Origin of the sequence: Micromonospora sp. HNM0581 (genome assembly GCF_012726175.1) — a bacterium.
In the GTDB taxonomy this organism is placed as follows: Bacteria; Actinomycetota; Actinomycetes; order Mycobacteriales; family Micromonosporaceae; genus Micromonospora.
On record NZ_JAASAD010000022.1, the window covers coordinates 1 to 55,633 of the forward strand.

59 protein-coding genes, 1 tRNA gene and 3 pseudogenes (1 of these 63 cut by a window edge) are annotated in these 55,633 nt (G+C 70.3%); 36 read left to right on the forward strand and 27 right to left on the reverse strand.

The features are described 5' to 3' along the window. The 3 genes and pseudogenes from HCA58_RS20660 to HCA58_RS20670 all read left to right on the forward strand — a co-directional run. Positions 1-297, forward strand: a pseudogene (locus tag HCA58_RS20660) (IS1380 family transposase); the annotation flags it as partial. 786 nt (positions 298-1,083) lie between these two features. Beyond that, positions 1,084-1,668: a transposase family protein gene (locus tag HCA58_RS20665; protein WP_346776062.1), complete on the forward strand. Its 585-nt coding sequence runs from the start codon at positions 1,084-1,086 to the stop codon at positions 1,666-1,668. Positions 1,669-1,919: 251 nt separating this feature from the next. Further along, positions 1,920-2,213, forward strand: a complete 294-nt coding sequence (locus tag HCA58_RS20670) for a hypothetical protein (protein WP_169599494.1) — start codon at positions 1,920-1,922, stop codon at positions 2,211-2,213. Positions 2,214-2,294: 81 nt separating this feature from the next. Here the strand turns inward: HCA58_RS20670 and HCA58_RS20675 are convergent, their stop codons facing one another. From HCA58_RS20675 to HCA58_RS20690, 4 genes are all read right to left on the reverse strand, one after another. Then, complete coding sequence (locus HCA58_RS20675; protein ID WP_205809251.1) at positions 2,295-5,330, reverse strand: AAA family ATPase; 3,036 nt, start codon at positions 5,328-5,330, stop codon at positions 2,295-2,297. A gap of 109 nt (positions 5,331-5,439) precedes the next feature. Further along, positions 5,440-6,717 (reverse strand): MFS transporter, encoded by a 1,278-nt coding sequence (locus HCA58_RS20680; RefSeq protein ID WP_205809253.1) that lies wholly within the window; start codon positions 6,715-6,717, stop codon positions 5,440-5,442. Positions 6,718-6,773: 56 nt separating this feature from the next. After that, positions 6,774-7,355, reverse strand: coding sequence for an ATP-dependent Clp protease proteolytic subunit (locus HCA58_RS20685; RefSeq protein WP_169599496.1), 582 nt, complete (start codon positions 7,353-7,355; stop codon positions 6,774-6,776). Positions 7,356-7,527: 172 nt separating this feature from the next. After that, positions 7,528-8,088: a helix-turn-helix transcriptional regulator gene (locus HCA58_RS20690; protein WP_169599497.1), complete on the reverse strand. Its 561-nt coding sequence runs from the start codon at positions 8,086-8,088 to the stop codon at positions 7,528-7,530. 160 nt (positions 8,089-8,248) lie between these two features. Between HCA58_RS20690 and HCA58_RS20695 the strand changes: the two genes are divergently transcribed. Further along, the gene (locus tag HCA58_RS20695; RefSeq protein WP_169599498.1) at positions 8,249-9,262 is read left to right on the forward strand and encodes a potassium channel family protein; all 1,014 of its coding nucleotides are present in this window, start codon (positions 8,249-8,251) and stop codon (positions 9,260-9,262) included. Positions 9,263-9,323: 61 nt separating this feature from the next. Here HCA58_RS20695 and HCA58_RS20700 read toward each other — a convergent pair whose 3' ends face one another. Next, positions 9,324-10,361: a 2-oxoacid:ferredoxin oxidoreductase subunit beta gene (locus HCA58_RS20700; RefSeq protein ID WP_169599499.1), complete on the reverse strand. Its 1,038-nt coding sequence runs from the start codon at positions 10,359-10,361 to the stop codon at positions 9,324-9,326. After that, positions 10,354-12,201 carry a 2-oxoacid:acceptor oxidoreductase subunit alpha gene (locus HCA58_RS20705; protein ID WP_169599500.1) on the reverse strand — a complete coding sequence of 616 codons (1,848 nt, stop codon included), beginning with the start codon at positions 12,199-12,201 and terminating at the stop codon, positions 10,354-10,356. The genes HCA58_RS20700 and HCA58_RS20705 overlap by 8 nt, the downstream gene beginning before the upstream one ends. A gap of 382 nt (positions 12,202-12,583) precedes the next feature. Between HCA58_RS20705 and ndhC the strand changes: the two genes are divergently transcribed. Continuing rightward, on the forward strand, positions 12,584-12,961 hold the full coding sequence (gene ndhC / locus HCA58_RS20710; protein ID WP_169599501.1) for an NADH-quinone oxidoreductase subunit A: 378 nt from the start codon (positions 12,584-12,586) through the stop codon (positions 12,959-12,961). 22 nt (positions 12,962-12,983) lie between these two features. Here the strand turns inward: ndhC and folP are convergent, their stop codons facing one another. After that, positions 12,984-13,853, reverse strand: a complete 870-nt coding sequence (gene folP / locus HCA58_RS20715; RefSeq protein ID WP_169599502.1) for a dihydropteroate synthase — start codon at positions 13,851-13,853, stop codon at positions 12,984-12,986. A gap of 132 nt (positions 13,854-13,985) precedes the next feature. Here folP and HCA58_RS23690 point away from each other — a divergent pair, with 132 nt between their 5' ends. From HCA58_RS23690 to HCA58_RS20735, 4 genes are all read left to right on the forward strand, one after another. Then, a complete protein-coding gene (locus HCA58_RS23690) occupies positions 13,986-14,540 on the forward strand; it encodes a DivIVA domain-containing protein (RefSeq protein WP_240956533.1) in 555 nt (184 codons plus the stop codon). Next, a complete protein-coding gene (locus HCA58_RS20725; protein ID WP_169599503.1) occupies positions 14,537-15,034 on the forward strand; it encodes an SRPBCC family protein in 498 nt (165 codons plus the stop codon). The genes HCA58_RS23690 and HCA58_RS20725 overlap by 4 nt, the downstream gene beginning before the upstream one ends. Before the next feature lie 133 nt (positions 15,035-15,167). Further along, positions 15,168-15,758, forward strand: a complete 591-nt coding sequence (locus tag HCA58_RS20730) for a DNA-3-methyladenine glycosylase I (RefSeq protein ID WP_169599504.1) — start codon at positions 15,168-15,170, stop codon at positions 15,756-15,758. A 5-nt stretch (positions 15,759-15,763) separates the two neighbouring features. Beyond that, the gene (locus HCA58_RS20735) at positions 15,764-16,387 is read left to right on the forward strand and encodes a hypothetical protein (protein WP_169599505.1); all 624 of its coding nucleotides are present in this window, start codon (positions 15,764-15,766) and stop codon (positions 16,385-16,387) included. 29 nt (positions 16,388-16,416) lie between these two features. Here the strand turns inward: HCA58_RS20735 and HCA58_RS20740 are convergent, their stop codons facing one another. Then, a complete protein-coding gene (locus HCA58_RS20740; protein ID WP_169599506.1) occupies positions 16,417-17,208 on the reverse strand; it encodes an enoyl-CoA hydratase-related protein in 792 nt (263 codons plus the stop codon). Further along, entirely contained in the window at positions 17,205-18,029 is an 825-nt protein-coding gene (locus HCA58_RS20745; protein WP_169599507.1) for a PaaX family transcriptional regulator C-terminal domain-containing protein, read from the reverse strand. The genes HCA58_RS20740 and HCA58_RS20745 overlap by 4 nt, the downstream gene beginning before the upstream one ends. A gap of 190 nt (positions 18,030-18,219) precedes the next feature. Here HCA58_RS20745 and HCA58_RS20750 point away from each other — a divergent pair, with 190 nt between their 5' ends. Next, positions 18,220-18,387 (forward strand): DUF3117 domain-containing protein, encoded by a 168-nt coding sequence (locus HCA58_RS20750; protein WP_013283866.1) that lies wholly within the window; start codon positions 18,220-18,222, stop codon positions 18,385-18,387. 148 nt (positions 18,388-18,535) lie between these two features. Continuing rightward, complete coding sequence (locus HCA58_RS20755; RefSeq protein ID WP_169599508.1) at positions 18,536-20,002, forward strand: leucyl aminopeptidase family protein; 1,467 nt, start codon at positions 18,536-18,538, stop codon at positions 20,000-20,002. A gap of 60 nt (positions 20,003-20,062) precedes the next feature. Here the strand turns inward: HCA58_RS20755 and HCA58_RS20760 are convergent, their stop codons facing one another. Further along, positions 20,063-20,737 carry an O-methyltransferase gene (locus HCA58_RS20760; protein ID WP_240956534.1) on the reverse strand — a complete coding sequence of 225 codons (675 nt, stop codon included), beginning with the start codon at positions 20,735-20,737 and terminating at the stop codon, positions 20,063-20,065. 170 nt (positions 20,738-20,907) lie between these two features. Between HCA58_RS20760 and HCA58_RS20765 the strand changes: the two genes are divergently transcribed. Beyond that, entirely contained in the window at positions 20,908-22,242 is a 1,335-nt protein-coding gene (locus tag HCA58_RS20765) for a trypsin-like peptidase domain-containing protein (protein WP_346776063.1), read from the forward strand. A 71-nt stretch (positions 22,243-22,313) separates the two neighbouring features. Beyond that, the gene (locus HCA58_RS20770; RefSeq protein ID WP_169599510.1) at positions 22,314-22,733 is read left to right on the forward strand and encodes a preprotein translocase subunit TatB; all 420 of its coding nucleotides are present in this window, start codon (positions 22,314-22,316) and stop codon (positions 22,731-22,733) included. Between the two features lie 40 nt (positions 22,734-22,773). Here HCA58_RS20770 and HCA58_RS20775 read toward each other — a convergent pair whose 3' ends face one another. The 3 genes from HCA58_RS20775 to HCA58_RS20785 form a co-directional block, all read right to left on the reverse strand. Beyond that, positions 22,774-23,922, reverse strand: coding sequence for a P-loop NTPase (locus HCA58_RS20775; protein WP_169599511.1), 1,149 nt, complete (start codon positions 23,920-23,922; stop codon positions 22,774-22,776). A gap of 71 nt (positions 23,923-23,993) precedes the next feature. After that, on the reverse strand, positions 23,994-24,617 hold the full coding sequence (locus tag HCA58_RS20780; RefSeq protein ID WP_169599512.1) for a DUF1003 domain-containing protein: 624 nt from the start codon (positions 24,615-24,617) through the stop codon (positions 23,994-23,996). Next, positions 24,610-25,920: a CBS domain-containing protein gene (locus tag HCA58_RS20785; RefSeq protein ID WP_169599513.1), complete on the reverse strand. Its 1,311-nt coding sequence runs from the start codon at positions 25,918-25,920 to the stop codon at positions 24,610-24,612. Before HCA58_RS20785 ends, HCA58_RS20780 begins: the two co-directional genes overlap by 8 nt. Positions 25,921-26,046: 126 nt before the next feature. On the opposite strand from HCA58_RS20785, the gene HCA58_RS20790 reads away from it, so the two are divergent. Together HCA58_RS20790 and HCA58_RS20795 are read left to right on the forward strand one after the other, a co-directional pair. After that, positions 26,047-26,916, forward strand: a complete 870-nt coding sequence (locus tag HCA58_RS20790; RefSeq protein ID WP_169599514.1) for a PhzF family phenazine biosynthesis protein — start codon at positions 26,047-26,049, stop codon at positions 26,914-26,916. 22 nt (positions 26,917-26,938) lie between these two features. Beyond that, positions 26,939-27,463, forward strand: coding sequence for a hypothetical protein (locus tag HCA58_RS20795; RefSeq protein ID WP_169599515.1), 525 nt, complete (start codon positions 26,939-26,941; stop codon positions 27,461-27,463). A 36-nt stretch (positions 27,464-27,499) separates the two neighbouring features. Here the strand turns inward: HCA58_RS20795 and HCA58_RS20800 are convergent, their stop codons facing one another. After that, complete coding sequence (locus tag HCA58_RS20800; RefSeq protein ID WP_169599516.1) at positions 27,500-28,210, reverse strand: HAD family hydrolase; 711 nt, start codon at positions 28,208-28,210, stop codon at positions 27,500-27,502. Positions 28,211-28,315: 105 nt separating this feature from the next. On the opposite strand from HCA58_RS20800, the gene HCA58_RS20805 reads away from it, so the two are divergent. Beyond that, the gene (locus HCA58_RS20805) at positions 28,316-29,278 is read left to right on the forward strand and encodes a DMT family transporter (protein WP_169599517.1); all 963 of its coding nucleotides are present in this window, start codon (positions 28,316-28,318) and stop codon (positions 29,276-29,278) included. 38 nt (positions 29,279-29,316) lie between these two features. Here HCA58_RS20805 and HCA58_RS20810 read toward each other — a convergent pair whose 3' ends face one another. Continuing rightward, a complete protein-coding gene (locus HCA58_RS20810) occupies positions 29,317-30,162 on the reverse strand; it encodes an SDR family NAD(P)-dependent oxidoreductase (protein ID WP_346776064.1) in 846 nt (281 codons plus the stop codon). Positions 30,163-30,330: 168 nt separating this feature from the next. Beyond that, positions 30,331-30,870, reverse strand: a complete 540-nt coding sequence (locus HCA58_RS20815) for a DUF4190 domain-containing protein (RefSeq protein WP_169599518.1) — start codon at positions 30,868-30,870, stop codon at positions 30,331-30,333. A gap of 121 nt (positions 30,871-30,991) precedes the next feature. Between HCA58_RS20815 and HCA58_RS20820 the strand changes: the two genes are divergently transcribed. After that, positions 30,992-31,897 (forward strand): SDR family NAD(P)-dependent oxidoreductase, encoded by a 906-nt coding sequence (locus tag HCA58_RS20820; RefSeq protein ID WP_169599519.1) that lies wholly within the window; start codon positions 30,992-30,994, stop codon positions 31,895-31,897. 6 nt (positions 31,898-31,903) lie between these two features. On the opposite strand, the gene HCA58_RS23695 is transcribed toward HCA58_RS20820, so the two are convergent. From HCA58_RS23695 to HCA58_RS20835, 3 genes are all read right to left on the reverse strand, one after another. After that, positions 31,904-32,335, reverse strand: coding sequence for a DUF4190 domain-containing protein (locus HCA58_RS23695; protein ID WP_169599520.1), 432 nt, complete (start codon positions 32,333-32,335; stop codon positions 31,904-31,906). A 182-nt stretch (positions 32,336-32,517) separates the two neighbouring features. After that, on the reverse strand, positions 32,518-32,925 hold the full coding sequence (locus tag HCA58_RS20830) for a CoA-binding protein (protein ID WP_169599521.1): 408 nt from the start codon (positions 32,923-32,925) through the stop codon (positions 32,518-32,520). A gap of 47 nt (positions 32,926-32,972) precedes the next feature. Continuing rightward, entirely contained in the window at positions 32,973-34,013 is a 1,041-nt protein-coding gene (locus HCA58_RS20835; protein WP_169599522.1) for an Rv2578c family radical SAM protein, read from the reverse strand. A gap of 92 nt (positions 34,014-34,105) precedes the next feature. On the opposite strand from HCA58_RS20835, the gene HCA58_RS20840 reads away from it, so the two are divergent. Further along, complete coding sequence (locus HCA58_RS20840; protein WP_169599523.1) at positions 34,106-34,507, forward strand: DCC1-like thiol-disulfide oxidoreductase family protein; 402 nt, start codon at positions 34,106-34,108, stop codon at positions 34,505-34,507. A 397-nt stretch (positions 34,508-34,904) separates the two neighbouring features. On the opposite strand, the gene trxA is transcribed toward HCA58_RS20840, so the two are convergent. Beyond that, complete coding sequence (gene trxA, locus HCA58_RS20845; protein ID WP_169599524.1) at positions 34,905-35,267, reverse strand: thioredoxin; 363 nt, start codon at positions 35,265-35,267, stop codon at positions 34,905-34,907. A 683-nt stretch (positions 35,268-35,950) separates the two neighbouring features. Here trxA and HCA58_RS20850 point away from each other — a divergent pair. The 9 genes from HCA58_RS20850 to HCA58_RS20895 all read left to right on the forward strand — a co-directional run bounded on the left by HCA58_RS20850 (position 35,951) and on the right by HCA58_RS20895 (position 43,305). Then, entirely contained in the window at positions 35,951-36,421 is a 471-nt protein-coding gene (locus HCA58_RS20850; protein ID WP_169599525.1) for a hypothetical protein, read from the forward strand. Between the two features lie 144 nt (positions 36,422-36,565). Then, positions 36,566-37,189, forward strand: a complete 624-nt coding sequence (locus HCA58_RS20855) for an RNA methyltransferase (RefSeq protein ID WP_169599526.1) — start codon at positions 36,566-36,568, stop codon at positions 37,187-37,189. A gap of 455 nt (positions 37,190-37,644) precedes the next feature. Next, positions 37,645-37,803: a hypothetical protein gene (locus HCA58_RS20865; protein WP_007455302.1), complete on the forward strand. Its 159-nt coding sequence runs from the start codon at positions 37,645-37,647 to the stop codon at positions 37,801-37,803. Positions 37,804-37,809: 6 nt separating this feature from the next. Beyond that, a complete protein-coding gene (locus tag HCA58_RS20870) occupies positions 37,810-38,676 on the forward strand; it encodes a PH domain-containing protein (protein WP_169599527.1) in 867 nt (288 codons plus the stop codon). Positions 38,677-38,774: 98 nt separating this feature from the next. Continuing rightward, positions 38,775-39,530 (forward strand): SigE family RNA polymerase sigma factor, encoded by a 756-nt coding sequence (locus tag HCA58_RS23705; RefSeq protein ID WP_346776066.1) that lies wholly within the window; start codon positions 38,775-38,777, stop codon positions 39,528-39,530. Next, positions 39,527-40,789, forward strand: coding sequence for a hypothetical protein (locus tag HCA58_RS20880; protein WP_169599528.1), 1,263 nt, complete (start codon positions 39,527-39,529; stop codon positions 40,787-40,789). The genes HCA58_RS23705 and HCA58_RS20880 overlap by 4 nt, the downstream gene beginning before the upstream one ends. A gap of 24 nt (positions 40,790-40,813) precedes the next feature. Then, on the forward strand, positions 40,814-41,674 hold the full coding sequence (locus tag HCA58_RS20885) for a PHP domain-containing protein (protein WP_169599529.1): 861 nt from the start codon (positions 40,814-40,816) through the stop codon (positions 41,672-41,674). A gap of 40 nt (positions 41,675-41,714) precedes the next feature. After that, the gene (locus HCA58_RS20890) at positions 41,715-42,329 is read left to right on the forward strand and encodes a MarC family protein (RefSeq protein ID WP_169599530.1); all 615 of its coding nucleotides are present in this window, start codon (positions 41,715-41,717) and stop codon (positions 42,327-42,329) included. Positions 42,330-42,372: 43 nt separating this feature from the next. Then, positions 42,373-43,305: a PD-(D/E)XK nuclease family protein gene (locus HCA58_RS20895; RefSeq protein ID WP_169599531.1), complete on the forward strand. Its 933-nt coding sequence runs from the start codon at positions 42,373-42,375 to the stop codon at positions 43,303-43,305. A gap of 126 nt (positions 43,306-43,431) precedes the next feature. On the opposite strand, the gene HCA58_RS20900 is transcribed toward HCA58_RS20895, so the two are convergent. Then, positions 43,432-44,304, reverse strand: a complete 873-nt coding sequence (locus HCA58_RS20900) for an oxygenase MpaB family protein (RefSeq protein ID WP_169599532.1) — start codon at positions 44,302-44,304, stop codon at positions 43,432-43,434. A 122-nt stretch (positions 44,305-44,426) separates the two neighbouring features. Between HCA58_RS20900 and HCA58_RS20905 the strand changes: the two genes are divergently transcribed. Next, positions 44,427-44,912 carry a DUF2231 domain-containing protein gene (locus tag HCA58_RS20905; RefSeq protein ID WP_169599533.1) on the forward strand — a complete coding sequence of 162 codons (486 nt, stop codon included), beginning with the start codon at positions 44,427-44,429 and terminating at the stop codon, positions 44,910-44,912. A gap of 53 nt (positions 44,913-44,965) precedes the next feature. Here the strand turns inward: HCA58_RS20905 and HCA58_RS20910 are convergent, their stop codons facing one another. Further along, entirely contained in the window at positions 44,966-45,307 is a 342-nt protein-coding gene (locus tag HCA58_RS20910) for a hypothetical protein (RefSeq protein WP_169599534.1), read from the reverse strand. A gap of 158 nt (positions 45,308-45,465) precedes the next feature. Between HCA58_RS20910 and HCA58_RS20915 the strand changes: the two genes are divergently transcribed. Together HCA58_RS20915 and HCA58_RS24100 are read left to right on the forward strand one after the other, a co-directional pair. Further along, entirely contained in the window at positions 45,466-45,639 is a 174-nt protein-coding gene (locus HCA58_RS20915; RefSeq protein ID WP_169599535.1) for a hypothetical protein, read from the forward strand. A 35-nt stretch (positions 45,640-45,674) separates the two neighbouring features. Further along, complete coding sequence (locus tag HCA58_RS24100; protein WP_346776068.1) at positions 45,675-45,902, forward strand: hypothetical protein; 228 nt, start codon at positions 45,675-45,677, stop codon at positions 45,900-45,902. A 14-nt stretch (positions 45,903-45,916) separates the two neighbouring features. Here the strand turns inward: HCA58_RS24100 and HCA58_RS24105 are convergent. Then, positions 45,917-46,162, reverse strand: a pseudogene (locus HCA58_RS24105) (FmdB family zinc ribbon protein); the annotation flags it as partial. Continuing rightward, on the reverse strand, positions 46,119-46,775 hold the full coding sequence (locus tag HCA58_RS20925) for a 5-formyltetrahydrofolate cyclo-ligase (protein WP_169599537.1): 657 nt from the start codon (positions 46,773-46,775) through the stop codon (positions 46,119-46,121). The pseudogene HCA58_RS24105 and the gene HCA58_RS20925, both read right to left, overlap by 44 nt. A 91-nt stretch (positions 46,776-46,866) precedes the next feature. On the opposite strand from HCA58_RS20925, the pseudogene HCA58_RS20930 reads away from it, so the two are divergent. The 6 genes and pseudogenes from HCA58_RS20930 to HCA58_RS20955 all read left to right on the forward strand — a co-directional run bounded on the left by HCA58_RS20930 (position 46,867) and on the right by HCA58_RS20955 (position 53,452). Beyond that, a pseudogene (locus tag HCA58_RS20930) lies at positions 46,867-49,086 on the forward strand (diguanylate cyclase). A gap of 9 nt (positions 49,087-49,095) precedes the next feature. Continuing rightward, on the forward strand, positions 49,096-50,049 hold the full coding sequence (locus HCA58_RS20935; RefSeq protein WP_169599538.1) for a UTP--glucose-1-phosphate uridylyltransferase: 954 nt from the start codon (positions 49,096-49,098) through the stop codon (positions 50,047-50,049). Continuing rightward, the gene (glp, locus tag HCA58_RS20940) at positions 50,046-51,359 is read left to right on the forward strand and encodes a gephyrin-like molybdotransferase Glp (protein ID WP_169599539.1); all 1,314 of its coding nucleotides are present in this window, start codon (positions 50,046-50,048) and stop codon (positions 51,357-51,359) included. Before HCA58_RS20935 ends, glp begins: the two co-directional genes overlap by 4 nt. A 61-nt stretch (positions 51,360-51,420) precedes the next feature. Then, positions 51,421-52,029, forward strand: a complete 609-nt coding sequence (locus HCA58_RS20945; RefSeq protein WP_346776067.1) for a GNAT family protein — start codon at positions 51,421-51,423, stop codon at positions 52,027-52,029. A 184-nt stretch (positions 52,030-52,213) separates the two neighbouring features. Beyond that, positions 52,214-53,158 (forward strand): hypothetical protein, encoded by a 945-nt coding sequence (locus HCA58_RS20950; protein ID WP_169599541.1) that lies wholly within the window; start codon positions 52,214-52,216, stop codon positions 53,156-53,158. Between the two features lie 220 nt (positions 53,159-53,378). After that, positions 53,379-53,452: transfer RNA gene (locus HCA58_RS20955), tRNA-Ala, on the forward strand. 120 nt (positions 53,453-53,572) lie between these two features. Here the strand turns inward: HCA58_RS20955 and HCA58_RS20960 are convergent. The 3 genes in view from HCA58_RS20960 to HCA58_RS20970 are tightly spaced (each overlapping or abutting the next) and all read right to left on the reverse strand, a layout consistent with a single transcriptional unit that may run on beyond the window. Then, entirely contained in the window at positions 53,573-53,860 is a 288-nt protein-coding gene (locus HCA58_RS20960; RefSeq protein WP_169599542.1) for a hypothetical protein, read from the reverse strand. Continuing rightward, entirely contained in the window at positions 53,860-55,113 is a 1,254-nt protein-coding gene (locus HCA58_RS20965; protein ID WP_169599543.1) for an MFS transporter, read from the reverse strand. Before HCA58_RS20965 ends, HCA58_RS20960 begins: the two co-directional genes overlap by 1 nt. Further along, on the reverse strand, positions 55,110-55,633 hold the 3' end of the coding sequence (locus HCA58_RS20970) for a GNAT family N-acetyltransferase (protein WP_169599544.1). It continues 610 nt past the right edge of the window; only the last 524 of its 1,134 coding nucleotides appear in the window; its start codon lies beyond the right edge, outside the window — the gene reads right to left on this strand; its stop codon occupies positions 55,110-55,112. The genes HCA58_RS20965 and HCA58_RS20970 overlap by 4 nt, the downstream gene beginning before the upstream one ends.

Genomic DNA, 55,633 nt, shown 5'->3' on the forward strand with positions numbered 1-55,633 from the left:
CGGTCACTGTTCACCGGCGTGTACGCGCCCTCGACGCTCGGTTCGTTCCTGCGCACCTTCACCCACGGCCATGTACGGCAGTTGCAGGCCGCCGCCCGCGACACTCTGGTCGGCCTCGCCGGCCGGACACCGATCCTGGCCGGCGCGGACACCCTGTGCTTTGTGGACATCGACTCGATGCTGCGCCGGGTCTACGGCAAGCAGAAGCAGGGCATCGGGTTCGGTCACGCCAAGGTCGGCGGCTACAACGTCTGGCTGCGCGGCTACAACAGGTTCCGCGATAGTCGAGTATGTTGACGGCGCAACGCGCGGTGACGCCACTCCGCGCCTTCCTGATCCTGCTGTTCGCGATCCTGGTGCTGTTCCAGTCACGGCCTACCCGCATCGATCGGCCAGGTCACCGACACAATGGCAACACCATCGATCCGTTCCCATGTTCGACGGGACCCGCCGGGGGCACGTCACAGAACTGCAAACGCGCAACCTGACCGGTCGATCGCTGATCGTGGAAGCCAGCTTCGCGTTCGAGTAGACGATCAAGGATGCCCCGGCCGAGCGGCCGGGGCATCGGACGTTGGCTCGATGCACGAGCGCCGAACGCGCCGGGATCGCGGCATGTCCGTACACTCGATCTTGGGCAGAATGACGTCCCCACAAGTCCGGCGCGAAGTTGACGGTCGCCGTCCGGCTCGGGCAGAAGCTTTCGGACAGCCGGCGCCGGGCCGTCGTCGAGCAGGCCGAATGCCTTGCCGCACAGCGCTCGGCCACCCTCGCCGTGCCGAAGGACCCGGAGGGCCATTCAAAACTAAGTCGACACTCCTGGATGTCGCGGTGGGTGAGGTTCGTGGGTGGCCGCGACCCGGGTCGACTGTCCGGAGTTGACGTAGCGGCCGGGATCCTGTAGATCAGCTTTGTGTGGAAGTTGATCGAGGGCCAGCCGCTGCGCTGTGAAAGTATGACAGGACTCCCGACCGACCGGCTCGCTGCCTGATCGGCCGGGTCCGCGAGATCGCCGGCGATGAGTGGGAGAAGCCGCCGGTCGGGCGTCCGCACGTGTTGCCGCTGCCCACGACCGTGATCGCGGTGCTGTTTGGACTCCGGCACAACCAGCCCGACGAGACCGTGGCCGAGGTGTTCGGCTGCTCACAGGCCACGATCACCCGCTCCCACCAGATCCTGCAGCCGGTCCTGCGCTGGGTCACCCGCCCCGAGGTCAACCAGCGACTGGAGCAGACCCGCCGCGAAGGCGTCCCGGTCGACGGGTTCGTCGCCCCGGTCGACGAACGCGAGGCCTACCACGGCCTGTTCTCCGGCAAGAAACACGTGTGCGGACAGAACGTCCAGGTCATCGCCAACCTCGACGGCCGCGTCGCCGACGTCGGCGATCCGGTCGACGGCGCCCGCCACGACGCCGCGGCGTTCCACATCTCCGGCATCACGCAACGCTGGGCAGACCACCTCGCACCTGGCGGACCAGGCATGATCGGCGACGGCGGCCACCAAGGCACCGGCCCGACCACCCCGCACAGGAAACCACCCGGTGGAGAGCTGACCGCCACGCAGAAGGCCTACAACTACAGCGTCAACCGACTCCCGCCGCCGTCGAACGCGCCATCAGCCACCCGAAGAACTGGAAGATCCTCAAGACCGGCTACCACCAGATCATGACCGATTTCCCCGACGTACTACGCACCGTCACCGCCCTAGAGATCTTCAGAACCACCGCACCGAGTTTTGAATGACCCTCCGGGGCTGTGCGGCGTAGGGCTTTCGCAGGTGGTGATGCCGGCCAGGCGGAGCAGGCTGATCGCGGTGTTGCGCAGGGTGGCCATGACGCGGGGTGCGTTGCCGGTGCGCAGGCGGCTGGCGTCTTCGGCGGAGGTGGTGTCGCGGATGTGGTGCAGGATCTAGATGGCCCAGTGTCCGCGTTCCTCTACCGCGCACGGACGCCCGGGGACGCGGTGCTGATCGGTGAGCTGCGAGATTTGGCGCAGTCTCGGGGCGCCCGGTTGCATCTGCTGACCGGGCGTACCACCGAGGGCAGCCAGCCGTTCAGCCCGGAGAACCTGCGTGGTCTGGTGCCGGACATCGCCGAGCGCGACGTCTACCTGTGCGGCCCGGCCGCGATGGCGGCCACTGCCGAGCGCAGTCTGCGCGCGTTGCGGGTACCTGCCCGTCATCGGCACGTCGAGGCGTTTCGCTTGGGCGTGTGATGCCGGGAGCAGTGGCGGGCCGAACGACGTGCCTCCGGCGGGAAGCACTTCGGCGCGGGAGGGCCTGCCGGGCCGCGCGGTTCACGGAAGGTGTTCGAGTAGGTGCGCGGTACGACGGTTGATGAGCGCGAAGCCGAACCGTTCGGTGGTCGCCTTGGCATCGGTCGCGTGAGCGCGAGCCTGATCGGGGTCGGAGTCGGCGAGCAGTTCGGCATAGGCGAGTTGGGTTCGGGCAACGAACAGCGGTGCACGGAGCCGGCGGTTGACGGTGAGGGCGAGTTCGTAGGCAGCGGCGGCATCGGCGGTGCGGTCGAGGGCCGCGAGCGCGAGACCGAGACCGTAGGCGATGGAACCTTCTGTGGTGGCGCCCGTGCTGGCGACCTGTTCCCGCCAACGATCGAGGATCGGCACGAGCCGGGCGGCCAGGGTGGGAAGGGTCAGTTTGTGACAGACCTCGGCCCACAGCAGCAGGGTCGTCGACCAGAATTGGGGCGCGCCGCCGGGCGAGACATCGGGGGAGTCGGTGAGCGTCCGGGCATCCTGTTCGCGGCCGAGTTCGCACCACACGTAGGCGAGGGCGGCTCGGAAGACCTGCAACGTGGGGTTCTCTGCGAGGAGCCGCTCCAGGGCCTCGGCCACCTCGGCGAGGCGGTCCTGGGCCCGGCGGATCTGGAAGAGCTGGCCGGCATAGCCGAAGTACGCCTCTGGCTGTCCGGTCGCGACACCGACCTGGAAGGCGTCGTGTGCGGCGGCGTCAGCGGCTTCGAGGTCGCCGTCCAGGAAGAAGTGGATCGACAGTGTCTGGGCGTTGGTCCAGCGGACGAAGGGCTCCGGGCTGCGTTCGGCGAACGAGTTCCGGATGTGCTTTTCCCGGTCCATCGTGTCGCGATCACCACGTTCGAGGGCGATTTCGTGGTGGGACATCGAAAGCATGCCGCGCAGGCGCGCGTCGCCGGCACGGTCCGCGGCGGCGACACCTTCGCGCAGCAGCTGCTCACGGCGGTCGAGCGCGTCCAGGGTACGCAGTGCGCTTTCGGCGAGACGCACGACGTGCGCGAGGATGTGGTCCTCGCCCGCCTCGCGGGCGAGGTCCAGTGCGCGGGTGGCAGCTTCCTCGACCTGCTCCTCGGGGCCGGCGTGGACTTCGATGGCGAGGATCGCGTGGAGCAGCGCACTGTCGGCCGTACGGGGCTCTGCTGCGATCGCCTGCCGCAGGGTCTGGACTCGTTCGTCGTCGATGGCGCCGAACTGACTGACATCGCCGCGGTTGTTGGCGAGCGCCGCCCGGACGAGCAGGTCGTCATGGTGCAGGTCGATGGCGAGTCGGGCGGCCTCCAGCAGTGTCCTGCGGTGGGCGGGGTCGCCGACCTGCCGCTGGGCGGTTCCCAGGCCGGTGAGGGTTTCACACCGCTGCCTGGTGTGGCCGACGGGAAGGAGATCGAGGGTCTGGTTGTACCAGGTGACTGCCTCGTCGGGCGCGAGGTGGGACAACGCGTGGTCGCCAGCCTGCTGGGTGTAGAAGGCGGCTTTGGTTCGATTGTGTGGGGGGACGGCGTGGATCCAGTGGTAGGCGATCTCGCCGGCCCGCTCGCCTGAGTCGTCGGCGAGGCGTTCCAGCGCCACCGCGACCGCCTGGTGGACGAACGCACGGGCGGTCGGGTTCAGCTCCGTGTACAGCGTGCGGGCGACGATGGCGTGGGTGAACGCGAACCGCCCGGCGGTATCGGTGACGAGTGCGTTGTCCACCGCCGGAGCGAGGCGTTCGTAGGTGTGAAACGGATCTTCACCGAGCAGCTCCGCGAGTAGGCCGAGTTCGAAGTCCCGACCGATGACCGACGCGGTGTCGAGCGCCTTGCGGGTGTCGGCCCCGAGCCGTTGGACGCGGCGACCCACCACCTCGCGCACGCTGACGGGCAGACCTCGGGCCTGCGGGTAGGACGGTGTCGACCACCGGCCGTCGTCCTGCTGGGTGATGGCGCCGGTCTCGGCGAGATGGCGGAGGATCTCGGTGATGAAGAACGGGTTGCCTTCCGTCTCGGCACGTAACGCGTCGCGTAGCGTAAGTCCGTCGTCATCCATCTCGTGGCCGGCGACGGTCTCCAGGAGGCCGAGTACTTCGCTGTCATCGAGACCCTGCAACGTCAACCGGGTCGTGCCCGGCTCGCGATGCGACGCCGACAGCAGGCCATTCAACGGATGCGAGTCGTCGACGTCGGGCTCCCGGAAGGTCGCGATCACCAGCGCCGGCGTCGCCAGGGCACGCTCGACGAGGTGTCGCAGGAGAGCAAGCGTCTGCACGTCCGCCCAGTGCAGGTCGTCGAGCACGAGGATCGTCGGCCTGCCGCGCTGCGAGACGGCGTCCAGTACGTCGATCACCGAGCAGTAGAGCGCGTACCGCGCCGAGTCCGATTCCAGGTCCATCGCGCCGGCACCACCCTGCAGCGGTGCGAGCGAGTCGTCGCGACCGTCGAAGATGTCGGGGAAGACCTGGGCGAGGCTCGCCAGCACTTCCCGCCAGGGCTGGTACGGGATCGACAACTCCTCGTCACAACGTCCGTAGAGCACCACCGCGTCGCGGTGCGCCGAGGCCGCGAAGATTGAGCACAACGCTGTCTTGCCGATTCCTGCCTCGCCGCTCAGCAGCACCACCCGCCGCTGGCGTAGCGCTGTCACTTCCTTCCACACATCCGCCAGTACGGCGCGTTCGTGCTTGCGGCCTGCGAACCCCAGACCCGAAGGTGCGGCCAGCCGGTCAGGTAGGTGGGGCTCACTGCCTGCTCCCGGCGGCACCGTGTCGGCGGGCTGCGTGAGCGTCCCGACGAACTGGTAGCCGCGGCGGTAGGCGGTGCGGATGAGCCGCTGTTGTCTACCGGCGTCGCCGATCGCCAGACGGATGCTCCGGAGCACCGTGGTGACCGCCGCCTCGCTGACGAAGCGATCGCCCCACACCGAGTCGAGAAGTTCCTCTTTGGACACGACTCGATCGCGGTGTGAGATCAGGTAGTGGAGTACGTCGAACGCCCGGGGCTCCAGCGGGATACGTGCACCGGCTCGTCGGAGCTCGTAACGGGAGGTGTCAAGCTCGAATCCGTCGAAGCGGTACGAAACTCCTCCCACCTCACGGATGCTAGCACTCGGGAGTGCGGTGACTACGGCCCGACGGATGCGACGACGTCTCTGAACGCACCGTTGTCGTACCTGAGCCGGACAGGGTGTGCACGACGGGTCAACGGATGCCACGGATGCCGAGCATGAGCAGGCCCGCGACCACTGCGCTCAGCGAGCCGAACACGAAAAGCGCCGGGTAGCCACCGAGCCAGGTGATCACCGCGCCGGCCACCGCGCCCGAGAGCAGCTGGGGCAGGCCGGTGGCCACCTGCAGGATGCCGAGGTCACGGCCCTCACTTCCGGCGTCCGGCAGCACCAGGGACATCACTGCCAGGTCGATGGCGAAGTAGGTGCCGATCGAGGCTCCCAGGCACACGGAGTAGACGAGCATCCCGGTCCAGGTGGGCATCGCAAGGGGAATCATCATCGAGGCGGCGACACCGAGGGCACTGACCCCGACGAAGAGCTTTCGGCGGTCCAACCGGTCGGCGACCCACCCCGCGAGATTGGCGACCACCACCCAGACCACGATGCTCAACGTCAGCAGGGTGCTCACGGCCGACCCGACGTCGGCGTCCGGCACGTTGGCGGTGCCGATGTAGTCCTGCAGCGTGTAGAAGGTGTAGCCACTGACCACGAAGTAGGCCGCGAAAAGCATGAAGCGGCTGGCGAATGCCAACCGGAAGTCCGGGGTGCCGAAGGCGGCGAAGAACGACCGGAACCATTGCCGCCCACCTTCCCGCCTTCGTGCCGCTGTCGGCAGGTTGCGCGCTGATCCCTCGCGTGCGCCGACCAGCAGCAGCGCGGTGGTGACCACCAGAGCCGCGGCGATGACGGCGTAGGCGGACAGCTGGTTGACCCGACTGGCCACCTGGACACCGAAGACGACACCGACCGGTGTCCCCATACCGATGACCGCCGACGCGAGGCCGCGGCGGTCCTCGGGAACGCGGTCCGGCAGGATCGCCGAAATGGCGCCCGAGTAGAAGTTCGCCGCGAACCACAGCGCCACTGTGGTCACCATCAGCCCCGGCAGACTGTCGGCGAGCCCCATGAGGATGCAGCAGACGGCCGAGACCACAGCAGCCGCGGCGATCCACGGTGTCCGGCGCCCGTACCGGGAGCGGGTGCGGTCGGAGACTGCGCCGCCGGCCGGAATGGCCACCATCGACGCCACGGCAGCGAGGGTGGTGAGCAGAGCTAGGTTGCCGACCTTCGACGCCGGGTCCACCGCCTCCACCTGGGCCGGAAGGATCACCGCCGATATTCCGTTGAACAGGGCGTACATCGCCGCCGTGGCCGGGAGCAGTAGCGCGAGGAGCCGGCCGACCGGTGGTCGTACCGCCGGCTCTCCGCCGGTGGTGGTCGACCCGTGAGCGGAACGTACGTTTGTCACGAGGCCTCCGGTACGAGGGCGATCAGACGGGAGTCTGTCGTACGTCTGCGGAGCTGTCAGGGTAGTTGATTGGCGGTCGTGACGACCTGGTCGACGAGGCCGTAGTCCCGGGCCTCTGCGGCGGTGAACCAGCGGTCCCGGTCCCAGTCGCGCTGAATCTCGGCCAGTGTGCGACCACTGTGATGGGCGATCAACTCCTGCATCGTCCGTTTGACGTGCAGCATGTTCTCGGCCTGGATGGTGATGTCGGAGGCGGTACCGCCCATGCCGCCCGAGGGCTGGTGCATCAGGATCCGGGTGTGTGGGAGCACGTAACGCTTGCCCGCTGCCCCGGCGCAGAGCAGGAACTGACCCATCGAGCCGGCGAGCCCGAGGGCTAACGTCGCCACATCGTTGCGGACGAAGCGCATGGTGTCGTAGACCGCCATACCGGCGCTCACCGAGCCACCGGGTGAGTTGATGTAGAGGGTGATGTCCCGCTCGGAGTCCTCGGCGGCGAGCAGCAGGATCTGGGCGCAGATCCGGTTGGCGATCTCGTCGTTGACCTCGCTGCCCAGGAAGACGATTCGCTCCCGCAGCAACCGGTCGTACACCTGGTCACCGAAGCCACGCTGGCTGTCGTCGAGCATCCTGATCATGATCGTCCTCCACCTGCCGGCGGCGACGTCTGGCGCCCGGGGACCGGCAGCTCCAGCTTGTCGGTCACTGCCCGTACCCACCTAGCCGTTCTGCCCCGGGCAGATCCGCCCACGGCAGAACGGCCGCCCGGCTCGCCGGCTCGGGACCGTCCCGGCCCGCCGCGGCACGACCTCAGCGCGACGTCAGAGTGACATGATCATTTCTTTGCGACATCAGGGCCTGGGGATGACGGAGTCCCACTGCGTCGCCAGCCTGACGACTGCCGACGACACCGCCGGCGATCGAAGCCCTTCGGACGCATCGCCAACGCGCCCTGCCGGTGGGTGACCAGTCGCGGACGGTTGGACCGTTGCCAGCCGGCTCGGCGGTCAGATCAGAGCCGAAGCCGAAGGCGACGGGGTGTGCAGAGCCGTCGCTGACGCCGCTGGTTGGCGTGGCCGACCAATCGCCGGTACGGGCGACGGGAACATGACCGGGGCCGGTGGTGGGCAGCCGGCGTTCCACCCGCCGAAGCTCGTCGCGGACCTCCTCCAACAGGTCCGACAGGTGTAGACCGAGTGCTCGACAGATTGCCGCGAGCACCTCGGAGGACGCCTCCTTGCGCCCGCGTTCCACCTCGGACAGGTATGGCACGGAGACGCCGGCGGCGTGGGCGACCTCCCGGAGGGTACGACGCTGGCGCTGGCGCTCGCGGCGCAGCACCGCGCCGATCACCCGTCTGAGCAACGACATGCCGGCCTCACTCTCGCCGTTCCTGCCTCGACCGTCCCATCATGCCCGTCCGCCGCCCCGCTCGCCGTACCGTGTCCATTGACGCCACCCCGCCGTGCGGCTCGCGGATCAGCGGCTATGTTGTGGACGTGCAGGCGAGAGAAGCGGGGCAGGACCTCCGGTGATTCACTTTCCGGCGCAGCGGCGGGGTCCGCTCAGCGCGTTGAGCCTGCGGCTGGCCGCCGCGATCGGGCTGGTGCTCGCCGTGGTGGCGGTGGTCTACCTCGAACGGGAGCAGTACCGCGACAACAACGGCGATGGTCTGACGCTGCTGGACTGCTTCTACTACGCGGTCGTCTCCCTGTCGACCACCGGCTACGGCGACATCGTGCCGATGACCCAGCAGGCCCGACTGGTCAACATCGTGTTCGTCACCCCGGCCCGGGTGCTGTTCCTGATCATTCTGGTTGGTACCACGCTCGAGGTCCTGACCGAGCAGTATCGGACCGGCCGTCGCCTGCACCGGTGGGAGAGAAAAGTGAAGGACCACGTCATCATCTGCGGCTACGGCACCAAGGGGCGCAGCGCCATCTCCGCCCTGATGGAGAACGGGCTGGACAAGTCCCGGATCGTGGTGGTGGAGCGGGCCGGCCCGGCCCTGCGCCAGGCCACGTCGAACGGACTTGTCGCCATCGAGGGTTCGGCGACCCGATCGTCCGTGCTCAACCAGGCACATGTGCGCACCGCCAAGGCGGTGATCATCGCGACCGACAGTGACGACGCGTCGGTACTCGTGGCGCTGACCGTACGCCAGCTCACCGCCGGCCAGGTACGGATCATCGCGGCGGCCCGGGAGGCGGAGAACGCCCCACTGCTGAAGCAGAGCGGGGCCCACCACGTGATCGTGTCCTCGGCCACGGCCGGCCGGCTGTTGGGCCTGTCGACGTCGGCCCCACCCTTGATCGACGTGGTGGAGGATCTGCTCACCCCTGGGCAGGGCATGGCGCTGGCGATGCGCTCCGCCGAGCGGAGTGAGGTCGGCAAGTCGCCTCGCGAGTTGGACACGCTCGTCATCGCGTTGGTCCGGCGCGGCAAGGTGGTCACCCTGGCTGACCGGGCAGGTGCGGTCATCGAGACCGGGGACATGCTCGTGCACGTACGCGACGACCGTCCCAGCGCCAACACCCTGCCCTGAGAACCGGCCGACCGGGCCGCCCCGAAGGGAACGGCCCGGTCGTCGTGGTAGCCGGAACGGCTCAGCCGACGATGGTCCAGGTGTCGCCACCGTTCAACAGCCCGGCCAACTGCTGCTCCGGGGTCTCGCTGACGGTCGCCTTGGCGTCGGCCAGCTGCCCCTGCACCACGCTGTCGTACGACGGCCGGCACACGGAGCGGAACACGCCGATCGGAGTGTTCCGCAGGTCGAAGCCGGGCAGTCGGGACAGCGCGAACGCGTACGCGGGGTCGTCGACCGTGGCGTCGTGGACGACGATCTCCTCGGCTGGGGTGGAGGCTGTTTCGCGTACCTCGAGGCCGAAGCCGCCGGGTGGGTGTACGACGCAGAACTGCCCGTCCTTGCCGAACGTGATTGGTTGGCCGTGTTCCAGCCGGATCAGGTGGTCGTCGCGGGTGCTCGGCTCCTTGAGTTGCTCGAACGCACCGTCGTTGAAGATGTTGCAGTTCTGGTAGATCTCGACGAAGGCGGAGCCGGAGTGTTCAGCGGCGGCGCGTAGCACCGACTGCAGGTGCTTGCGGTCGGAGTCGATCGTCCGGCCGACGAAGGTGGCTTCCGCGCCGAGCGCCAACGACAGCGGGTTGAACGGCGCGTCGGCCGAACCGGCAGGCGTCGACTTCGTGATCTTGCCTACCTCGGAGGTGGGGGAGTACTGCCCCTTGGTCAGCCCGTAGATCTGGTTGTTGAACAGCAGGATCTTCAGGTCGACGTTGCGGCGAAGCGCGTGGATCAGGTGGTTGCCGCCGATGGAGAGAGCATCGCCGTCACCGGTCACCACCCACACCGACAGGTCTGGCCGGGAGACCGACAGCCCGGTGGCGATCGCCGGCGCACGCCCATGGATCGAGTGCATCCCGTAGGTGTTCATGTAGTACGGGAAACGCGACGAGCAGCCGATCCCGGAGACGAAGACGATGTTCTCCCGGGGGATGTTCAGCTCCGGCATGAACTGCTGGACGGCGGCGAGGATCGCGTAGTCGCCGCAGCCGGGGCACCAGCGCACCTCCTGGTCGGACTTGAAGTCCTTGGCGGTGAGTTTGAGGGCGACGGGCTCAGACATTCTTCAGGACCTCTTCCAGCATCGTCTCCAGCTCGGCGGCGGTGAACGGCAGACCGCGGACCTGGTTGTAGCCGATGGCGTCGACCAGGTAGCGACCCCGGATCACGTGGGCCAGCTGGCCGAGGTTCATCTCAGGGATGACCACCCGATCGTAGGAGCGCAGTACCGCACCGAGGTTGGCCGGCATCGGGGCGAGGTGCCGCAGGTGTGCCTGCGCGACAGGGAGGCCGCGCTGGCGCAGGGCACGGCAGGCGGCACCGATCGGGCCGTACGTGGAGCCCCAACCGAGCACCAGCACCCGGGCGTCGCCGTCCGGGTCCTCCACCTCCACGTCGGGCACCGGGATGGTCTCGATGCGGGCCGCTCGGGTCCGCACCATGAAGTCGTGGTTCGCCGGATCGTACGAGATGTCGCCGGTCCTGTCGGCCTTCTCTAGGCCGCCGATGCGGTGTTCGAGACCGGGGGTGCCCGGTACCGCCCACGGCCGGGCCAGGGTCTGCGGATCGCGCAGGTAGGGCAGGAAGGTGGTGCCGTCCTCGCCGTTCGGCGTGGTGGCGAACTCGACCCGGAGGTCGGGCAGGGAGTCGACCTCGGGTAGCAGCCACGGCTCGGAGCCGTTGGCGACGTAGTTGTCCGACAGCAGGATGACCGGGGTGCGGTAGGTGAGAGCGATGCGTGCCGCCTCCAGGGCGGCGTGGAAGCAGTCGGACGGTGACTTGGGAGCGATCACCGCCACCGGTGCCTCGCCGTGCCGACCGAACAGCGCCATGTTCAGGTCGGCCTGCTCGGTCTTGGTAGGCATACCGGTCGACGGTCCGGCCCGCTGCACGTCCACGATCACCAGCGGCAGTTCCAGGGCCACGGCCAGGGAGATGGTTTCGCCCTTGAGTGCCACGCCCGGGCCGCTGGTGGTGGTGATGCCGAGCGCACCGCCGTACGAAGCGCCCAACGCCGCACCGATCGCGGCGATCTCGTCCTCGGCCTGCATGGTGGTGACACCGAGCCGCTTGTGCCTGCTCAGCTCGTGCAGGATGTCCGAGGCCGGCGTGATCGGGTAGGCGCCGAGAAAGACCGGCAGGCCGGAGCGGACACCCGCAGCGACGAGGCCGAGCGACAACGCCGTGTTGCCGGTGATGTTGCGGTAGGTGCCCGGCGGCATCTTGGCCGGTTTCACTTCGTACCGGACGGCGAAGTCCTCGGTGGTCTCGCCGAAGTTCCAGCCGGCCTTGAACGCGGCGACGTTCGCCGCGACCAGTTCGGGCCGCTTGGCGAACTTGCGTTCCAGGAACCGCAGGGTCGATTCGTGCGGCCGGGAGTACATCCAGCTGAGCAGGCCGAGAGCGAACATGTTCTTGGCCCGTTCGGCGTCCTTCTTGGACACGTCCAGCTCGGCCAGCGCCCCGATCGTCATGGACGTCAGCGCGACCGGGTGCACGGCGTACCCGTCGAGGGTGTCGTCGTCGAGGGGGCTGCTGGCGTAGCCGACCTTGGCCAGGTTCCGACGGGTGAACTCGTCGGTGTTGACGATGATGTCGGCGCCCCGGGGCAGATCGGTGAGGTTCGCCTTCAGCGCCGCCGGGTTCATCGCGACGAGCACGTTCGGCGCGTCGCCCGGGGTGAGGATGTCGTAGTCGGCGAAGTGCACCTGGAAACTCGACACGCCGGGCAGGGTGCCGGCGGGAGCGCGGATCTCGGCGGGGAAGTTGGGCAGCGTGGAGATGTCGTTGCCCAGTTGCGCGGTCTCCGAGGTGAACCGGTCCCCGGTCAACTGCATGCCGTCGCCGGAGTCACCGGCGAACCGGATGACCACCCGTTCGAGCTGGCGGACCTGCTTGGTCACGGCCGCACCTCGCTTCGCCGCGCGCCGTGGCGCGGCTGGCTGAACTGGATGGTGACCTCGCCTTGCCCGGCCACGGGACCTCCTTGACGCGCCGCTGCACCGGCCGTCCGCGAACGTCCGGCCCGCCTGTCCTTCCTCACCGAGAGCCTACGTCGGATCGAGGCCGAGTCCTGCCAGGAGGTCCGCCGAATGGGATCCGAACGTGAGGGAATTTGCGGTTACTTGCGGTGTTTCGCCAGGGTAGCCGTAATCCATATCACCGCACCTCCCGGCCGGGTCGGTCTCGGTGCACCCCGACCGTCCCGTGCCGACCCCGCAGCGGGTACGCGGTGAAGCTCAGGACGTGACCAACCCGGGGCGTGGGGCGGTAGGCTGACCGACCGTGACCGGTTACCTGGGCTCGTACGCGACGCTCGGGCTTCTGCTGCTCGCCGGAGTGCTCTTCCTCGTCGTCGCGTTCACCGCCAATCGGGTGCTACGCCCCGCCCGCCCAGCCGATCCACCCGGCAAGCGCGCCGGCTACGAGTGCGGCCTCGACCCGGTCGGCGGCGACTGGGCGCAGATGAAGATCCGCTACTACGTCTACGCGTACCTCTACGTGTTGTTCGCGGTCGAGGCGGTCTTCCTCTTCCCCTGGGCGGTGGTCTTCGACCGGCCCGGGTTCGGGCTCGTCACCGTGGTGGAGATGGCGATCTTCGTGGGTGTCCTGGCGCTCGGCCTGCTCTACGCATGGCGGCGCGACATCCTCCGCTGGACCTGACCGGTGCGGAGCCGGTCACCGTTCAGGCCAGGCCGCGACGGCTGAGCCTGGGCGGGCGATCGCCGCGGACGGCCGCGACCATGTCGAGTACCCGACGGGTGGGACGGACCTGGTGGGCGCGGAACACCCGGGCGCCCAACCACGCGGAGACCGCCGTCGCGGCGAGCGTCCCTTCCAGCCGTTCGGCAACGGGGAGGTCCAACGTCTCACCGATGAAATCCTTGTTCGACAGGGCCACCAGCAGCGGCCAACCCGTCGCGGTCAGCTCGCCCAACCGCCGGGTGATCTCCAGCGAGTGGCGGGTGTTCTTGCCGAAGTCGTGTGCCGGGTCGATGAGGATCCCGTCGGGGCGTACGCCCAGCGAGACCGCCCGGTCGGCGAGCCCGGTCACTGTCGCGACCACATCCGCCACCACGTCGTCGAAGGCCGCACGATGTGGCCTGGTCCGCGGGCTGAGACCGCCCGCGTGCGAGCAGACCAGCCCGACCCCGGTCCGCGCGGCAACCCGGGCCAGCGCCGGATCCGCCCCCGACCAGGTGTCGTTGAGCAGGTCGGCGCCGGCCGCCACGGCCTCCACCGCCACCTCGGCGCGCCAGGTGTCGATGGAGATGACGACCTCGGGGAAGGCGGCACGTACCGCGGCGATGATGTCCACCGTGCGACCGATCTCCTCGGCGACGTCGACCTCGGTGCCCGGCCCGGCTTTCACCCCGCCGATGTCGACGATCTCCGCGCCCTCGTCCACCGCCTGTTCCACCGCCCGCAGCGCACTGTCGGCCTGGAAGGTCGCCCCCCGGTCGAAGAACGAGTCCGGGGTCCGGTTCACGATCGCCATGACCACCAGGTCGCCGGGCCCGAACCGCCGAGCCCCGAGCTGCAACATTCCGGCCACGTCACCTCCCACATCGCCGTACGCCGTCGACCGGTCACACCGCCGGCACGTCGACGCTATCCGGTCGCCCTGTCCGGTGCGCCGCGCCGGGTGGGGGTCGCCCCGGCCCCGCCGGCGTGCCACGATCAGCACATGGGTCAGCTTCTGCTCCTGCTGGTCGTGGCGGTCACCGTCGCGGCGGTCGTGTTCGGCGTGACGGTGCTGGTGACCGGTCGGGATCCCGGCTTGGCCCCGGTCGAGGCGGACGGGCGGGCGGTGCCGCTGCCCGGTGACCGTCCGCTGCGCGAGTCGGACGTCGGCGAGGTGCGCTTCGACACCGCGCTGCGTGGGTACCGGATGGCCCAGGTCGATCAGGCGATGCGGCGGGCGGCGTACGACATCGGGTACAAGGCTGAGTTGATCGGGGTGCTGGAGGCGGAGGTGACGGCCCTGCGGGACGGACGGACTGCTGACGCCGATGCGCTCCGGCGGGCCCGAGATCAGGCGGCGAAGGTGAACCTCGTAGCGGCGTCGTCCGCCGACGCCCCGACCGCCGACGCCCCGACGAGCGACCGGAGGACGGCCGGTCCGCCCGCCTCCGACGGCGGAGACACCTCCGGCGCCGGGCCGGCTCCGACCGCTGAGATGGACGCCGAAGGGACCGCAACTGCCGGCCGCGATGCGGCGATCCGATCGGAGTCGGCGTGAGCGGGGCGGACGACACCGACGACCTCCGGGAAGCGGCCCAACCCGGTGCTGGTGAGGTCACTGCCACGGTGATCGTCAACGCGTCCGCCGACAAGGTCTTCGCGGCGTTGCTGGCGTGGGAACGGCAGTCCGAGTGGATCCCGTTCACCGCGGTGCGGGTGGTTGAGGGTGACGGCGGCGAGGGGAGTCTGGTCGAGGCGGTCACCACTGTCGGGCCGGCTTCGCTGCGCGACATGATGCGGGTGGTCCGGGTCGACGCACCGTACGAGATCGGGGTGGTGCATTGCGGCACGCTGTTGCGTGGCCCGGGTGTGCTGCGTTGCACCCCGCTGGAGAGTGGCCGCAGTCAGGTGGTCTGGCACGAGTGGTTCCACCTGCCGGGTGGCCCGGCCGGGCGGTTCGCCTGGCCGTTGCTCTGGCCCGGCTCCAAGTTCAGCCTCACCCAGGCCCTGCGACGCTTCGCCCGTCAGGTCGAGCAGGGCCGCCTGCCCTGAGCCGTTCGTGCCCGGCGCACGCACCTCCCGGTCCGCCATGTCGACCGGGAGCGGGAACTGTGGTCGACAGGTGAACGCCGGGTCAGCGAGGCGCTGACGAGACGATGATCCGGAAACCGTTAGCCTGGGAGCCGTGACGGGACTGGTTGTCGGCGAGGACGGGCGGGTCCGGTGCGGATGGGGGGTCAGCACCCCCGACTACGTGGCCTACCACGACACCGAGTGGGGCCGCCCGTTGCACGGTGACGACGCCCTCTACGAGCGGATGACGCTCGAGGCGTTCCAGTCCGGGCTGTCCTGGCTGACCATCCTGCGTAAGCGGACGGCTTTCCGGGCGGCCTTCGCCGGGTTCCGGATCGACACGGTGGCCGGCTACGGTGAGGCGGACGTGACCCGGCTGCTCGCCGACGCCGGCATCGTCCGGAACCGGGCCAAGATCGAGGCTGCGATCACGAACGCCCGAGCCGCCCAGGAACTCCCGGCCGGTCTGTCGGAGCTGCTCTGGTCATTCGCCCCGCCTCCCGGTCGGGCCCGACCGGACTCCGCCGCCGCCGTACCGGCGCTCACCGACGCCTCCACGGCCATGGCCAAGGCGCTGAAGAAGCGTGGCTTCCGGTTCGTCGGCCCGACCACCGCCTACGCGCTGATGCAGGCTACCGGAATGGTCGACGACCACCTGGCGGGCTGCCACGTCGTGACCCCCGCGCCCTCCGTGATGAGATGAAGGGCATGACGACCGACACCGCACACCGGGTGCACGGGGCGAGCCAGGCGGACGGCACGGGCGCCTGGGCGGTGCTCCTGCCCGCCGGCCGGTACGACGCCGAGCGGCTCGTCCACCATGAGACGCTTGAGCTGACCGGGCTCGACGGGCCCGCCTTGCCCCGCCCCGGTGACCAGGTGGCGGTGCTGGCAGACGAGCCACCCCGGCTGGTGGCGGTGGGTCGGGTCGTCGGCCCCGTCGCCCGCCGCCCCGAGGATCCGGACGACCCGCAGTCCGACGATGTTTCCGACGCACTCGTGGTCGCGTACACCCGGCGGGCCTTCGACGAGCCGGTGCCGGCCGACGCGCTGCTGCTCACTGGGCCGGTCACCGCGCTCGACCGGGCGACCTTCCGCGAGCTCGTCGACCGACTCGGCCCGGCACCGCAGCGCCGCACCTGGCTGGTCAGCCTGGACCTGCCGATCGAGGCCGACTCGCCGGCGGAGGCGGTCCGGTTGTTCTGGGCGTACGTGCAGGAACTCGGTCCCCGGGAGTTGCCGGCCTTCGTCTCACCCGCCGGCGACGAGCTGGCCATGCAGGCGTTCGTGCTGGGCGCGGAGGCGAACCAGGATCCGGAAGAGGACGACTGACGGTCCCGCCGGTCGGCCAGGGGGCCGGCTCAACGGCCCTCGAAGGCCGGCTTCTGCTTGTTGACGAAGGCCATGGTGGCGGCGCGGTGGTCCGTGGTGGCGCCGCAGATGGCCTGTGCCTGCGCCTCGGCGGCCAGCGCGTCGGCCAGGGTACCGGCATCGGCCACCGAGAGTTGACGTTTGATCGCCCCGTAGGCGACTGTCGGTCCGGTGGCGAGCCGGGCGGCCAACTCCTGCGCGGTGGGCAGTACCTGCTCGTCGTCGTCGGTCATCCGGGTGAGCAGGCCGAGCTGCCGGGCCTGCTCGGCGCGCACCGGCTCGGCCAGCATCAGTAGTTCGACGGCCTTGGCGTGGCCGACGAGCCGGGGCAACGTCCACGAGGCGCCGGTGTCGGCGGCCAGCCCGACCTTGGCGAACGCCATCAGGAAGCTGGTGGATGGTCCACCGATACGGATGTCGGCCAGGAAGGCCAGCGAGGCCCCGGCCCCGGCTGCCATACCCCGGACGGCGGCCACCACCGGCTTCGGCAGGCTGGCCAGCCGGGCGGCGATCGGGTTGTAGTGCGCCCGGACGGTGTCCAGCGGCTTGCCGTCGCCTGTCTGGAGGGTGTCGACGTGCTCCCGGAGATCCTGCCCGGCACAGAACGACGTGCCGGCCCCGGTCAGCACCACGGCCCGGCAGTCACGGTCGGACTCCAGCTCGGCCAGAGTGTCCCGCAGCGCTTCCTTGAGCGCCACGTCGAGCGAGTTCATCGCGTTCGGGCGGTTCAGGGTGAGGGTGACGACGGCGTCGGTGCGGTCGACGAGCAGTGGCTCGGTCACGTCTGGCGACCCTTCTGTCGGGCTAACCGGTGTCCACCGTCGAGGCACTGCTCGACGTACCGGTCGGCGGCCGGCCGGAGCCGGGCCGCGTGGCGGTCGAAGAAGCTGGCTGCGGCGATGCCGGGCCAGCGTTCGGGTAGCAGCGCCGGTGGCAGCTGCGGATCCCGGAACAGGAACGTACGCCACGCGTGCACCAGCCGGAACCGGGCGGCGTACGACTCCTCGTCGCCGCTGCGCGCGGTGACGCCGGTCAGCAGCGTCCGCTGTTCGGTGACGAAGTCTTCGTACGCCTGGCCGATCTCGGCGAGGTCCCAGGCCCGGCGGACCAGGCCCATCGCGCCCGGCGTGCCGGCGGTGTGCGCGGCGCTGAACCGTTCGAAGCGTACGCCCGCCTCGCTGAGCAGCAGGTCGACGTCCTCGGCTGGGCGGGTGGCCACCCAGGTCTGCTCGTCCAACGTGCCGTAGCCGAGGTACCGGAGGTTGGCGGCCAGACGCTGGCGGTCCCGACGTGCGCTCGGCGCGTCGAGTACCAGCAGGTCGAAGCGGCCGTCCCAGGTGACCCGACCGGTGCGGTAGATCCGGGAAGCGGCCTCGTCCAGCCTCCGGGCGGCCTTCGCTGTGATCGAATATCCGGGTCCGGAGGTCAACTTGATCGGTTCGAGCCAGTTCTGACGCACCATCCGGGAGACCGCCGTGCGTACGGCCGGTGGCGCGATCCCCAGCGGCGCCAGTAGCTTGACCAGCGCGGCAACGGGTGCGCGCCCACCTCGTGGCCGGAGGTGGTCGCCGTACAGGTCGAAGAGTGCCGACCGTGCCTGCATGACCGCACATTGTGACAGGCCTTCTAAGGATAAGCTAGATGCTGTTACATCAATGCTGCTTCGGTTTGGGTCCGGAGGTGTTCATCAGGGAAAATCGTCGGTCGACACCCACGTGCAAGTTGCGGGTGGTCATGGCGAAGTGGCTGTGGGGCAACCCACCGACCCTGGTGTAGGTCTGAGGGGAGACAACATGGCGGCGATGAAGCCGCGGACGGGCGACGGTCCGCTGGAAGTCACCAAGGAGGGCCGGGGCATCGTCATGCGGGTCCCGCTGGAGGGTGGTGGCCGGCTCGTCGTCGAGATGACTCCCGACGAGGCGACTGCTCTCGGTGACGCGCTGAAGGCGGCCGCCGGCTGAGTGAGGTCGTTGCGTCGGCGACCCTCGCCGCCGCGGGTAGTTCGTCTGGTTCCTGGCTCTGGGCCATCGGTTCACCGGTGGCTCAGAGCCGTCACGCCTTCGCGCGACCGATCCACCGCGCGTCCGTCTGCAGGAGGTACGGCTCCGCGTGCTCGCCATCCGTCTGACCGCCGAGCCGGAACGGCTCGACACTCTGATCCTGCCCGTGCGGCCCGGCGCCGCCGACGACGCGTGGGCCGAGTCGGTGCCGACTGCGGTGGCCCTCCCTGACGGGATCGCCGACGAGGTGGCGGTGCTGATCCCGGCGGCTCGGTCGCGGGGTCGGGCCGGTGACGTGCACACGCAGGTGCGGCCCGGTGGTGTCCCACGTCGGCTGCTGCTGCTCGGGATCGGCGGGGCGGACGAGGCGGCCTGGCGGACGAGTGGCGCAGCGCTGGTCCGTGCCGTGAAAAGTGAGACTCATGTCACAATAGCCCTGCCGGTGGGGGTCGCACCGGCAGCGGTGCGGGGCCTGATCGAAGGGCTGCTGCTGGGCTCGTACCGGTTCCGGCTCGGTGCGCAGACCGACCCGCCCACGCTCACCGACGTCGACCTGGCGGTCACCGACCCCGAGGCGTACGAGCAGGCAGTGAACGTGGCGCGGATCACCGCCCGGATGACCAGACTGGCCCGGGACCTGACCAACATGCCCGCGTCGGTGAAGAACCCACGGTGGTTCGCCGGTCAGGTCGCCGAGGCCGTTGCCGACCTGCCCGGGGTCACGCTGCGGGTCCGCGAGCCTGCACAACTGGCCGCCGAGGGCTTCGGCGGCATCCTCGCCGTCGGAGGCGGCTCGGCAAGTGGCCCACGCCTGGTCGAACTGGACTGGCATCCCGCAGATGCCCGCACCCACGTGGTCCTGGTGGGCAAGGGCATCACCTTCGACACCGGCGGCATCTCGATCAAGCCGGTTCCGGCGATGAAGCTGATGCGCAAGGACATGGCCGGCGCCGCCGCCGTCGTGGCGGCCACCCTCGGCGCCGCCGCGTTGGGCCTGCCGGTCCGGGTGACCACGCTAGCCCCGCTGGCCGAGAACATGGTCAGTGGGGCCGCATTCCGACCCGGCGACATCGTCCGGCACTACGGCGGCCTGACCAGCGAGACGACGAACTCGGACGCCGAGGGCCGGTTGGTGCTCGCCGACGCACTGGCGTACGCCGTCGCGGAACTCAACCCTGACCTGCTCGTCGACCTGGCCACGCTGACCGGTGCCAACGCGGTGGCGCTCGGCACCCGCACCGGGGCGCTCTACAGCGACAACGACCAGCTCGCCGAGGATCTGCTGGCGGCGATCAGGTCAGCGGGCGAGTCGGCCTGGCGGATGCCGTTGCCCACCGACTACGTCGAGCACCTCGGCAGCGACCTGGCCGACCTGTACAGCGCGCCCACGCAGGGCGGCGGATCGGTGCTGGCCGCGCTCTACCTACGGGAGTTCACCGGCGACCTGGCCGACCGCTGGCTGCACATCGACATGTCCGCACCCTCCTGGTGCGACCGCGACGACGCGGAGCTGACCCGCGGCGCGACCGGCTGGGGCGTACGCGGGCTGCTGCGCTGGCTGGCGGCGCTGGACTGAGCCGGGCCGGCCCACGGGTTGGTCGGCTTCCTACGCCCGCCGGTCGGTGCGAGTGCCGAGTCAGCAGCGCACCGCAGCCAGCAGCCCGTGACCGACCGGCAACAGTGCTGGAATCCAGTGCTCCGACTCACGGATGGCCTTCACCGTCTCGCGCACCATCACCGTCTCCATGTCACGGGCGGCCGGGTCGCCGATCCGGCCGCCCGCCAGCGCTCCGTTGAGCACGAGCACCCCACCCGGCCTCAGCAGTCGCAACGCCGCGTCCACGCAGGCGGTGAAGCCGGTCACCTCGGCGTCGACGAAAACCAGGTCGTACGCACCGTCGGCGAGCCGGGGCAGAACGTCAAGCGCCCGGCCGGTGATGATCCGGGTCCGCCCGGCGACGAAACCGGCCTCGGCGAAGATGCGTCGGGCGATCCGTTGATGCTCGACCTCCACGTCGATGGTGGTGAGCACCCCGTCGGCCCGCATACCGCGTAGCAGCCACACCCCGCTGACACCGGTGCCGGTGCCGATCTCGACCACCGCACGGGCACTCCCGGCAGCGGCGAGCAGGCGCAACGCGGCACCAGCGCCTGCGGTGACCGCGTCCAGGCCTACCTCACGGGCAAGGCTGCGGGCGGTCCGCAGGACGGGGTCCTCGGTGACGTAGGACTCGGCGAACTGCAGGGCCGGGTTCGTCGAACTGCCGGAACCGGCGACCGTGGCGATGGGGCACCTCCGGGCGACGAGCATGATGCGCAGGGCTGTTGGGCACTGTGACTCTAGAGGCGGCCAGCTCTGAGCGCATCCGGGCATCCACCCGCGGTGACAACCGCTGACCCCGTACCGCGTATCCGTGCAATCCTGGAAGCGGTATCCGTCGCCCGCCTCGGACCGCGGACGCGAGGATGCCGGGGACGGGAGTGGGAGGGCACCGAGTGACCGACGGCTGGAACTGGCGCCAGCCCGGTGCGAGCGGAACACCGGCCGGGCAGTCGGCGACCGGGCATCCGCCAGCCGGTGGGCCGGCGACATCGCAGGACAGCGGCGGTGCCGCGTCGCCGTGGTGGTCAGACGCGCTCGCCGATCCGTGGCGGGATCCGCTCGCACCGGCGGCGGTGGTGCTGCCCGTGGCCCCGGTGGCCGGCAGCGAGCCGGAGCCGGTCGTCGATCCCGATGCGGCGGGCCGGCCCAAACTTCAGCAGTTGCTGCTCATCTCGCTGGTGACGGCCCTGCTCGCCGGGGCCCTCGGTGGTGCGCTCGGCTACGCGTTCGCGATTCGGGGTGGTGCCGGCGGGACGGTACTGGGTGCTGTCCCCGGTGCGGCACCCACGCTCGCCCAACGCCCACCGGAGTCGCTGGCGGGTGTCGCCGAACGAGTACTGCCGAGCGTCGTCACCGTGCGGGTCGCCGGTCTCGGAGGCACCAGTGAGGGGTCGGGGTTCATCGCCAGCGCCGACGGACATGTGATCACGAACGACCACGTGGTGGCCGGCGGCACCGGGAAGGCGTCGGTCATCTTCAACGACGGCAGCTCGGCCGCCGCGACGGTGGTAGGGCAGGACGCGGAGTCCGACATCGCAGTGATCAAGGTCTCGCGCACCGGGTTACGCCCGGTCGAGTTCGGTGACTCCGACGCCCTGGCCGTCGGCGACCCGGTGTTGGCGATGGGCTCTCCTCTGTCACTGGCGAACACGGTCACCGCGGGCATCGTCAGCGCCCTGGACCGGACGATGCATGCCGGCGAGCCGGGCGGGCCGACGCGCTACTACGCCGCTATCCAGACCGACGCTGCGGTCAACCACGGAAACTCGGGCGGCCCGCTGGTCGATGCGGCGGGGCGGGTGATCGGGGTCAACTCCACGATCAAGTCTCTGGTGGCCGAGGGCCAGGAGGCAGGAAACATCGGTCTTGCCTTCGCCATCCCGATCAACCAGGCGAAACGGATCACCCAGGACATCATCGGCACCGGAAAGGCCCGTCGCACGGTTATCGGCGCCCAGGTCGGCGGGCCCGGTTCAAACACCAACGGTGCCGGGGTACGCCTCGCGACCGTCGAGGCGTCGGGTCCGGCCGCTGGCGCCGGACTGCGCGCCGGTGACGTGATACTCAAGCTCAACGGCCGACCGATGACCGAGCCGACCGATCTGATCGCTCTGGTGCGCAAGTACGCGCCCGGCTCGGTGGTGACCGTCGAGTACCGCCGTGGATCGACCCGGCAGAACGCCTCGGTCACCCTCGCTGCGGACGCGAAGTGACCTCTCACCCGCTTCTGGCAGCGGCACTGACGTGCGTACTCTGGCTGCGGTAGCCGGGGAAGGGGCCGAGAGTGTTCGAGAACCTGAACGTGTGGGAGGTCGGAGCGCTGCTGCTGCTGGCGCTGCTGATCTTCGGCGACCGGTTGCCGGTGGTGATAAGTGACGGGCTGCGGATGGTGCGCAACCTGCGCAACATGGCCCGCAGCGCCACCACCGACCTGAGCAAGGAACTGGGGACCGACATCCAGCTGGAGGACCTGCACCCCAAGGCGTTCATCCGCAAGCACCTGATCAGCGAGGAGGACGAGCAGGCGATCCGGAAACCGCTCCAGGGTGTCTACGACGGCCTTCGGGCGGATGTCACCGGCGTGCACGACGAGCTCAGGGACGTCGCGAAGGTCGCCGATCCGCGCCGGCCCGACCCCGCCCCGCAAGGCCCCACCAACCCGGCACCGGCTCCCCGCATCGTCGACTACGACGACGTCACCTGACTGCCGGCACGGCCGCCGGCCGGCGTCCCACCCCTACGGCTCAGCGCCCGCTCGGCTTGAGGCCGAGCGGCTTACCGAGCAGGGACTCACGGCGCAGCGCGAGCCGGTCAGCCACCTGTCCGAGCGCCTTCGCCGCAGGGGAGTCCGGTTCGGTGACGACGATCGGATTGCCCTCGTCGCCCGCCTCCCGTACCCGGGTGTCCAGCGGCACCTGACCCAGCAGCGGCACCTGCGCGCCGATCGTCTGGGTGAGTGAATCCGCCACGGTCCGACCGCCGCCAGCTCCGAAGATCTCCATCCGGGAACCGTCGGGCAGCTCCAGCCAGGACATGTTCTCGATCACACCGACCACCCGCTGGTGGGTCTGCAGGGCGATCGCTCCGGCCCGTTCGGCCACCTCCGCCGCAGCGGCCTGAGGGGTGGTGACCACCAGGATCTCGGCGTTCGGCAGCAGCTGGGCCAGGGAGATCGCCACGTCGCCGGTGCCCGGGGGCAGGTCGAGCAGGAGGACATCGAGATCGCCCCAGTAGACGTCGGCGAGGAACTGCTGAAGCGCGCGGTGCAGCATCGGGCCGCGCCAGACCACGGCGGCGTTGCCGGCGGTGAACATCCCGATCGAGATGACCTTCACTCCGTGTGCCTGCGGCGGCATGATCATGTCTTCGACCCGAGTGGGGCGGCCGTCCGCACCGAGCATCCGTGGCACCGAGTGCCCGTAGATGTCGGCGTCCACCACACCGACGGACAGGCCCCGGGCAGCCAGTGCGGCGGCCAGGTTGACCGTCACGCTGGACTTGCCGACGCCGCCTTTGCCACTCGCCACGGCGTACACCCGGGTGCGGGAGCCGGGCTGGGCGAACGGGATCACCGGCTCCTCGGTCGCCCCGCCGCCGCGCAGCTTCGACTGGAGTTCCTGACGCTGCTCGGGGCTCATCACACCGAACTCGATCTCGACCCCGGTGACGCCGGTGACCGCGCCAACGGCTGCGGTGATGTCCGTTCGCAGCTTGTCCTTGAGCGGGCAACCGGCCACGGTCAGCAGCAACTCGACCCGCACGACACCGTCCCCGCCGACCTCGGCGGAACGCACCATGCCGAGTTCGGTGATCGGCCGGCGGATCTCCGGGTCGTTGACGGTGGCCAGGGCGGCCATGACGGCGTCGTTGACGGTGCTGACGGGAGCTGACATGCCCGCAATGCTACGTCGGTACCCGGGCGCCGACGGTGTCGGCAACGGCGTTGTGAGCGAGACGATCAGCTCTACGGGTGGCGGGAGGACGCAGTGTCGTGACGACCGTCACCCGGCTGGTCGCCGTCGACTTCGTCGCGGGGCTCATCCAGCCCGTCGACACTGGCACGCGCGGGCTGGTCGTCCCGGTGCCGGCGCTCCAGCCGCTGCCGCCGCTGTGCTGCCTCGTCCATCTCCTCGGCGAGTCGGGTCAGCTCAGAGCGGACGAAATCGCGGGTGGCCACCTCGCCGAGCGCGATCCGCAGCGCCGCGATCTCCCGGGCCAGGTACTCCGTGTCGGCCTTCTGCATGGTCGCCCGGCGCCGGTCCTCCTCCATCCCCACCCGGTCCCGGTCGGCCTGACGGTTCTGCGCCAGCAGGATCAAAGGTGCCGCGTACGAGGCCTGGATGGAGAGCACCAGGGTGAGGAAGGTGAAGGTGTACGGGTCGAAGCGCATTCCCGCCGGGGCGAGAGTGTTCCACAGGAACCATGCGCTGATCACCAGCGTCATGTAGACGATGAAGTTCGCCGTGCCCATGCCACGCGCGATTCCCTCGGCCCAGCGGCCGAACGTCTCCTGATCCACTCGTGGCAGCTTGAACCCCCGAGGCTCGCGCGGCAGGTCCAGCCGCTCCGCGCGCCGTTGCTCAGTCATGGCCACCGTCCGTCACTAAATCCGGAACGGGCGAGGCCGTGCCACCGTTCGACATGCCGTTCGGCACCGCGTCCCGGTCCCGCCAGTCCCGCGGCAGCAAGTGATCCAGCACGTCGTCGACGGTCACGGCGCCCACCAGCCGGTTGTTCCGGTCGATCACCGGCATGGCCACCAGATCGTAGGTGGCCATCCGGCGGGTGATCTCCGGCAGTGGGGTGGTGGGGCGCAGCGGATCGATGTCGTTGACCACCACCCCGCCGAGCAGATCGGCGGGAGGTTCGCGGAGCAGCCGCTGGAAGTGCACCATGCCCAGGTAGCGTCCGGTGGGTGTGGCCATCGGCGCCCGGGCCACGAACACCTGTGCGGCCACCGCCGGAGATAGCTGGGGCTCCCTGATCCGGGCCAGCGCCTCCGCCACCGTCGCGTCCGGGGGCAGAATGACCGGCTCGGAAGTCATCACACTGCCCGCGGTACCCGGCGTGTACTTCAACAACTGTCGCACCGAGTCGGCCTCGTCGGGCTCCATCAGATCGAGCAGGACGTCCTGTTCCGGCGGCGGTAGCTCGCCGAGCAGGTCGGCGGCGTCGTCCGGGTCCATCTCCTCCAGGATGTCGGCGGCCCGCTCGCGGTCCAGCGCGGCAAGAATCTCCACCTGGTCGTGCTCGGGTAGCTCACTGAGCACGTCGGCAAGCCGTTGATCGTCCAGAGCCGCTGCGACCTCGTTACGCCGGCCGTCGGGTAGGTCCTGTAGGGCGTTGGCCAGATCCGCCGGACGCATGTCCTCCAGGACGGCGAGCAGGTTGGCGGTACCCCGGGTCTCCGCCACACCACTGAGCCCACGTACCTGATTCCACTCGACCTGGTGCAGGTGCCCCCGGCGAGCCAACCGGCCGGTCTGCTCGCGGACCGCGACCCGGGTCAGCGACCACTCGCCGACACGGCTGCACTCCATCGCCACGTCGACCACCGAGGCCGCCCGGCTCTCCGGTGCGACCTGCACCCGGCGGTCCAGCAGTTCCTGGAGGACCAGCAGCTCGTTCGGGCGCTTCTCGAACCGTCGCAGGTTCAACGTGCCGCTGCCCAGCACGACGGCGTCAGCGTCGATCGAGGTGATCCGGTTGATGGAGAGGAAGATCCGTCGACGCATCGGCATCTCGGCGACCAGACCGACGACCTCGGGCGGCCGTTGGCTCACGCGCAGTCGGGCCACCGCGTCGCGTACCCGACCCACCTGGTCGCCGTTCGGGTCGAAGACGGCGACTCCGGCGAGTCGGGCGATGTACACCCGGTTCGGCGTGCTCACGGGCACCAGCCTAGGGGGTGTGCCGACGCGCCGGCCCGAGTCGTGACGAGCCTCCGGCAACGGTCGGGCGGCGGGTAGACGGGCCATGACCCCGGCATACGCTTCGAGGGCCTAGTGTCTATCAACATGTCGACCTTGGCTTACGAGATCGTGGACGTCTTCACCGACCGTCCGTACGCCGGGAACCCGCTCGCGGTGGTCTTCGGTGCCGACGGGCTGGCGACCGACCAGATGCAGGCTCTGGCGCGAGAGTTCAACCTCTCGGAGACGGTCTTCGTGCTGCCCGCCACCCAGGCCGGGGCCACCTACCGGGCCCGGATTTTCACTCCGGTCGATGAGTTGCCGTTCGCCGGTCACCCGAGTGTCGGCGCCGCGGTCACCGCCGCCCGCCGTGGCCTGTTCCCGGCAGGGCAGGTCAACCAGGAGTGCGGCGCCGGAGTACTGCCGATCGAGGTGCGTGACGGCGTCGCCACCCTGACCGGTGGGACGCCCACCCTCGGGCCCGAACTGGAGCCGGAGCCGCTGCTGGAGATGGTCGGGCTCGGCGCCGAGGACCACCTCGGTCCGGCGCCCCGGGTCGCCGGCTGCGGTCTGGAGTTCCCGTTCCTGCCGGTACGCCCCGACGCCCTCGCCCGGGCCCAGGTCAATCCGGTAGCGGCCGGGAAGTATGGCATCGAGCATGTAAGCGTCTTCTCCTGGAACTCCGCCACCCAAACCGTGCACGCGCGGGTGTTCGTCCCCGGTCTCGGTGTACCCGAGGATCCGGCGACCGGTTCGGCTGCGCTCGGTCTCGGGGTGTGGCTGGTCGCCAGCGGTTCGTTGCCCGGCGAGGGGCGGTCGGCGTACACCGTCCGGCAGGGAGTCGAGATGGGGCGACCGTCCTCGCTGGCCTGCACCGTGACCGCCGCCGGTGGTGTGGCGGTGGGTACGAGCGTCGCAGGTCAGGTACTGCCGGTGGCGCGAGGGGAGATCCTCGTCCCGCCGTTCGTCGGCTGACGGCCGACGTGGACCGGCCCGGATGCGAGAGGATGCTGCGGTGACCGACGAGCCCGAGAACCACCCCCTGGTCGACGAGGCGATGAAGAAGGCCTCGGTGGCCTGGGTCGCGGTACCGGGCGGACCGCCGCTGGCGCTGTGGTGCGTGCCGTTGGAGGCGGCGTTGTTCGTGGTGAGCGGCCCCGGCGAGCAGTCCGCCCCGGGGCTGGCCGAGGCCGACGAGGCCCAGGTGACGCTGCGCGGTGATCACGGTGGTCGGATCGTCAGTTGGCCGGCGCGGGTCAGCCGGGTGTCACCCGGTACGGAGCAGTGGGACACGGTCGCCCCGCTGGTGGGGGCGAAACGGCTGAACGCGCCGGGACCGACCACGCAGCTCGTCGCCCGTTGGGTCGCCGACGGATGCGCCCTGGTGCGGTTGGCTCCGGCTGGCCGGCCGGCACACGGTGCCGATCTGCCGGCCGGCTCGTTGGCCGAACAACCCCGGCCGACACCGGCGGTCCGGGCCACCCGCCGGCCGTTCCGGCTGCACCGCGTCCGGCGACGCTGACCCCGTTGCGGGGCACCGGCCCCGGGTGTGCGCAGCCTACGACGGGGAGCCGACCGGGGTGGTAGCTTCGTCGACCAGGTCGACCACCTCGCGGAGGGACACGAGTGTCCGGCCTGTCCAGTCGGCGTCGAGGTTGAACACGAGGTGGTCGGCGAGGTCGGGGGCGGCGAGCCGGGCCGCGCTGAGGCCGGCGTGCTGCGCACCGGTCAACTCCCGGCTGCCGCCGTCGCCGACGAACAGGCAGTCTCCTGGAGACAGCCCCAGCCGTGCGCAGGCGGCCAGGTAGATACTCGCATCCGGCTTGCATCGTCCCACCTGCACGGAGAACACGCGGACGTCGAGCAGTGGCGCGATCGTCAGTTCCGGCAGGAAGATCGGCAGCTCGTGGGTGCAGTCACTGATGATGCCGGTTCGTACGCCCCGCCGTCGCAACGCCCGCAGGGTCGGCAGGGCCTCCTCCCGTAGCCGGGTGTCCGCGCGAATGGCCTGCTGTCGAGCGATGGCGGCGGCCCGCAACGCCTCCGCTGACGGGTGCACACCAGCCTGTTCGCACACCCAGCGCAGCGTCGCCTCGGCGCTGCCGAAGCGACCGCTGGCGCGCAAGTAGAAGCTGCGGTCGAGCACCTCGAAGAAGGTGTCCGGCGGGCAGCCGAGCAACTCGGCGATGCTGAGGTGACTCTCGCCTCGCTGGACCGGACAGGTCAACGTGCCGAAGAAGTCGAACAGCACCGCCTGGAACCTGGGCATGCGGAAGCCTCCGGGCGGATGGGTGGGCTCCGGCGAGAACGTGCATGATCGTAAGTGAAAGCTGACGGACAGTCGTGTTCGGGTGTCGTGTGAAGATTGCACCTCGTGGCCCCAGAAACTCACCGCCCACCCATTGACCTGTTGACCGGCACCGCACTTGCCGTGGCCGTCCTCGCCGTCTCGTCGTCCGCGCCGCTCATCGCCTTCGCCGCCGCACCCGCCCTCGCCGTCGCCTTCTGGCGCAACGTACTGGCGGTTGCGGTGCTGAGTCCGTTCGCGTTGACCCGCCGCCGGTCCGAGTTCCGCTCCCTGGTCGGCGGAGTCGGTCGTCGGGAGGGCATGTTCTGTGTCCTGTCCGGTGTGGCGTTGGCGGCACACTTCGCCACCTGGATGCCGAGTGCGAAGCTCACCACCGTGGCCGCGGCGACGGCGCTGGTGGCCACCCAGCCGGTCTGGCAGGGTCTGATCGCCCGAGCCCAGGGTCGTCGCCTGCCGATGGGTGTCTGGGCCGGCATCGGGGTGGCGGTGGCCGGGGCGGTGCTGGCGACCGGAGCAGACTTCACGGTCTCGGGTCAGGCGTTCACTGGCGATCTGCTGGCGCTGGCCGGTGGTCTGTTCGCGGCGGTGTACACCGCGTTGGGCGAGCGGGCCCGGGTCACGGTCAGCAACGCCACCTACACCACCATCTGCTACGGCGTGTGCGGTCTGCTCCTGCTGCTGGTCTGTCTGGTCGGCGGGGTACCGCTCGGTGGCTTCGACACCGGCACCTGGCTGGCTGTGCTCGCCCTGGTCGGCGGGGCGCAACTGCTCGGCCACTCGATGTTCAGCTACGCGCTGCGGCGGGTCTCAGCCACCACGGTGAGCGTGTTGATCCTGTTGGAGGCGCCCGGTGCGGCGCTCATCGGTTGGGCGTGGCTGGGTCAGTTGCCCGACCCGGTGACCCTCCCCGGCCTGTCGCTGCTGCTTGCCGGTGTGGCCGTCGTGGTGTTGTCCAGTGCTCGCACGGCTCGACGCACGGCCCGGGTCAGCACGGCGGTGCCGGCGGACGCGGCACCGGTCCGCGACTGAGGTCCACCCGCCCGGTCTCTCCGGGTCTGCCGCTGAGGTCACTCCGGTATTCCCACGGCTGCGGCGCTGGCTGCCCAGAGCCGTGCCGCGAGGCCCGGGTCGGCCGCCTTGGCCCACGGGCGGCGGGGCCGGCAGTCGAAGTAGTAACCACCGTTGGTCAACCGGGACCGGTCCTGGTTGGCGAGCCAGACGAGCGTGCGGGCGCCCTTGTCCGGGCTGCGGAACGGCAGCAGACGCATGCCCAGGGCGACCAGCCTGCTCTCGTTGCCGAAGCGGGTCCTCACCGTGCCGGGGTGGAAACTGTACGAGTCGACCTGTGGCCACTTCCGGGACGCCTCGGCGGTGAACAGGATGTTCGCCTGCTTGCTGGTGCCGTAGGCGGACATCGGACGGTAGCGGCGCAACGGCGCGTTGAGGTCCGTCGGATCGAGCGCACCGCTACGGTGCGCGCCGGAGGCGGTCACCACCATCCGACGTGTCCGGTCGGCCAACAGGTTGGTGAGCAGGAAGGGGGCCAGGTGGTTGGCCTGTACGGTCAGCTCGAAACCGTCGACGGTGGTGACCGGCTGCAGCACGATCGCACCGGCGTTGTTGGCCAGCACGTCGATCCGGTCGTAGGCGGCGCGTAGCCGCTCGGCCAACTGCCGGACATCGTCGAGGACGGCGAAATCGGCGCGGAACACCTCGGGTCGCTCCCCGGACGCCTCGCGTACCTCGTCGGCGGCGGCCCGTAGTCGGGCCGGATCCCTACCGACCAGAACCACCTGGTCACCTCGACAGGCCAGCTGGGTGGCGGCGGCCAATCCGATTCCGGAACTCGCTCCGGTGATCACCACCAGTCTGCGGGCAGTGACATCTTCGACAGGCCCATTCACCGCGGTCACGGCACGAGGTTACCGTGGCGTCACAAGCACCTGCGAGACCGTCGTGTCGGGGGTGGCGAAGCGGCCGTACCGGCTCGGAGACAGCCTTGCCGCCGGCATGACCGCCGGCTGGTGACAGTCGCGATCGCCCGTGCCCGCCCCGACCTTGGCCGGGGCGGGCACGGCCGATCAGATGGTTGAGGACGAGTTCGCAACGGCGACGACCGCTGCGATGGTGTACCCGATGATCACCAGCGCTAGCAGGCCGGTGAGGATCCAGCCGACGATGATGGCGGCCTTGGCCATCCCCTCGCCGCTTTCGCCGGTCTGCCGGATCTGGCGGATCGCCACGTGTCCGAGGATGGCGCCGACCGGCGCGGTGATACACGAGCCGATTCCGATCAGGGACAGGACCAGGGCGACGATCGCCATGGAGTTCGTCTTCCGCTGCGGGTAACCGTAGCCGGGCGGTGGGTAGCCGTAGCCGTAACCGGGCTGGGTCGGGGGATAGGTCGCCGGGTAACCAGGCGGTGGGTACGCCGCTGTGCCCTGATCCGACTTCATGCCGCCGTACGGGTCGGTCGGCGGTTGGTACGGAGCGTAGCCGGGCGGCTGCGGAGGAACGGGCTGCTGCGGGTAGACCGGCAGGGTCGGGTCGGCGGGCGGGCCGGACGGCTGGCCTGTCGATGCGGGGTCGGGCCAGCCGCTGGCCTGCGGAGGGTGCGTCATCGGGCTTCTCTCCCGTCGCGGTGATAGGGCGCAGTCAGGGTAGTCATCACCGGGCAGGCCGCGACGCGCCCGGCACCGGAGCGCGTTGCCGGACAGCGGCGGTAGAGGGCAGGATCTCCGCATGGGGATTGACGCACGCGCGACGGACCGTTCCGGCAACAGGCCGAGGCGGGACGTCAGCCGGCCGGGGGTGAGCCGCCGGCCACGCCCGGCTGCGATGGCGGAGCCGGGCGACCAGGATGCTCCGGCGGCTCTGCCCGAGCCGGTGACGATGCGCCTGGACGGCAAGGTCGCGCTGGTGACCGGGGCGGGAAGCCCGGACGGCATCGGGTACGCCACCGCCCGCCGCCTGGCCGACCTGGGTGCCCGGGTGGCGATCGTGTCGACCACCCGCCGCATCCACGAGCGGGCCGGTGAACTCGGGGTGACCGGTTTCGTCGCCGACCTCACCGACGAGTCGGAGGTGGGTGCGCTCGCCGACGCGGTGGCCGAGCAGCTCGGTGACGTCGAGGTGCTCGTCAACAACGCCGGCCTGGCCAGTCGGGCCAGCCCGGAGGTGCTGCGTCCGGTCGCGCAGCTCAGCTACGACGAGTGGCGGGGCGAGATCGACCGGAACCTGACCACCGCCTTCCTGTGCAGCCGGGTCTTCATCGGCGGCATGGCCGAGCGGGGCTGGGGTCGGATCGTGAACCTGGCCGCCACCGCCGGTCCGGTGAACGCGCTGCCCACCGAGGCGGCGTATGCGGCGGCCAAGGCGGGCGTGGTGGGTCTGACCCGGGCGTTGGCCATGGAAATGATCGCCGACGGCGTGACGGTGAACGCGGTGGCTCCGGGCACCATCTACACCGCCGCCTCGACCATGGCCGAGATCAAGCAGGGTCTGGGTACGCCGGTAGGGCGCCCCGGTACGCCCGATGAGGTGGCTGCGGCGATCACGTTCCTGTGTTCACCGGCCGCGTCGTACATCACCGGGCAGATGTTGGTGGTCGACGGCGGCAACAGTGTCCGGGAGGCACAGTTCCGCTGAACGGGTTCAGGTGCTGGTGCCGCCGTCGGAGCCGGCCCAGACGGCCAGTGCCAGCCAGCCGCAGCAGGCCAGCAGGAAGAGCCCGGTGAAGATGTAGCTGAGGATCAGACCCCAGGTGGCGAGCTGCTCGCCGTCCTCGCCACTGGCACGCAGTTGCCGTTTGGCCAGGTGGCCGAGGGCGATGCCGGCGGGAGCGAAGACGAAGGCGAAGACCAACGACAGGATGGCCAGCACGTTCGTGCCGCTTCCGCCGCCCGGGCCGCCCGGCGGCCCGTACTGCCCGTAGGGTACCTGGGGCGCGTACGGTGGTTGTTGACTCCACTGCTGGCCCGGCTGCCCGTACGCCGGCTGCCCGTAGGCCGGCTGTTCGCCCTGCTGCCCGCCCGGTGGTGGCTCGTACGGCGACGGTGGCTGATCGGGCTCCGGTGGTTGGCTCACGCAATCCTCCTCCGTGCCGCCCTGCGTCCGCCCGAGCCTGGGTGGGAAGGGTTCTCTTCGCGGGACGCTACCCGCAGTGGTGCACCTTTTCACGTTGGTTGGGTGGACTGGTCGTCGTGGCCGCCCCGAGTCGGCGTGGCCGGACGTGTCGCACCTGCTCCGCGGCTACGAGTTCTGAACGCTCAGACCCGGCGGGTCAGCCCGGCGGCGGCGCGCTCCACGATCAGGCAGCGGTCCTCCACGTAGTCGATGCCGGCCTGTTCGGCGATCCGCCGAGCCTGCGGCGAGCTGATGCCGAGCTGTAGCCACACCGCAGGAGCGCCGATCGCCGCCGCTTGCCGCACCACGTCCACGGCGTCGTCGGCCGGCCGGAAGACGTCGACCAGGTCGACAGGGTGCGGGATGTCGGCCAGGGACCGGTACACCTGTTCGCCGAAGAGTTCGTCCGCTGTCGGGTTGACCGGAATGATGCGCCAGCCGTGCCGCTGCATCTCCAGCGGTACCCGATGGGCGGCTTTGGCCGGATCGCGGGATGCACCGACCACCGCGATCACGTGGGCGTCGGCGAGGATCTGCTGGGCGGAACGCACCCGACGACTGTAGCCGCGACCGCCCTCCGGTGACTTCGACTCGGTGCCTAGAGCAGACTCAGTTGCTCCGGTGTCGAAGCGGGCTGCGGCGGATCGCGATGCTCACTCGCCCCGGAACGGATCAGCCCGTGGCGGCGGGCGGCGATGCGGACCCGTGCGGTCAGTTCCCGCTGGTATGACTGCGGCGCGTACGCGCCGGCCCGGAACAGTTCCCGGTAGCGCGGCACCAGACGTGGGTGCTCCCGCCCGAGCCATCGCGCATACCATTCGCGGGCGCCGGGACGCAGGTGCAGCGCGAGGGGCGTCACGCTGGCCGCGCCCGCGGCTGCGACGGCCGCCACGGTGGCCTCGATCGACTCGTCGGAGTCGCAGAGGCCGGGCAGGATCGGCGCCATCAGGACGCCCACCTCGAAGCCGGCGTCGGCGAACCGGCGTACGGTGTCGAGTCGTCGGTGTGGGCTCGGCGTGCCGGACTCGACGGACCGCCACAGCCGCTCGTCGAGGAAGCCGACCGAGAACGAGACGCTCACCCGGGCGACTTCCGCCGCCTGTCGCAGTAGCGGCAGGTCACGCTGGATCAGGGTGCCCTTGGTCAGGATCGAGAACGGGTTGGCGAAGTCGCGGAGTGCCTCGATGATCGGCGGCATGAGCCGGTAGCGACCTTCGGCCCGCTGGTAGCAGTCGACATTCGTGCCCATCGCCACGTGCGCGCCGCGCCAACGCGGTGCGGCCAGCTCACGGCGCAGCAACTCACCCGCGTTGACCTTGACGACGACGCGCTTGTCGAAGTCCGACCCTGCGTCAAAATCAAGATACTTATGAGTATTTCGTGCGAAGCAGTATGAACATGCGTGACTGCATCCCCGGTACGGGTTGACGGTCCACTCGAACGGGACGCGGGAGGTGCCCGGGACCTTGTTGAGGATCGACTTGGCGTGCACCTCGTAGTAGGTCATGTCGGCGAAGTCGGGCGTGTCGAAGGTGCGGACGACCGCATCGGGCAGCGCCAGCGGCAGGGGTGGCGTCGCTGGCGCTGCCCGCCCGGGACGTCCCTCTACCGGGGGAGCGGTGAGGTTTTCCCAGCGCATGACCGGTATTCGAACATGCGTACTACCAGGAATGCAAGTGAATCGCCGGACATCCGAGTGCTGGGTGGCCGGCCGGGAGGGAAGATGAAGACATGTCGACCTTCGTCTACGACGGGGACTGCGCCTTCTGCACCAGCTGCGCGAAGTTCGTCGAACGCCGGATTCCGACCGGTGCCCGGGTGGTCCCCTGGCAGTTCACTGATCTCGACCGGCTCGGCCTGACCGAGGGGCAGTGCGAGGAGGCGGTGCAGTGGGTCGGTTCCGATGGCAGCCGGGCGGCGGGCCCGGATGCCATCGCCGCGTTGCTCGCCAGCAGCAGCCGCCGCGGGTGGCGGATCGCCGGGGCCGGGCTACGCACTGCGCCGGTACGCGCCACCGCATGGCCCGTGTACCGCTGGGTGGCCCGTAACCGGCACCGGATGCCCGGTGGGACAGCGGCCTGCTCGTTGCCTCAGGACATGCGGGATCGTCGCTACAACCCCTCGAACGGCTGAGATCCCAACGGTCCCGGGCGGGGTCGGTCAGGGCGTCGACGGGCCCGGGCCATGACGTCTGCCCGGCGGGGGTCGTCCCGGCCCGGTGCCTCGTCGGATGACCGTCTTCGCGGGCACCGAGCCGGTCGCCCATTCAGGCCGCCGAAACGCAACTTCGCCGAGGCGGCCAGGAAGTAGGTGCAGATCACCGAGATCTGGGTGACCCGCAGCGCCCAGCCGCCGGCCGCCGTCCTGGTCGGGTCGCCGTGTCGGGCCGGGCCTGCTGTGGGCAGCACGGCGCGCGCGACGGTGGCGTGGCCTGATCGGCGGGTCGTGTCCCAGCTGCGACGGGAACTGTGTCGCAATGGTTCCGGCAACGCCGGTGGCCGGGCCCGGCAAGGCCCGGCCAGCGCACCTGTCAGTGCTTGTGCTCGGCGAGCTTCTTCCGTACGTCGTCCATGTCGAGTGCCTGTACCTGCTCGATGAGGTTCTCCAGGGCCGATTCGGGTAGCGCGCCCGGCTGCGCAAAGACGATCACGCCGTCGCGGATCGCCATGATGGTGGGGATGGACCGGATGTCGAACTTCGCGGCGATCTCCTGCTGCGCCTCGGTGTCGACCTTGCCGAAGGTGATGTCCGCATGCTTGTCCGAGGATCGCTCGTAGACCGGGGCGAACCGCTTGCAGGGACCGCACCAGTCGGCCCAGAAGTCAACCAGCACGATGCCGTTGGCCTCGGTCACCTGGTCGAAGTTTGCCGTGGTCAGCTCGACGGTTGCCATATGAATCTCTCCGATCACGCGGAACAGCTACGTGTGGTGGAACCCGGGAGTACCGCTGCGCATTCCCGCCGGGCTGCCACCGTAACCCTGGTCTCGGGTCGGGTGGGGCCTTTGTCTGCATCAACGATTGCCGATTCGTGGGGTGTCCGCAGATCGCACATGCACGATGCATTTGCGTGACCGCCCGTGATGGGAGCGTTTCCATTGAGATCGCCGGTCTGGCCCGCCGCGGAGCGGCAAACTTGGCGCTGACAAGCGGCGATTCAACCTGCGGAGATCGCTTATGAGCCGATAGTCGACTACTGAAAGTGATGTAACAAAAAGGTAAATGTGACCTCGGTCTCTGTGCGGTAGGACGGGCGTACGGCAGAATCTTGAGCATCAGAGCGTGGGCGGCGGGTGCCGGGGAGGGCCCCGCCGCTCATTGCGTCCGGCCCCGGTCGACCCGCCGGCCGCCATCTCCGGTGTCGATCAGTTGGCTGGCGTGGCTGGCAGGCGTTGAGGGCACCCGCCCCGAGTGGCCCAGCCTTCCTGAACCCCGTCGGCCGAGGGTTGGGGGATGTTCCGCCCCGCCGACGGGCCCACGTGGTCAGGCACAGCTGGTTGCGCGCTCTTGGGCGGGTTCCGCCGGAGAGGTTCGGTCCCTCGGACCGGGCGCATATGCTGACGCCGGAGGTCCCGCCATGAGCGAGCGATTCACCACCACCGCCGCCGCGTATTCCGTATTCGACTGGGAGCTGCTCACCAGTCTTCCCGGACGGGTGATCGTGGCCGCTGCCCAGCCCGGCCCGGGGCGTCCGTACCGAAGCGTCGCGGCGGGTCTGGCTGGGCTCGACGCGGTGGCGGCCGGACGAGCCTTCGACAGTGATCTGGTCCGGGACGTGGTGGCCGCGATCTACGCCCGGCACGACGGGGCAGCTCCGCCAGCAGCCCGGCTCACCGGCTCGGCGGACGTGCTCGCTGCATGCCGGGCTGCGGTGCGGGTACTGGACCGTCGTACCGACCCCGCCGACTCGGCGGCCTACCGGCAGTGGGTGCAGTCGGTGGCCGCCCGCGTCTGTCGAACCGCGTCGTTCGCGGCGGCCGACGGCACGTTGGCCCCCGCCGACCGTCGCTTGCTCGACCGGCTCGGCGGCGCCCTCGACCTGCGCTGACCTGGGCGCGAAGGTGCGCCGACCGACGTGTCGACCCGACCGTGGACAGGTATGCGGTCCGACGGGCGGCGGACGTCGGTCCGGCGATGACCGGTGGCAGACGGTGTTCGGGCGGCGGGAGCTGAGGGCGTACCCTGCGTGATCGTGACCGCTGAGCAGCTCGACATCGGCGTGGGCCCCTGGCCCGGTGACCTGCCGGAGGATTCCCGCTACGACCCTGAACTGCTCGCCGCCGGGGACCGGCGCAACGTGGTCGACCGCTACCGCTACTGGCGGCGCGAGGCCATCGTCGCCGACCTGGACCGGCGGCGGCACGACTTCCACGTCGCGATCGAGAACTGGCAGCACGACCTCAACATCGGCACGGTGGTCCGTAACGCCAACGCTTTCCTGGCGGCCGAGGTGCACGTCGTCGGCCGACGGCGCTGGAATCGCCGCGGAGCGATGGTCACCGACCGCTACCAGCACGTACGCCATCACGAGACGATCGATCAGCTGATCGCCTGGGCTGCGGAACACGACCTTCCGCTGGTGGGGATCGACAACCTGCCCGGCTGCGGGCAGCTGGAAACGACCACCCTGCCCCGCCGGTGTGTCCTGCTGTTCGGTCAGGAGGGTCCAGGGCTTTCCGGGGCCGCCCACGCCGCGTGCGACCAGATCTTCTCGATCGCCCAGTACGGCTCGACCCGTTCGATCAACGCCGGGGTGGCGAGCGGCATCGCGATGCACGCCTGGATCCGTGCCCACGCCGACCCACCCCCCACCTGACGGTCCCTCCGGCTGTGGACGATCACGAGGGGACGGTCGCGACACGCCCGGGGCCGGCGGTCAAGCGTCTCGATCGAGCGGCTCGCGGCCAGTGGCGTACCTGAGCACACCACACGGAGATCGCGGGCGGTCACCCGGCTCCACTGTGGCTGGTCAGATCGTCGCCGGATCGGAGCGCGTACGCCGGCGAGACTCGGGGAATGCGGCTCTATGCGATAGCCTGGCCGGCGAGTGCGGGGCATCTGCTCGCGGAGGACGTGTTGCTGTGCGACCTCGTCGGGTGGGCGCCGCCGAACTCATGTACGGCGCTCCATCTCCGTACCTGCCCGGGAGGGCTTGACAAGACTCCCGGAATGTCGGAGAACGGACGCAGATATTCACGGTAAGACACCACGCTGATACTCTGGGTGCCGCTGCGGTAATGGGACCCGCGCCGTGCGAGAGGATGGCCCGCCATGGTCAAGAAGGTCCTCACCTGGGCCGGAATCGCATTCTTGATCTTCTTCGTCGCCTACCGGCCAAATTCAGCCGCAGACGTGTTCAAGTCACTGGGCGGCGGCATCATGGACATTGCTCAGGGCTTCGGCGACTTCTTCACCTCACTGGTCGCCTAGCCTCCGATGGGAAGCCCCTCCGGCCCACCCTTCGATCCTGACGATCCCGACCGGGCCCGCCGGGAACACGACACAGAGCCGATCCCCCGGATCGATCCCGACGACGGACCGGTCCGCAGCTCCCACCGCTCGGACGGTCCGTCCTTCTCCGACGACGTCGGCTACGGCGACGGCCCGTACGGCGGCGAAGGCCGGTCTGGTCGGGCCTGGGTGCGGGACCCGGAAGCCGGTTACCTCTCCCCGGAGATCTCCGAGGAAGAGTTGGCCGGCCTGCGCGCCGATGCCAGCGGCACCACCCCCCGCCGGGTGCTACCGCTGGAGGACGAACCCAGCTCGTTGGTCGCCCGGTACCTGTTCCCGACCGAGCGGTACCGGGGCGAGTGGAAGCGACACTGGGTCCACCTCGTCACCCCGATCATCATCGGCATTGCCGCGACCTTCGTGCTCGGTTACCTCTCCGGTTTCCTCGCCGGGCAGGACGTCGGCGCCCTGACCACGATCGCGGTGCTGGTCTGGTTCGCGGTGATGGGTTGGGTGGCATGGCGGGTCGCCGACTGGTGGTACGACAGGTTCATCTTGACCAACAAGCGGGTCATGGTGGTCAACGGCATCATCACCCGACGGGTGGCGATGATGCCCCTGACCCGGGTAACCGACATGAAGTACGAACAGACGCCGGCAGGCCGGGCCCTGAACTACGGCACCTTCGTGCTGGAGTCCGCCGGTCAGGAGCAGGCGCTACGCGAGGTCAAGAACCTGCCCAACCCCAACGAACTCTATCTGCGTGTCGTCGAGGAGATGTACGAGCCGCAGGCGGTCGAGGCCCGGTTGGGCAAGGAGCAGGACGAGGCGAAAGCCGACGACGGCGCCTGAACAACCGCACCGGACAGCGGAGACCTTGTGCGCCAGCGTCCTCGACCCGCCTGCCACGCTGCGGCAGCCCTCGACAGGTTCAGGTGCGGAGGTGGTGTGTGACCAGCAGGGACGTGCTGGAGGAGGAGTTCCGTGACTTCGTCGCGGCCCGCTCCGGCGCCCTGCTGCGGACCGCCTACCTGCTCACCGGGGACTGGGGCACGGCGGAGGATCTGCTCCAGACAGCGTTGACCAAGACGTACCTGGCATGGAAGCGCCTGGGCGGGATCGAGGCGATCGAGCCCTACGCCCGACGTGTCATGGTCAACACCTCGACGAGCTGGTGGCGACGTCGTTGGCACGGTGAGCGTCCGACCGAGGTGCTACCTGAACACGCCGCCACCGACGAGCTCGAACGTCAGCTGGACCGGGACGTGCTCTGGCGGCACCTGCGAGCGCTGCCCGCCCGACAGCGCGCGGTGCTGGTGCTGCGCTTCTACGAGGACATGTCGGAGGCGCAGACCGCCGCCCTGCTCGAGATCTCGCCGGGCACGGTGAAGAGTCAGACCTCCCGGGCGCTGGCCACGTTACGTCGACGGATCAGCGCGGACGACACCTTCGGTGTGTGCGCCGGCGGACCGGAGCCAGCTGTGCAGCCGGCCGACAGGCTGCGAAGGGTGGGGCGGCCCACCAGCCGGACCGGTCCCGCAGCTGCACAGCCGGAGGACGTCGACCAGCCGGCCGGGGTGCCGCGTAAGCGACGTCAGCCCGAAACGGCGGCGGCCTGGCGCCGGCAGGATGGCACTCCTCCCGGCGGGGTCGTCCCGGCCCGCGGTGCCGGCCCCGGCGGAGCGCTTGTCGGAGACCCACGGTGAAACGGAAACCAGCAGGTCACGACAACCAGATCCGGTTCCCGGGTCATTTGCTCGACGTGCCGCCGACAGAACTGGAAGCTGCCCTCCGGCAGATGATGTCCCGGCGGGCGGCCATGGCGCGTGCGACCGCCGTCGACCCGGCCGGTGCGGCGATCCGACGGGCCCGCCGGATCCAGCGCCGCCGCGCCCTGACCGGGTCCGGCCTGGCCTTGGTGACGATCGCGATTGTCGGCGTGGGAATTCTGCAACTGCTCGACAACCTGCCACCGGGGGGCGCCACCGTGGTGATCGGTGACCCGGATCATCGACCGCTCGTCGACCGAGCCGTCCCGTCGTCCGGGCCGGAAACCGGGCCTGCCCTCGCCGAGGTCGATCTGCTGATCGGCGGTTCGATCGCCACGGCCCAGGGGCGATGGGTGCCGCTGCTCGGCACCGGCGAGGTGGAACGGGTACACCGGCTCGCCGATGGCGGTGGTTGGTTGGCAGTCGGGGCACCGACCGTGGCCGGGCGTTTCCTGTGGGTGGTGGCGGCGGACGGCACCACGCAGGTGCTGCTGGCAGGTGCCGACGAGATCGTCCTGGACGGAGAAGGTCGGCAGGTCGCCTGGAAACAGGGCACGGTGCTGGCTGCCGCGGGGATCGTCGACGGCGAACTCGCCGACACCGTTGAGGCCGAGGCGCCGGCCGAGGCGGTGCCGTTGCGGTTCGTCGACGGTGCCGTGCTCGTCAGGTTGGCGCCCGACCACCCGGGGCACGTGTTGTGGTCACTGCGGCCCGGTCCACTGGAGCAGGGCGTCGACCGGGCCAGTACGCAGATCTTCGGCGCGCTGCCCGACGGACGACTGGTCGGTCAGATCACCCCCGGTGCCGGGCTCCCCGCCTGCCTGACCCTGCTCGACCCCGACCAGGCGCTGGCACCGAGCCGACCGGACTGTGGACCGGAGCTGCCGGGCAGCGGCCGGGGTGCGGTGTCACCGGACGGGCGCTGGCTGCTGGTGAACGGGCACTCGGAGGGCGAGGATTCGGCGCTGCTGGTGGATCTGACGACGCTCGATCCGTCCACTGAGGTGCGGCCCGCGGGGCCACCGATGAGCGGAACCGTGGTATGGCGGGCACCGGACACGGCCTACTACACCGACGTCACCGGTGGCCTGGTACGGGTGGCCGTCGATCGGGTCACCGCAGGCGGTCCCGCCACGCCGACCGCCCTGCCCGACGTTCCCGCCGGTGAGTCGCCTGTGGTGGTGAGCGGTGGTTGACCAGTTGACCGGTGACGGCAGGCGATGACCGTCCGGATCGATCTGCACACGCATTCCACGGCCAGTGACGGCACTCTCCGGCCGGCCGAACTCGTGCGCGCCGCTGCGGAGGCCGGACTGGACGTGGTGGCGATCACGGACCATGACACCACCGACGGTTGGGCGCCGGCGCTCGATGCGCTGCCGACCGGGTTGCGGCTGGTCCGCGGTGCGGAGCTGTCCTGCCGGTGGAACGGCGAGCGGCCGGCGGTGCCGCTGCACCTGCTGGCGTATCTCTTCGACCCGACGCACCCGGAACTCGTCGCCGAGCTGACCCGGGTGCGGGCAGCGCGTTTGGACCGGGGTGAACGGACGGTGGACCTGCTGCGGGCCGACGGCATCGACGTGGACTGGTGGGAGATCCGGACCCTGGCGGGCGGCGGGACGGTCGGCCGGCCGCACATCGCGCAGGCGCTCATCCGGGCCGGTCTGGTCGCCACCACCACCGAGGCGTTCGGACCGGACTGGCTGGGAGAGCGGTACCGGCTGCCGAAGGAGGACATCGACGTGTTCCGGGCCGTCCGGTTGGTCCGGGCAGCCGGCGGGGTGGCGGTTTTCGCTCATCCCCGGGCCAGCCGGCGGGGCCGGATCGTGCCGGACACGCTGATCGCGGAGCTGGCCGGTGCGGGACTGGTCGGCCTGGAGGCCGACCATGAGGACCACTCGCCCGCCGAGCGGGCCCACGTACGCGCTCTCGCCGCCGATCTGGGCCTGCTGGTGACCGGTTCGTCGGACTTCCACGGCAGCCACAAGACCGTGCAGCTCGGTGCCTTCACCACCAGCATCGAGGCGTACGAAGGGATCGTCGCCGCCTGCTCCGGGGTGACCGAGGTCGCTTCGGGTTGACCCGGGTTTCGAGGCCGACGGCCACGGCTACGGTGACCGGGTGGATCTCAAGCTCTTCGGCGAGGTCTTCGTGACCCTGCTGGTGATCGTCGACCCGCCCGGCATGATGCCGATCTTCCTGGCGTTGACCGGCCCGCTTTCCGTTCTGGAGCGCAACCGGGCCGCCTGGCAGGCTGTCGCGTTGGCGCTGGGCGTGATCGTGATCTTCGCGGTGGCGGGGCAGACCCTGCTCGCCTACCTTCATGTCGACCTGCCGGCGTTGCAGGCGGCCGGTGGGCTGCTGCTGATCCTGGTCGCGTTGGAGTTGCTGACCGGCAAGACCGACGATCCGACCAAACAGGCCACCGCCAACATCGCCCTGGTGCCGTTGGGCACGCCGCTGCTGGCCGGGCCCGGCGCGATCGTGGCCACGATGCTCTTCGTCCAGCGGGCCGATGGACCGGCCGACTTCTCGGCGATCGGCGCCGCCATCGTCGCGGTGATGCTCACCGTCTGGATCGTGTTGCGCTTCTCCGGGGGGATCGTCAAGGTGCTGCGTCCGGGCGGGATCGAGGTGCTCACCCGGATCGCCGGCCTGCTGTTGGCCGCGATCGCCGTGCAGCTCATCGCCGATGCCATCGCGGCTTTCGTGGCCCAGTACAACGGTGCCGGCTGACCGGCCTGTCCGGTCTGTCGGAGGTGGATGGCAGGATCGGGGGGTGCGACGAGCCTCTTCCGCTGGACGACCCGCCGCCGGTGGCCGCCCGCCCCGGCCCCGCGACGCGCAGCCCGAGCAACTCGGTTTCGAGGGCATGCCGGAGCGGTTGTTCGTCTGCACGCCGAGCCGCCTCGGTGCGTACGCCGACTGTCCTCGGCGCTACCGCTACTCCTACGTCGATCGTCCGGCACCGCCGAAGGGCCCACCCTGGGCACACAACTCGCTCGGCGCCAGCGTGCACACCGCCCTGAAGAACTGGTACGCACTGCCTGCTGGTCGACGTCGTCCGGAGGCGCTGCCAGCTCTGCTCAAGGGCACCTGGGTGCGCGATGGCTACCGCGACGACGAGCAGGAGCGCGAGGCCTACCAGCGGGCCCTCGGCTGGATCGAGGCGTACGTGGACGGGCTGGATCCGGCCGACGAACCGGTCGGGGTGGAACGGGTGGTGGCGGTCAAGACCGGCGTACTGGCCTTCAACGGACGTGCCGACCGGATCGACTCCCGGCCCGGCCCGCAAGGACCTGAGCTGGTGATCGTCGACTACAAGACCGGCCGCACCGGGCTGGACGGCGACGACGCGCGCGGTTCGCAGGCGTTGGCGCTGTACGCGTACGCGGCCGAGCGGGTGTTCCGCCGGCCGTGCCGTCGGGTCGAGTTGCACCACCTGCCGAGCGGCACCGTCGCCGGCCACGAGCACAGTGTCGACTCGTTGGCGCGGCAGGTGTCCCGCGCGGAGGAGACCGCCCGCGACATCATGGCCGCCGAACGGTCGGTCGTCGACGGCGCTGACCCCGAAGATGCCTTCCCCGCCACTCCCGGGCCGCGCTGCGCCTGGTGCGACTACCGGCGCAGCTGCCCCGCTGGTTCCGCCACACCGGGCAGGGAACCGTGGGCCGCTGTCGAACGACTCGCCGCGCCGACGACGGAGGAGTGACCTGAGACGACCCTTCGGCGTGGACGACCGTACCGGTCGCGGCGTCGTCAGTCGTCGGGTCCTACCCGGGCGTGACGACTGCGGGGGCGCCCGTCGATGCGGCTGAACTGGCCGCCGGAGCGCAGGTCACCGAGTCGTGGGTTCGGTGGCGGAGGCGGTCAGTCGCGCCGCACGGTCCCGGGCGGCACGCTGCATGGGGCTTTCCCGCCAGTCACGGGGCAGGGCGGTGAGCGCCAGCCGCAGGGCGCGTACCGCCACGTCGGCTGACAGCGCGGTGGTCGGCAGGCCCAGCCCGCCGTACAGCCGCCGTGCCCACGGGGGCAGCAGGGCGAGCGCGGTGCCGGCGATGCCGAGGTACGCCCATCGGGGTGGACCGAGGTTCAGCGCGATGCGGGCCGGCAGACCGAGCTTCCATGGCAGCGGTGGTGCGGTCAGGAACAGCGCGGTCTCGGCAGCCTCCCGCGTCATCCGCAACTCGGGTCGGACCCGCTGGTAGTAGTGGGCCACCCCGGCAGCGGTACCGGGAACGCTTTCCGGGGCCAGCCCGACCAGGGCGGCGGCACGTCGCTGCTCGGTGTAGTAGCGGTCCACCTCGTCGGCGTCCAGTGGCACACCGGCTCGTCGTGCGGTGTCGAGGAACGACTCCACCTCGGTCACGTGCACCCAGCGGAGCAGATCCGGCTCGTCGATTCGGAACCGCCCGCCGGTGGTCGGGTCGAGTGCGGTCATCCGGGCGTGCAGCCGCCGTAACCGCTGTCCGGCCTGTTCCGCCTCCTCGGTGGTGCCGTAGACGATGGTGCCCACGTATTCGGCGGTGCGGATCAGCCGTCCCCAGGCGTCCTGACGGTAGTTGCTGTTCTGGGCCACCCCGGCCATGGCCCGTGGATGCAACGCCTGCAGGTAGAGCGAACGTAGACCGGCGACGAGCAGGATCGGCTCCTGGTGCAGCTTCCAGGTGACCGAATCTGGACCGAACAGGCCGACGTCGAGAACATTCACAGGTCAAGGGTGCCACGCGGTCGACTTGAACCGGTGCGGTCGGAGCTGCGTGTGGAGCAACAGGACGTCGGCGGATCACACTCGTCGTACGCTGACACCCACGATCACTCTCGGAGGTGCTGATGTTCGAGACGGCGCTCGGCCTACCCCTGCACGTGCTGGTCGTGCACGCCGTCGTGGTCTTCGTGCCGCTGCTGGTGCTGCTCGCCGTGGGATACATCGTGCTGCCGAGGTTCCGTGGCCGGCTGGACTGGGCGGTGGCGGTCCTGGCGGTGGTCGCTCCGATCACCGCGTGGGTCGCCGCAAGATCCGGCGAGGCGCTGCAGGCCCGGCAGATCGCCCGGGGTTTCTCCGGCGAGATCCTCGACAAGATCAATGAGCATGCCGCCCAAGGCGAAGTGCTGTTTCGCGTGACGCTGGGACTCGGCCTGGCGGTCATCCTGCTGTTGGTCGCGACGAGCAACCACCCCCGGGCGCCGAAACTGCCTGGCTGGGTGCCGGTGTTGCTGTCGGTAGTGGTGCTCGGGCTGGGCGTCGCAGCGCTCGTCTACGTCTGGCTCAGCGGCCACTCGGGTGCGGAGATGGTCTGGGGTAACACCTACGAGTAGAACTTGACCGACACCGCGAACACCGCCGCCCATGCGGGGGGCCGATCGCCTGCTCAGAACAGCAACCGGGCGCCGAGCAGACAGGCAAGCACCACCAGAACGGTTCCGGCGACCGCACCGACAGCCAAGGTGACCTGCTGTGCTCGCTGCTCCTGGGTGTCCAGACCACTCATGTCCTGGGGCGGGAGCTGGCGGGGCGGCGTCGGCTGCAGATGCACCGGAGGCCGCCAACCGGGCGCAGGAGCGGTGGTGGGTGGCGGTCCGTGGTAGCCGCTCGCCCCGCCCGAGGCGACGTCTTCGGGGCCCCGTACGGTCTCGCCGTTCGGGGCCGCGTCACCCGGATCGGGTCGGCGCCACGGATCGTCCGGATCCAGACCAGGTGGGGGCATCGTCACGAGGTCCGACGCTACCAACCACCGCATTGCCGCACCGTGAGACCGCGCCTGGACCCGCGTCGGCCCGGACGGTGGTAGCGGTACTGACTGCGTACGGGCCTGGAACGCTCCGCGACATTCGGTCGTCGCCAGCCACCGCTGCGTTAGCCTTGCCGCTCGTGAGCACCAGCGAACGTGATGCGCGGGGCGACGACGATCGCTCGGTCGAGTTGACCGACGACTTCGTGGTGCTGCCGGAGCAGACCGCGGACGACACGGATCATGGGTGGGGCGAGCGGGCCGGCGGCAACGACGACTGGCTGATCGCCGAACGCCCGCCGCACTGGGACTGAGTGTAGCCACCCACTTGCCCGCCGCCGACGCACCTGTGGCCGGTCAGGATGGGCTGGCTGCCGTCGCCTTGCTCGCGCCGCCGGAAGTTCCGCCCGACGACTTGCCGGACGATCCGTTCGCGGACCCCGACGATCCTGACCCCGACGAGCCGGAATCACTCGACGGGGACGTCGAGGAGGTCGAGCTGGTCGACGACTCCGACTTGCCGCTGGAACCGTTCGGCGTGGTGTCCGAGCCGGAGGACCGGGAGTCGGTGCGGTAGAAGCCTGAGCCCTTGAAGACGATGCCGACCGAGTTGAACAGCTTGCGTAGTCGTCCCTCGCACGCCGGGCAGTCGGTCAGCGGCTCGTCAGAGAAGGACTGGACCGCCTCGAGCTGGTGACCGCACGCGGTGCAGGCGTACTGGTACGTGGGCACGTTCTCCTCCGGATCTGGCACAGCCGATTGGCACTCGACGTATTCGAGTGCCAATGGTGCGTCATCGGCCCCCGGTTCGTCCAGCGGAAGTGTGGGGCACGACACCCGGGAGGGGCAGCAGACCGTCGTCCGGAGTGATCACCGCCCGTACCGGCTGGTCGTGCGGCTCGGCCGGCAGCACGGCCAGCAGCTCACCGTCGTACAACGGCACCACCGTGAGTACCGTGGCCGGCACCCGGATCAGGGCGCGATCGTACGACCCGCCGCCGCGACCCAGGCGAATCCCCCGTCGATCGACCGCCAGTGCGGGAACCACCACCAGTTCGGCGGTGCCGACGGCGGTCACCCCCAGCCGGGGCCCGGCCGGCTCGCGGATGCCGCGCCCGGCGGCGACCATCGCACGCGGCCCCTCCCAGACGGCCCAGTCCAGGTCGAGGTCGTCACGGAGCACCGGTAGCAGCAGGTCCGCCCCGGCCGGTAACGCATCGGCGAGCACCGCCGGTAGGTCGGGTCCGCCTGGCTCCTCGCCGACCGGGGCGTACGCGGTCATCCGTGCCGGCCGCAGCCGACGGACCAGAGAAGTCAGCTCGGCCTGGACGCGTGCCGCTGCGGCAGCGCGTTCCGCTCCGGTGCGGGCGCGGCGCCCCGCGAGCAGCCCGATCCTGGTGGCCCGCTTCATGTCATGCGCAACTTCCGCGCCTTCCGCAAATTCCGGCACGCAACACTCCTCACGCAACGCTGGTCTCGTCGTTGCTCTGTGTCAGCATCGCAGGCGACGGTCGCGCAACTTCCGGGGGGAAGGGGAAGCGTTGACGCTACGCGGGCGGTTGACCGCAGCCTTCCTGGCGGTGGCGTTCGGCCCGGTGCTGCTCGGTGCCGTCTTCGTCGCCTCCACCGTAGCGGCGGTCGACCGCAGCCGTGCCACCGAGCGACTGGCGGTGGCCACCACGTCCGTACGTACCTCGATCGACGCCCTCTGCCAGCAGCTACGGGCAGCCGCCGATGCGGTCGCCGTCACCATCGACCACGCTGGAACTGCCGCGCAGGTGGTCAGCCGGGGGCTGGCCACCGCAGTGCTCGTCACCGACGTGACCGGCCGCGTCAGCTATGCCACCCCCGAGCAGCCCCCGGCGCCTTGGCGGGACTGCGCTGCGCAGGCCGTACCCGGCGGACCGGTACACGCTCTCGTGGTGCGGGTACAGCTGCATGACGCCGACGGATCGGCACTGGGTACGGTCACCGCCGCCCAGCCGGTCGACCCGGCGTTCGTCACTCGTCTCGCCGCGGTGACCGGGGTGGCGGTGACCCTGCTCGACGGGGACGCGCCCGTGCGGGTGGCCCACACCACCGAGTCCGGCAACGGTCGGGATGCGGTGCTCGCCGCTGCGGCCTCGCTGCACGACGGGCATGTCACCGGCACCATTGACGGTCGCTATGTGCGCCGTACCGGCCCCGCTGCCGGGCAGCCGCTACCCCTGGTGCTCTCGGTACCCAGCGACCAGCCACCCGGTCTGCACGCGGCGCTGGTCGCCGTGGTGCTGATGGCTGCCGCACTCGGGGTGGCCGCCGCCTGGCGACTGGCCCGGGTCACCACCCGGCCCCTCGCGGAACTGGCCGGTGCCGCGGACCGGGTGGCAACCGGCGATCTCACCGCCCGGGTACCGGTACGCAGCAGAGACGAGGTCGGTCGGCTGGCCGTCGCCTTCAACCGGATGACCCGCGAGACAGGCGGTTACCTGGCGGCGCTGGCCAGCAGCCGGGACCAGCTGCGCGGGCACCTCGCCGTGCTCGGCGACACCCTGGCCAGCACCCACGATCTACCCCGGATCCTGCGGGTGATCCTGCACAGCGCGCTCGCCGCGACCGGAGCCCGGGGGGGAACCGTGCTGCTCATCGAGCAGGGTGAGCAACTCGTCGCCCGGTGCAGCGCAGGGCTCGACGAGTACGGGCCCGGTTCCGCGCCGCTGCGGGTGCCGGTGGGCAGCGGGGTGGTCGGCGCGGTCGCGGCGACCGGTCAGCCCCGCCGGGGGCGGGCGGAGCCAACGAGTACCGCCCCGGACGAGCCGCGTTGTCGGACGTACATCGCGGTGCCGTTCGCCGCGCCCGACGCGACCGGCGGGGAGGCGTCGGCGGTCGACCCCCCGGGCCGGCAGCCGGAGGTGGTGTTGGGTGTGCTGGCCCTCTACGACCGCCTGGGTGGGGAGGAGTTCGACGACGACGACCTGGCCACGCTGCGCACCTTCGCCCGGCACGCGGCGGTCGCCGTGGACAACGTACGCGTACACGAGGAGGCACAACGGCTGTCACTGACCGATCCGCTGACCGGGCTGTGGAACTACCGCTACCTACGCGAGTCGCTGCGCCGCGAGGTGGAGAGGGCCAGCAGGTTCGGCCGCATGGTCAGCGTCCTCGCCCTGGACCTGGACCGCTTCAAGCGCGTCAACGACACCTACGGGCACGCCGCCGGGGACACCGTGCTGGCAGAGTTCGCCCGGCGGGTACGCGGCGAGATCCGCGAGGTGGACCTGGCCTTCCGCCGGGGCGGCGAAGAATTCGTGGTGCTGTTGCCGGAGACCGACGCCCGTGGCGCGACGATCGTCGCCGACCGGCTCGGTGCGGCCGTCCGCGACAGCCCGGTGACGGTGGTGGGGCACACCGGTGTCCGCGAAATGATTGCGATGACCGTCTCGATCGGCATCGCCGTGTTCCCCGACCACGCCGACACCGGCCCGCAGGTACTGGCGGCGGCGGACGAGGCGCTCTATGCGGCGAAGACCGCGAGCCGGGACACCTGGCGGCTGGCGCCGGCCCGGCAGCCGTCGCCGATCCGTGAGGTACCGGTGCCGGTGGAGGCTCGTAGTCCCGCCGACGGACTTCCCCGGGCCGGGCCCGAGATCCCGATCGCCACCGGCGACCCGACGGCCGGGACCTGACCTCCCGACCGTGCCGGCACCGGCACCGGCAGAACCGATCCGGTGGGCGGCGCGTCTTCCGGTCCTCACCCGCCGCGGCAGGGCCATGGCCGATAGTCTCGCGACATGTCGGAGCACTCAGCGAACCCCTCAGCGGCCACCGCCACCGGCCGTCCCCGTGCCGTCAAGGCCGTCATCCCGGCCGCCGGCCTGGCCACCCGGTTCCTGCCGGCCACCAAGGCCATCCCCAAGGAACTGTTGCCGGTCGTCGACCGGCCGGTGTTGCAGTACATCGTCGAGGAAGCCGCCCAGGCGGGCATCGGCGACGTCCTGCTGATCACCGGACGTGGCAAGACATCGATGGTCGACCATTTTGACCGTCGCCCTGATCTGGAGGATCGGCTGGCAGAGAAGCCCGACCTGCTCGCCGCCGTCAAGCGGACAGAGGAGCTGGCGTCCATCTACACCTGTCGCCAACCGGAACAGCTCGGTCTCGGGCACGCCGTCGGGTACGCCGAGTCGCACGTCGGAGACGAGCCGTTCGCGGTACTGCTCGGCGACGAGTTCGTCAACCGCAGCGAGCCGCTGCTACCCGCCATGCTGGACCTTCAAGCGCGTACAGGTGGAGTGGTGCTCGCGTTCTTCGAGGTCGACCCGGCGGAGACCAAACGGTACGGGATCGCCTCCGTCGAGCCGGCCGAGCCCGACCTCGCCGACGTCGGCGAGGTCGTGAAGGTGACCGGCATGGTGGAGAAGCCGAAGCCGGAGGACGCCCCGAGCAATCTCGCCGTACTCGGCCGGTACGTGTTGCCCGGCAAGATCTTCGACGCGATCCGCCGGACGCGACCGGGCAGCGGCGGAGAGATCCAGCTGACCGACGCGATGGAGATCCTGCGGACCGAGGGCACCCCGGTGCACGCCATCGTCTACCGTGGCATCCGCTACGACACCGGAATGCCGCTGGGCTACCTGCAGACCGTGGTCCAGATCGCCGTGGACCGCGAGGACATCGGTGGCGAGTTCCGCAAGTGGCTGGTCGAGTTCGTCAACTCCGACGCGTCGGGCGGTCCCAGTACATGACCGCGACGGCCGACGCCGAGGCGGCCGAAAACGGGTTGACGCCGCTCGCCGACTACCTGGGCAGTGTGCTGCGCAGGTTACGCGCGCTGCCTCCGCTCGACCTCGACCTCACCCAGGCGTACGGCAACGTCCTCGCCGAGGACGTCGTCGCCCCGCACTCGTTCCCGGCCTTCGACCAGGCGGCCGTCGACGGGTACGCCGCGCGCTGGGAGGACATCGTGGCCGGGGGCCGGGGCGTGGGTTACGTCCCGGCCCAGTCCAGTCGGCCAGGCGGTCGCACCGTACGGCTCAATGTCGTCGGTGATCTCGGTGCGGCGAGTTGGCGGCCGGTCCGGCTCACCCCCGGTTCGTGTTTCTCGGTGGCGGCCGGCGCACCGCTGCCGATCGGCGCCGAGGTTGTCGTGCCGGTGGAGTGGACCGACCAGGGCATGGCGGCGGTGGAAATCTTCCGGGTCCCGAAACGGGGGTACGGGGTCCGTCGAACGGGCGAGGAGGTGGCCGCCGGTGCGCTACTCGCCCGCTGCGGCACCTACGTCTCGCCGGCACTGGTGGCGGTGCTGGCCGCCACCGGCATCGGTCACGTGGTGGTGCGTCCGAGCCCCCGGGTGGTGATCGTGGCCACCGGCGACGAACTCGTCGACGTGGGTCGGGGCAGCCAGCCCGGTCAGGTCGTGGACGCCAACTCGCACGCCCTGACCGCCGCGGCGGCGGAGGCGGGAGCGCTGGCCTACCGGGTGGGCATCTGCGACGACGATCCGGAGGGGCTGCGCGGGCTGTTGGAGGACCAGACCCTGCGAGCTGATCTGATCATCACGACCGGGGGTACCGGCACCGGGCCGGGCGACATGGTTCGCCGTATCCTGTCGCGTCGGGAGGGCAACCGGTCCGGTCCGGTCACCTTCACCGACGTGGCGCTCTACCCGGGTACCGCCCTCGGCTTCGGCACGGTCGGGGCCGAGGAGGTGCCTGTGGTGTGTCTACCGGGCGACCCGGGGGCCGCGATGATCGGCTTCGAGGTGCTGGCCCGGCCTGCGATCAATCTGCTGGCCGGCGCTGAACCGGTGTTTCGTCCCAGCGTGCGGGCGCACCTGCTGGAGACCGTATCTTCGCCGGCCGGGCTGCGTGAGTTCCGGCCCGCGCACGTCGCTGAGCGGCGCGGCGGGGGTTACACTGTCCAGCCGCTCAACGGCGGCCCGTTCACGCTCTCCGGCCTGGCAGAGGCGAACGGACTTCTCGTTCTCGGCGAACGGGTGACCGCAGCCGCCGCCGGCTCCACCGTCGACGTGTTGCTGCTCGACCGTCGCCGGTGACCCAACGGTGACGCTCGGGAGTGGAGGTTCGGTGTTCCGACGGGCTCCTGGCTGGCCAGTGGTGCTCACCGACGGACCGGTGCTGCTGCGGCCGTACCGGCGGTCGGACGCGGTGGCCTGGTCACAGGTGCGTCGGGCCAACCGGGAGTGGCTGGCCCCCTGGGAATCGTCGGTACCCGGCGACTGGGACGAGGTGAACTCCCCGGCGACGTTCCGCTGGGTATACCGAGACCAGCGGCGCTCGGCGCGTACCGGCGAAGGGATGCCCTTCGCGGTGTGTCTGCACTCCGACGGGGTGGAACAGCTGGTCGGTCACATCAACGTGGGCAACATCGTCCGGCGGGCCTTCTGCTCCGGGTACGTCGGCTACTGGGTGGATCGGCAGGTTGCCGGCCGAGGGGTCATCCCCACCGCGCTGGCGCTGGCCGTCGACCACGCCTTCGGCCCAGGCGGGTTGCACCGGATCGAGGTCAACATCCGCCCCGAAAACCAGCCCTCCCGTCGGGTGGTGGAGAAGCTGGGCTTCCGCGAGGAGGCGTACCATGCGCGCTACATGCATATCGACGGTGCCTGGCGCGACCACATCGGCTATGCCCTGACCAGCGAGGAGATTGCCGCCGAAGGCGGCCTGCTGGCCCGCTGGCACCGGCTGCGCGCCCGAACCCCGTGAGCCGTCCCACGTGCGGGATCGGCGCGGCGTAGCAGTTCCGGCGAGGGCGCCCCGTAACCTCAGGTAACTGCAAGCTGCGGCAGGCGCTGCCCGCCCCGCATGATTCACCTCGCCGGCGCCGGTCGGTGGAAGATCCTGCGGCCGGTCGATGCCTGCTCCGAACCTGGTGACGGGAGGGGTGAGGGTGCCGACCTCGGTGCTCCTCGCCGTCCTCGCCGCCGCCGGTCTGCTCGCCCTCGCTCCGGCGCTGGTTCGCCGGTACGACGCCGCCGAGCGGCTGGTGGCGGAGCGGGCGCAGTCGACGGCGCGGGTGCTCCAGCGCCGCCGACGCCGTCGCACTGTCCCCGGCCGGCAGCCCGTCAACCCCGCCCGCACCCTGGTGATCACGCTCAACGGTGTGTCCGGTTCGGGGGAACCGACCGCCCCGGTCTCCGGCCCTCCCGCCCCGCGCCGCTCGATGTCCACACCGCCCGGCTCAGGCGGATCCTCGGACCGGGCGACGCGTTCACGTGCCAGCGGTGACACCGATGACGGCACACCCGGCGGCCCTGCGGGTGAAGCCCCCCCGACCGAGGTGGCGTCCGGGCGCGCAGCGCCCCGACGTTCCGGCAGGCCCAGCCGCCTACGCGCCGCGTCGGCAGGTGCGAGCCGCCCACGTCGTCGCCCCGACCGGCGTCGTCACCACACCCCTGCCATCTACCGCCGTCGCCGGGTTCTGGCCGCACTGGTGCTGCTCAACGCCGTCGAACTGGTCGGGGTGCTGGTCGTGGGGCCCGGATTCTGGGTCAGCTTCGGCGTCACCGCCACCCTGCTGCTGGTGTACGTCGGCCACCTACGTGCCCGAGCGGTGGCGGACCGCCGACGACGCCTCGCGTTGGCCCGCGAGGCCGCGTGGCTGGCCGCCCGCCAGGCCGAGGTACGCCGGGAGCAGGCCCGTCGGGCGGTGGCCCGCCGGGAGGCGCAGCGCCGCCTGGCTGCCCAGCGGGAGTCCGTCCGACGCAGTGCGATGGGTTTGGACCGCCCGTCGGACCTGCCGCAGGCCGCCAACGGCGGGTCGGTCTCCTACCGCCGTGCCGGCGGCCTACGCGGTCGCCCCTACGAGACCGGCCCCGGCTCCCACACCGCCTGACCACGGCCCATGCCCGGCCCTCGTTGCTCCCGCCCGGCGACATCCTCCGGAAGAACGGGTGGCCCTGAGCCGATCAGCGGCAGCACTCCCAGGAAGACTGCACCGATCTTGAATGAGCCGGTGGGCAGGGTGGTTCGCGGCGGGAGTGCTCGACCTGTTAGCCTTGTCGCCGGCCCGCCCGGTGACAGCCGGGTGGGACCAGCGCCGGTCGACCGGCGGAGGGGCTGTGGCGCAGACCGGTAGCGCACCTCGTTCGCATCGAGGGGGTCAGGGGTTCAAATCCCCTCAGCTCCACATCAATAAGGCCCCGACCAGCAAGAACGCTGGTCGGGGCCTTAACTGTTGTCTATGCGATTTTGAATCACCCCCCGGAAACCCCCACAGGGAGTCGTACGACTTCCAGCGGCTTCAGGATCAAGGAGCGGGCTGAGGGCGGCCCTGCGGCTGGAAGTCGATGCGCACGACCTCAAGGTCGCAGACGGCGGCGAACAGTTCCTTGAAGCGGGCCGCGCGCTGCTTCGAGCGAGTGCTCACCCGGACGAACGGCAGCGTTTGACCCCGCCAGTCGCGGACGACGGTCGGCTGGCCCGCCACGAAGACGCAGTCGATGCGGAAGTCCTCGCTGACCAGCCGCTCACGCACCCGTTGCTCCATCCGGGCGCGCTCCTCGGCGTCGTAGCCGAAGAACTCAATGGTGGGCATCAGGCTCCCTCCCCGATCCGTTCAACGTGTTGGCGCTGCGCCCAGGCGGCGGAGCGTAGTGTTCCGACGCCGCCGGCAAGGAAGAGCGCGGCGAGCACAAACCAGCCGCCGACGCCCCAGTCGACCAGCAGCACCGTTAGCAGACCGGGCGCCAGTATCAGCGCCCCGGACTGTGCCATGCCGAGCATGCCTTGATATTCGCCGTGGGCGTCGTCGGGGGCCAGCGCGACCGAAAGGCCGAAGCCGCTGCTGACGAAGCCGAGCTCGCCAGCGACGTGGACGGCCGCTGCGACCGCAAGTACGGCGACGACCACGGTGCCCGACCGGAGATAGGAGGCCGCGAAGACGAGGCACGACGCCGCGAGCGCCAAGCCCGACCAGAGCCCCATCCGGGCCGCCGTCGCAACCCGGTCGGCGTGCCGGACCGCACGCCGTTGCAGGGCGACGACGGCGACGGCGTTGCCGCCGATGAGCACGCCGATGATCCAGCGGGGCGCGTCGGTGTGCGCGCTGATCCACAGCGGCAGCCCCACGTCCAGCAGGGCCCAGCTGAGGGCCAGCATGCCGTTGAAGCCGCAGATGGCGAGGAAGGGCCGGTCGCGTACCGCCAGAGCCTTGCGCCGGACTTTTCGGTCCCGAAGCGACGCCACGTGCGGGACGTGGGTCAGCAGCAGGGTGAAGCAGAAGCAGGCGGCGCCGTAGCCGAAAACGAGGGACACGTACGCGGGGCGGTTGTCGAGGGACAGGACCAGCGCACCGAGCAGCGCGCCGACCACCATCCCGCTCTGTGTCAGCGAGCGAGCCGTGGCGAGGCTGTTCAGCCGCTGCTCGCCGCTGGTTAGGCCGGCGATGAGGGCGATCCGAATGGCCGGTGCCGTGCGTTCCGCGCCGACGACCAGGCAGGTGATCGCGGCGAGGACCCAGAACTGCCGCGTGAAAGCGAACGAGCAGACGGCGAGCCCTTGCACCGCACCGATCACCGTCAGCGTCTCGCGTACACCGAGCCGGTCGGCGAGATATCCGGCCGGTCCGCCGAGGGCAAGGCCCACGACGCCCGCGACCGTGATGCCGATCGCGAACTCGGTCGTGGAGAGGCCCGCGAACCGCGTCAGGAACATTGCCCAGCAGGTGAACCACGCCCCACGGCCAAGGGAGAGGACCGTCGCCGCCAGGTAGAGGGAGGCGAGCGGACGCCGAATGTCACCGTTCGCATGCCCAGGGCGATCCGGACGGGTGAGCGTCGTTCTGGTCATGCCCTGCGCGCCGCCGATTCGTCGTCGCGAGGGGCTGCCAGCAGGACCGACAGCGTGTCGGCGTCGGCCCCGTCGAATACTTTGATGAAGCCGTTCTGCCCGATGATCCGGGCGCCGCGGAAGGCCTTGGCACGCTCGGCGGTGGTCGCGTATTCGATGACGCCGATGCCGTTCTCGATGGCGAATCGAATCTGCTCGTACATGACGCCGAAAAAGAGGGGTAGGCGTTGCTGGAAGTCGTAGTCGAAGCCGACCATTCTCGCGTACATCTGTCCCTTCCAGATGATGATCACGCCGAAGCCGCGGACGACACCGTCGTGCTCGGCCAGCACGACCCGGCTGCCCATCTGGGCTAGCTGGAGCAGCCGGGCGCGGATGCCGTCGACGTCGACGGTGCCCTGATGCCGCTCCACCGTGGCGGCGCCCATCGGCACGAGGCGTTCGGCCAGCTCCTCGTCCAAGCCGGCCACACGGTAGCGCACGCCCGCGTCGCTTAGCCGGGCAAGCTCGCTGCGCACCG

Bases quoted from the DNA above. Each gene is read 5' to 3' on its own strand.
- HCA58_RS20685 (WP_169599496.1), bottom strand. From the start codon at position 7,355: ATGATCAGGATGCTCGACGACAGCCAGCGTGGCTTCGGTGACCAGGTG.
- HCA58_RS20690 (WP_169599497.1), bottom strand. From the start codon at position 8,088: ATGTCGTTGCTCAGACGGGTGATCGGCGCGGTGCTGCGCCGCGAGCGC.
- HCA58_RS20700 (WP_169599499.1), bottom strand. From the start codon at position 10,361: ATGTCTGAGCCCGTCGCCCTCAAACTCACCGCCAAGGACTTCAAGTCC.
- HCA58_RS23690 (WP_240956533.1), top strand. From the start codon at position 13,986: ATGGGTCAGCTTCTGCTCCTGCTGGTCGTGGCGGTCACCGTCGCGGCG.
- HCA58_RS20735 (WP_169599505.1), top strand. From the start codon at position 15,764: ATGACGACCGACACCGCACACCGGGTGCACGGGGCGAGCCAGGCGGAC.
- HCA58_RS20745 (WP_169599507.1), bottom strand. From the start codon at position 18,029: ATGCAGGCACGGTCGGCACTCTTCGACCTGTACGGCGACCACCTCCGG.
- HCA58_RS20750 (WP_013283866.1), top strand. From the start codon at position 18,220: ATGGCGGCGATGAAGCCGCGGACGGGCGACGGTCCGCTGGAAGTCACC.
- HCA58_RS20760 (WP_240956534.1), bottom strand. From the start codon at position 20,737: ATGCTCGTCGCCCGGAGGTGCCCCATCGCCACGGTCGCCGGTTCCGGC.
- HCA58_RS20775 (WP_169599511.1), bottom strand. From the start codon at position 23,922: ATGTCAGCTCCCGTCAGCACCGTCAACGACGCCGTCATGGCCGCCCTG.
- HCA58_RS20780 (WP_169599512.1), bottom strand. From the start codon at position 24,617: ATGACTGAGCAACGGCGCGCGGAGCGGCTGGACCTGCCGCGCGAGCCT.
- HCA58_RS20790 (WP_169599514.1), top strand. From the start codon at position 26,047: ATGTCGACCTTGGCTTACGAGATCGTGGACGTCTTCACCGACCGTCCG.
- HCA58_RS20795 (WP_169599515.1), top strand. From the start codon at position 26,939: ATGCGAGAGGATGCTGCGGTGACCGACGAGCCCGAGAACCACCCCCTG.
- HCA58_RS20800 (WP_169599516.1), bottom strand. From the start codon at position 28,210: ATGCCCAGGTTCCAGGCGGTGCTGTTCGACTTCTTCGGCACGTTGACC.
- HCA58_RS20815 (WP_169599518.1), bottom strand. From the start codon at position 30,870: ATGACGCACCCTCCGCAGGCCAGCGGCTGGCCCGACCCCGCATCGACA.
- HCA58_RS20820 (WP_169599519.1), top strand. From the start codon at position 30,992: ATGGGGATTGACGCACGCGCGACGGACCGTTCCGGCAACAGGCCGAGG.
- HCA58_RS20835 (WP_169599522.1), bottom strand. From the start codon at position 34,013: ATGCGCTGGGAAAACCTCACCGCTCCCCCGGTAGAGGGACGTCCCGGG.
- HCA58_RS20840 (WP_169599523.1), top strand. From the start codon at position 34,106: ATGTCGACCTTCGTCTACGACGGGGACTGCGCCTTCTGCACCAGCTGC.
- trxA (WP_169599524.1), bottom strand. From the start codon at position 35,267: ATGGCAACCGTCGAGCTGACCACGGCAAACTTCGACCAGGTGACCGAG.
- HCA58_RS20850 (WP_169599525.1), top strand. From the start codon at position 35,951: ATGAGCGAGCGATTCACCACCACCGCCGCCGCGTATTCCGTATTCGAC.
- HCA58_RS20865 (WP_007455302.1), top strand. From the start codon at position 37,645: ATGGTCAAGAAGGTCCTCACCTGGGCCGGAATCGCATTCTTGATCTTC.
- HCA58_RS20870 (WP_169599527.1), top strand. From the start codon at position 37,810: ATGGGAAGCCCCTCCGGCCCACCCTTCGATCCTGACGATCCCGACCGG.
- HCA58_RS20885 (WP_169599529.1), top strand. From the start codon at position 40,814: ATGACCGTCCGGATCGATCTGCACACGCATTCCACGGCCAGTGACGGC.
- HCA58_RS20905 (WP_169599533.1), top strand. From the start codon at position 44,427: ATGTTCGAGACGGCGCTCGGCCTACCCCTGCACGTGCTGGTCGTGCAC.
- HCA58_RS20935 (WP_169599538.1), top strand. From the start codon at position 49,096: ATGTCGGAGCACTCAGCGAACCCCTCAGCGGCCACCGCCACCGGCCGT.
- glp (WP_169599539.1), top strand. From the start codon at position 50,046: ATGACCGCGACGGCCGACGCCGAGGCGGCCGAAAACGGGTTGACGCCG.
- HCA58_RS20960 (WP_169599542.1), bottom strand. From the start codon at position 53,860: ATGCCCACCATTGAGTTCTTCGGCTACGACGCCGAGGAGCGCGCCCGG.
- HCA58_RS20965 (WP_169599543.1), bottom strand. From the start codon at position 55,113: ATGACCAGAACGACGCTCACCCGTCCGGATCGCCCTGGGCATGCGAAC.